Annotated in this window: 51 protein-coding genes and 2 riboswitches (2 of these 53 cut by a window edge); of the genes, 24 read left to right on the plus strand and 27 right to left on the minus strand. The window is 67.1% G+C overall.

Annotated elements, in window-relative coordinates; genetic code table 11:
• From QP457_RS19090 to dtd, 3 genes are all read right to left on the minus strand, one after another.
• Positions 1 to 53 carry the 5' portion of a hypothetical protein gene (locus tag QP457_RS19090; protein ID WP_205405550.1) on the minus strand. The gene continues 277 nt to the left of window position 1, outside the view, so only the first 53 of its 330 coding nucleotides appear in the window; the start codon lies at positions 51 to 53; the stop codon falls past the left edge of the window.
• Between the two features lie 610 nt (positions 54 to 663).
• The gene (gene rpoD / locus QP457_RS19095; protein ID WP_180165431.1) at positions 664 to 2,514 is read right to left on the minus strand and encodes an RNA polymerase sigma factor RpoD; all 1,851 of its coding nucleotides are present in this window, start codon (positions 2,512 to 2,514) and stop codon (positions 664 to 666) included.
• A 90-nt stretch (positions 2,515 to 2,604) separates the two neighbouring features.
• Positions 2,605 to 3,045: a D-aminoacyl-tRNA deacylase gene (gene dtd, locus QP457_RS19100; protein WP_180165429.1), complete on the minus strand. Its 441-nt coding sequence runs from the start codon at positions 3,043 to 3,045 to the stop codon at positions 2,605 to 2,607.
• Between the two features lie 61 nt (positions 3,046 to 3,106).
• Between dtd and QP457_RS19105 the strand changes: the two genes are divergently transcribed.
• The 4 genes from QP457_RS19105 (at position 3,107) to QP457_RS19120 (ending at position 7,363) form a co-directional block, all read left to right on the plus strand.
• Positions 3,107 to 4,027, plus strand: coding sequence for a lauroyl acyltransferase (locus tag QP457_RS19105; RefSeq protein WP_205405551.1), 921 nt, complete (start codon positions 3,107 to 3,109; stop codon positions 4,025 to 4,027).
• A gap of 75 nt (positions 4,028 to 4,102) precedes the next feature.
• Complete coding sequence (ribA, locus tag QP457_RS19110) at positions 4,103 to 5,236, plus strand: GTP cyclohydrolase II RibA (RefSeq protein ID WP_205405552.1); 1,134 nt, start codon at positions 4,103 to 4,105, stop codon at positions 5,234 to 5,236.
• Between the two features lie 112 nt (positions 5,237 to 5,348).
• Entirely contained in the window at positions 5,349 to 5,825 is a 477-nt protein-coding gene (locus QP457_RS19115; protein WP_100554223.1) for a PH domain-containing protein, read from the plus strand.
• Complete coding sequence (locus QP457_RS19120; RefSeq protein ID WP_205405553.1) at positions 5,822 to 7,363, plus strand: PH domain-containing protein; 1,542 nt, start codon at positions 5,822 to 5,824, stop codon at positions 7,361 to 7,363. Before QP457_RS19115 ends, QP457_RS19120 begins: the two co-directional genes overlap by 4 nt.
• A 137-nt stretch (positions 7,364 to 7,500) precedes the next feature.
• Here QP457_RS19120 and QP457_RS19125 read toward each other — a convergent pair whose 3' ends face one another.
• Entirely contained in the window at positions 7,501 to 8,559 is a 1,059-nt protein-coding gene (locus QP457_RS19125) for a CDP-glycerol glycerophosphotransferase family protein (RefSeq protein WP_205405554.1), read from the minus strand.
• Between QP457_RS19125 and QP457_RS19130 the strand changes: the two genes are divergently transcribed.
• Entirely contained in the window at positions 8,558 to 9,364 is an 807-nt protein-coding gene (locus tag QP457_RS19130; RefSeq protein ID WP_205405555.1) for a glycosyltransferase family 2 protein, read from the plus strand. The genes QP457_RS19125 and QP457_RS19130 overlap by 2 nt on opposite strands.
• 25 nt (positions 9,365 to 9,389) lie before the next feature.
• Here the strand turns inward: QP457_RS19130 and QP457_RS19135 are convergent, their stop codons facing one another.
• From QP457_RS19135 to def, 5 genes are all read right to left on the minus strand, one after another.
• Positions 9,390 to 10,565: an O-antigen ligase gene (locus tag QP457_RS19135; protein ID WP_240196595.1), complete on the minus strand. Its 1,176-nt coding sequence runs from the start codon at positions 10,563 to 10,565 to the stop codon at positions 9,390 to 9,392.
• Positions 10,566 to 10,798: 233 nt separating this feature from the next.
• Complete coding sequence (locus tag QP457_RS19140; RefSeq protein ID WP_205405556.1) at positions 10,799 to 12,511, minus strand: glycosyltransferase family 39 protein; 1,713 nt, start codon at positions 12,509 to 12,511, stop codon at positions 10,799 to 10,801.
• Positions 12,512 to 12,533: 22 nt separating this feature from the next.
• Complete coding sequence (rsmB, locus tag QP457_RS19145; RefSeq protein WP_205405557.1) at positions 12,534 to 13,865, minus strand: 16S rRNA (cytosine(967)-C(5))-methyltransferase RsmB; 1,332 nt, start codon at positions 13,863 to 13,865, stop codon at positions 12,534 to 12,536.
• Positions 13,866 to 13,868: 3 nt separating this feature from the next.
• Positions 13,869 to 14,792, minus strand: a complete 924-nt coding sequence (gene fmt, locus QP457_RS19150; RefSeq protein ID WP_205405558.1) for a methionyl-tRNA formyltransferase — start codon at positions 14,790 to 14,792, stop codon at positions 13,869 to 13,871.
• Positions 14,793 to 14,914: 122 nt separating this feature from the next.
• Positions 14,915 to 15,427: a peptide deformylase gene (gene def, locus QP457_RS19155; RefSeq protein WP_025879059.1), complete on the minus strand. Its 513-nt coding sequence runs from the start codon at positions 15,425 to 15,427 to the stop codon at positions 14,915 to 14,917.
• Between the two features lie 128 nt (positions 15,428 to 15,555).
• Here def and QP457_RS19160 point away from each other — a divergent pair, with 128 nt between their 5' ends.
• The 9 genes from QP457_RS19160 (at position 15,556) to QP457_RS19200 (ending at position 25,369) form a co-directional block, all read left to right on the plus strand.
• Positions 15,556 to 16,683 carry a LysM peptidoglycan-binding domain-containing protein gene (locus QP457_RS19160; protein ID WP_205405559.1) on the plus strand — a complete coding sequence of 376 codons (1,128 nt, stop codon included), beginning with the start codon at positions 15,556 to 15,558 and terminating at the stop codon, positions 16,681 to 16,683.
• Between the two features lie 132 nt (positions 16,684 to 16,815).
• Positions 16,816 to 17,943: a DNA-processing protein DprA gene (dprA, locus tag QP457_RS19165; RefSeq protein ID WP_205405581.1), complete on the plus strand. Its 1,128-nt coding sequence runs from the start codon at positions 16,816 to 16,818 to the stop codon at positions 17,941 to 17,943.
• Between the two features lie 43 nt (positions 17,944 to 17,986).
• The gene (locus QP457_RS19170; RefSeq protein WP_025879062.1) at positions 17,987 to 18,460 is read left to right on the plus strand and encodes a DUF494 family protein; all 474 of its coding nucleotides are present in this window, start codon (positions 17,987 to 17,989) and stop codon (positions 18,458 to 18,460) included.
• Positions 18,461 to 18,500: 40 nt separating this feature from the next.
• Positions 18,501 to 19,235, plus strand: a complete 735-nt coding sequence (locus tag QP457_RS19175; protein ID WP_180165403.1) for a GYF domain-containing protein — start codon at positions 18,501 to 18,503, stop codon at positions 19,233 to 19,235.
• 48 nt (positions 19,236 to 19,283) lie between these two features.
• Positions 19,284 to 20,213, plus strand: a complete 930-nt coding sequence (locus tag QP457_RS19180) for an RDD family protein (RefSeq protein WP_100553741.1) — start codon at positions 19,284 to 19,286, stop codon at positions 20,211 to 20,213.
• 222 nt (positions 20,214 to 20,435) lie between these two features.
• Positions 20,436 to 22,913, plus strand: coding sequence for a DNA topoisomerase I (locus tag QP457_RS19185; RefSeq protein ID WP_180165393.1), 2,478 nt, complete (start codon positions 20,436 to 20,438; stop codon positions 22,911 to 22,913).
• A gap of 121 nt (positions 22,914 to 23,034) precedes the next feature.
• Positions 23,035 to 23,595, plus strand: coding sequence for a Sua5/YciO/YrdC/YwlC family protein (locus tag QP457_RS19190; RefSeq protein WP_205405560.1), 561 nt, complete (start codon positions 23,035 to 23,037; stop codon positions 23,593 to 23,595).
• Between the two features lie 43 nt (positions 23,596 to 23,638).
• Positions 23,639 to 24,346 (plus strand): DUF4124 domain-containing protein, encoded by a 708-nt coding sequence (locus QP457_RS19195; protein WP_205405561.1) that lies wholly within the window; start codon positions 23,639 to 23,641, stop codon positions 24,344 to 24,346.
• Between the two features lie 285 nt (positions 24,347 to 24,631).
• Entirely contained in the window at positions 24,632 to 25,369 is a 738-nt protein-coding gene (locus QP457_RS19200; protein ID WP_180165380.1) for a hypothetical protein, read from the plus strand.
• 10 nt (positions 25,370 to 25,379) lie between these two features.
• On the opposite strand, the gene QP457_RS19205 is transcribed toward QP457_RS19200, so the two are convergent.
• A complete protein-coding gene (locus QP457_RS19205) occupies positions 25,380 to 26,156 on the minus strand; it encodes an SDR family oxidoreductase (protein WP_025879399.1) in 777 nt (258 codons plus the stop codon).
• A gap of 111 nt (positions 26,157 to 26,267) precedes the next feature.
• Between QP457_RS19205 and QP457_RS19210 the strand changes: the two genes are divergently transcribed.
• Entirely contained in the window at positions 26,268 to 26,471 is a 204-nt protein-coding gene (locus QP457_RS19210; protein WP_180165378.1) for a hypothetical protein, read from the plus strand.
• A gap of 86 nt (positions 26,472 to 26,557) precedes the next feature.
• On the opposite strand, the gene sppA is transcribed toward QP457_RS19210, so the two are convergent.
• The 4 genes from sppA to QP457_RS19230 all read right to left on the minus strand — a co-directional run bounded on the left by sppA (position 26,558) and on the right by QP457_RS19230 (position 31,700).
• Positions 26,558 to 28,480 (minus strand): signal peptide peptidase SppA, encoded by a 1,923-nt coding sequence (gene sppA / locus QP457_RS19215; protein WP_205405562.1) that lies wholly within the window; start codon positions 28,478 to 28,480, stop codon positions 26,558 to 26,560.
• 114 nt (positions 28,481 to 28,594) lie between these two features.
• Positions 28,595 to 29,959: an MATE family efflux transporter gene (locus tag QP457_RS19220; RefSeq protein ID WP_032976478.1), complete on the minus strand. Its 1,365-nt coding sequence runs from the start codon at positions 29,957 to 29,959 to the stop codon at positions 28,595 to 28,597.
• A gap of 180 nt (positions 29,960 to 30,139) precedes the next feature.
• Positions 30,140 to 30,706, minus strand: coding sequence for a DUF3106 domain-containing protein (locus QP457_RS19225; protein WP_180165374.1), 567 nt, complete (start codon positions 30,704 to 30,706; stop codon positions 30,140 to 30,142).
• A complete protein-coding gene (locus QP457_RS19230) occupies positions 30,699 to 31,700 on the minus strand; it encodes a hypothetical protein (protein WP_205405563.1) in 1,002 nt (333 codons plus the stop codon). Before QP457_RS19230 ends, QP457_RS19225 begins: the two co-directional genes overlap by 8 nt.
• Before the next feature lie 413 nt (positions 31,701 to 32,113).
• Between QP457_RS19230 and QP457_RS19235 the strand changes: the two genes are divergently transcribed.
• Positions 32,114 to 34,303: a primosomal protein N' gene (locus QP457_RS19235; RefSeq protein WP_205405564.1), complete on the plus strand. Its 2,190-nt coding sequence runs from the start codon at positions 32,114 to 32,116 to the stop codon at positions 34,301 to 34,303.
• Between the two features lie 57 nt (positions 34,304 to 34,360).
• On the opposite strand, the gene QP457_RS19240 is transcribed toward QP457_RS19235, so the two are convergent.
• Positions 34,361 to 34,981: a glutathione S-transferase gene (locus QP457_RS19240; RefSeq protein ID WP_205405565.1), complete on the minus strand. Its 621-nt coding sequence runs from the start codon at positions 34,979 to 34,981 to the stop codon at positions 34,361 to 34,363.
• A gap of 78 nt (positions 34,982 to 35,059) precedes the next feature.
• Between QP457_RS19240 and QP457_RS19245 the strand changes: the two genes are divergently transcribed.
• Positions 35,060 to 35,251 (plus strand): hypothetical protein, encoded by a 192-nt coding sequence (locus tag QP457_RS19245; RefSeq protein ID WP_100553749.1) that lies wholly within the window; start codon positions 35,060 to 35,062, stop codon positions 35,249 to 35,251.
• A 59-nt stretch (positions 35,252 to 35,310) separates the two neighbouring features.
• On the opposite strand, the gene QP457_RS19250 is transcribed toward QP457_RS19245, so the two are convergent.
• Positions 35,311 to 36,105 (minus strand): NYN domain-containing protein, encoded by a 795-nt coding sequence (locus QP457_RS19250; protein WP_100553750.1) that lies wholly within the window; start codon positions 36,103 to 36,105, stop codon positions 35,311 to 35,313.
• A 120-nt stretch (positions 36,106 to 36,225) separates the two neighbouring features.
• Between QP457_RS19250 and QP457_RS19255 the strand changes: the two genes are divergently transcribed.
• The gene (locus tag QP457_RS19255) at positions 36,226 to 37,506 is read left to right on the plus strand and encodes an NAD(P)/FAD-dependent oxidoreductase (protein WP_180165365.1); all 1,281 of its coding nucleotides are present in this window, start codon (positions 36,226 to 36,228) and stop codon (positions 37,504 to 37,506) included.
• Positions 37,507 to 37,607: 101 nt separating this feature from the next.
• On the opposite strand, the gene QP457_RS19260 is transcribed toward QP457_RS19255, so the two are convergent.
• Positions 37,608 to 38,033: a nuclear transport factor 2 family protein gene (locus QP457_RS19260; RefSeq protein WP_205405566.1), complete on the minus strand. Its 426-nt coding sequence runs from the start codon at positions 38,031 to 38,033 to the stop codon at positions 37,608 to 37,610.
• 72 nt (positions 38,034 to 38,105) lie between these two features.
• Entirely contained in the window at positions 38,106 to 38,363 is a 258-nt protein-coding gene (locus QP457_RS19265; RefSeq protein WP_205405567.1) for a GIY-YIG nuclease family protein, read from the minus strand.
• 40 nt (positions 38,364 to 38,403) lie between these two features.
• A riboswitch (glycine riboswitch) is annotated at positions 38,404 to 38,493 on the plus strand.
• 13 nt (positions 38,494 to 38,506) lie between these two features.
• Positions 38,507 to 38,610, plus strand: a riboswitch (glycine riboswitch).
• A gap of 83 nt (positions 38,611 to 38,693) precedes the next feature.
• Here QP457_RS19265 and QP457_RS19270 point away from each other — a divergent pair.
• The 4 genes from QP457_RS19270 to QP457_RS19285 all read left to right on the plus strand — a co-directional run bounded on the left by QP457_RS19270 (position 38,694) and on the right by QP457_RS19285 (position 46,849).
• A complete protein-coding gene (locus tag QP457_RS19270; RefSeq protein ID WP_032952083.1) occupies positions 38,694 to 39,311 on the plus strand; it encodes a trimeric intracellular cation channel family protein in 618 nt (205 codons plus the stop codon).
• 238 nt (positions 39,312 to 39,549) lie between these two features.
• A complete protein-coding gene (locus QP457_RS19275) occupies positions 39,550 to 40,719 on the plus strand; it encodes an MdtA/MuxA family multidrug efflux RND transporter periplasmic adaptor subunit (protein ID WP_205405568.1) in 1,170 nt (389 codons plus the stop codon).
• A complete protein-coding gene (locus QP457_RS19280; protein ID WP_205405569.1) occupies positions 40,716 to 43,793 on the plus strand; it encodes a multidrug efflux RND transporter permease subunit in 3,078 nt (1,025 codons plus the stop codon). The genes QP457_RS19275 and QP457_RS19280 overlap by 4 nt, the downstream gene beginning before the upstream one ends.
• A complete protein-coding gene (locus tag QP457_RS19285) occupies positions 43,790 to 46,849 on the plus strand; it encodes an efflux RND transporter permease subunit (protein WP_205405570.1) in 3,060 nt (1,019 codons plus the stop codon). The genes QP457_RS19280 and QP457_RS19285 overlap by 4 nt, the downstream gene beginning before the upstream one ends.
• A gap of 73 nt (positions 46,850 to 46,922) precedes the next feature.
• On the opposite strand, the gene QP457_RS19290 is transcribed toward QP457_RS19285, so the two are convergent.
• The 7 genes from QP457_RS19290 to QP457_RS19320 form a co-directional block, all read right to left on the minus strand.
• Entirely contained in the window at positions 46,923 to 47,132 is a 210-nt protein-coding gene (locus tag QP457_RS19290) for a DUF5076 domain-containing protein (protein ID WP_286041635.1), read from the minus strand.
• A gap of 331 nt (positions 47,133 to 47,463) precedes the next feature.
• Complete coding sequence (locus QP457_RS19295; RefSeq protein ID WP_049467209.1) at positions 47,464 to 48,537, minus strand: 3-deoxy-7-phosphoheptulonate synthase; 1,074 nt, start codon at positions 48,535 to 48,537, stop codon at positions 47,464 to 47,466.
• 253 nt (positions 48,538 to 48,790) lie between these two features.
• Complete coding sequence (locus tag QP457_RS19300) at positions 48,791 to 49,051, minus strand: hypothetical protein (RefSeq protein ID WP_025878654.1); 261 nt, start codon at positions 49,049 to 49,051, stop codon at positions 48,791 to 48,793.
• 186 nt (positions 49,052 to 49,237) lie between these two features.
• Entirely contained in the window at positions 49,238 to 49,975 is a 738-nt protein-coding gene (locus QP457_RS19305) for a DNA alkylation repair protein (protein WP_205405571.1), read from the minus strand.
• Positions 49,972 to 50,472: a MarR family transcriptional regulator gene (locus QP457_RS19310; protein WP_205405572.1), complete on the minus strand. Its 501-nt coding sequence runs from the start codon at positions 50,470 to 50,472 to the stop codon at positions 49,972 to 49,974. The genes QP457_RS19305 and QP457_RS19310 overlap by 4 nt, the downstream gene beginning before the upstream one ends.
• 71 nt (positions 50,473 to 50,543) lie before the next feature.
• Positions 50,544 to 51,839, minus strand: coding sequence for an ATP-binding protein (locus QP457_RS19315; RefSeq protein WP_205405582.1), 1,296 nt, complete (start codon positions 51,837 to 51,839; stop codon positions 50,544 to 50,546).
• A 32-nt stretch (positions 51,840 to 51,871) separates the two neighbouring features.
• Complete coding sequence (locus tag QP457_RS19320; RefSeq protein WP_099820499.1) at positions 51,872 to 52,582, minus strand: response regulator transcription factor; 711 nt, start codon at positions 52,580 to 52,582, stop codon at positions 51,872 to 51,874.
• Positions 52,583 to 52,693: 111 nt separating this feature from the next.
• Between QP457_RS19320 and QP457_RS19325 the strand changes: the two genes are divergently transcribed.
• Positions 52,694 to 53,662: a pepsin/retropepsin-like aspartic protease family protein gene (locus QP457_RS19325; RefSeq protein ID WP_205405573.1), complete on the plus strand. Its 969-nt coding sequence runs from the start codon at positions 52,694 to 52,696 to the stop codon at positions 53,660 to 53,662.
• Between the two features lie 114 nt (positions 53,663 to 53,776).
• Here QP457_RS19325 and groL read toward each other — a convergent pair whose 3' ends face one another.
• Both groL and QP457_RS19335 read right to left on the minus strand, forming a co-directional pair.
• The gene (groL, locus tag QP457_RS19330; protein WP_025878650.1) at positions 53,777 to 55,426 is read right to left on the minus strand and encodes a chaperonin GroEL; all 1,650 of its coding nucleotides are present in this window, start codon (positions 55,424 to 55,426) and stop codon (positions 53,777 to 53,779) included.
• Positions 55,427 to 55,509: 83 nt separating this feature from the next.
• Positions 55,510 to 55,797 (minus strand): co-chaperone GroES, encoded by a 288-nt coding sequence (locus QP457_RS19335; protein WP_089237231.1) that lies wholly within the window; start codon positions 55,795 to 55,797, stop codon positions 55,510 to 55,512.
• Between the two features lie 353 nt (positions 55,798 to 56,150).
• On the opposite strand from QP457_RS19335, the gene QP457_RS19340 reads away from it, so the two are divergent.
• Positions 56,151 to 56,659: the 5' portion of an endonuclease gene (locus tag QP457_RS19340; RefSeq protein WP_205405574.1), read on the plus strand. The gene runs 1,282 nt beyond the window's last position; 509 of the gene's 1,791 nt are visible here — the first part of the coding sequence; the start codon lies at positions 56,151 to 56,153; its stop codon lies beyond the right edge, outside the window.

Here is a 56,659-nt window from a genome sequence, read left to right on the forward strand (position 1 = left end):
TCTGCACAACCCCGCTCGCCAGCACTCTTGCCGGCTATCGTCTTCAGTCTCATCTTGGATCTCCTACGATTCGTCGAACCTCCTACGCCTCCTGTTGAGAGAGGCGGCCGGGTGCTTCAACACGGTCGTAGGGCCGCCCGCAGCTTTTCCCCTTGCGGGGTCTTGTATGACTGCGCGCCACCCGGCCAGAAACCTTTCGGCTCGCTTGGGTGGCGAGTGATGCGGCTTGACCCTCGATTGCCTGCTGTTAGGCAGACAGCCCTCCTACGACGGTGTGTTGAGCACCTGCGGGGACTGTGTGGAAGAGAAGGTAGTGGCTTCAATTGTTGATTGCGACAGGGCTTGCGGGAGCCATGGCTGCTCAAACAGCTCGACGTACTGGGGCACTTGGGGATCGACCTGGCCAACTCCTGCCCGTCGCTCGGAGTCGCGCGTTATTGCTCAACAATGCTCAAGCCGGTTGCGTCAAAAGGCGCGAATCTTGGCGATTGGAGACGACGAAGAATTGGCCAAAACGTCATCGTGGGAGAGCAGCCGAGCATGGGCTCGGCTCTACAGAAGGCACCCTCGCCATCCGGCGCCCAGCCCAAAGAAAAACCCCGCCGAAGCGGGGTTTCTCTCGACAGAAGCAGTTGCCGAGCATGGCTCGGCACTACCTGGAGATCAATCGATATCCAGGAAGCTGCGCAGCTGCTCCGAACGGCTCGGGTGACGCAGCTTGCGCAGGGCCTTCGCTTCGATCTGGCGGATGCGCTCGCGGGTCACGTCGAACTGCTTGCCGACTTCCTCGAGGGTGTGGTCGGTGTTCATGTCGATGCCGAAGCGCATGCGCAGCACCTTGGCTTCCCTCGGGGTGAGGCCGGCCAGCACGTCGCGCACGGTTTCAGACAGATTGATGTTGGTGGTGTTCTCGATCGGGGACTCCACGTTGGTGTCCTCGATGAAGTCGCCCAGATGGGAATCCTCGTCGTCGCCGATCGGGGTTTCCATCGAGATCGGCTCCTTGGCGATCTTCATCACCTTGCGGATCTTGTCTTCCGGCATGTCCATTTCCTTGGCCAGCTCCTCCGGCGTAGCCTCGCGGCCGTACTGCTGGAGCATCTGGCGGGAAATGCGGTTCAACTTGTTGATCGTTTCGATCATGTGCACCGGAATACGGATGGTGCGCGCCTGGTCGGCGATCGAACGGGTGATGGCCTGGCGGATCCACCAGGTCGCATACGTGGAGAACTTGTAGCCGCGGCGGTACTCGAACTTGTCCACGGCCTTCATCAGGCCGATGTTGCCTTCCTGGATCAGGTCGAGGAACTGCAGGCCGCGGTTGGTGTACTTCTTGGCGATGGAGATCACCAGGCGCAGGTTGGCCTCGACCATTTCCTTCTTGGCCTTGCGCGCCTTGGCTTCGCCGTAGGCCATGGCACGGCTGAGTTCCTTCAGCTCGTCCAGGTCCAGCAGGGTGACCTTCTCGATATCGATGGTGGCCTGCTGCTCGGACACGATCTGGTCCTTCACTTCACGCAGCGCCGAAGACCACTTCTGCTTGCGCTTCAGTGCGTCTTCCACCCATTCCAGGTTGGTCTGGTTGCCTTCCCAGGAACGGATGAAGTCCTTGCGCGGCATGCGGGCAGTGACGGTGGCCAGGTTCAGCACGCGGCGCTCGTGGGCCTTGACGCTGCCCATGGTGTCGCGCAGCTGCTTGGTCAGCACGTCGGTCAGCGGCAGCGGCAGCTTCAGGGTGACGAACACCGCCGACATCTCCTCGCGGAGCTTCAGCAGGTTCTTCTTGTCGCCCTTGGCAGCCGCCTTCTTGAAGGCGTTGAGGGCATCAGCCAGCGCCTGCATGCGCGCGGCGACTTCCTCCGGATCCGGACCGGTCGGTGCTGCTTCTTCATCGCCGCCGTCGACGTCGTCTTCTTCCTCGTCGGCGTCCGCGTCGGCATCGTCCGCGTCATCGGCCACGGCAGCGGCGGGAGCCGGCACGTCGTCGGTCAGGTCGTTGAAGCCGACGATCACTTCGGCAAGGCGCTTGCGGCCTTCCTTGTGCGCTTCGTAATCGGTCAGCAGCGATTCGACCGACACCGGGAACTGGCCGAGTGCGGCCTGGACCTGGGACAGGCCTTCTTCGATGCGCTTTGCAATGGCGATTTCGCCTTCGCGGGTCAGCAGCTCGACGGTACCCATTTCGCGCATGTACATGCGCACCGGGTCGGTGGTACGGCCACCTTCGGTGTCGAGCGCGCTCAGCGCGGCGGCCGCTTCTTCGGCTGCGGTGTCGTCGACCTCACGGTTGCCCGTGTTGCCGTCGTTGAGAAGCAGGGTTTCCACATCCGGAGCAACTTCATGGACATCAATGCCCATGCCGTTGATCATGCCGATGATGTCTTCGATCTGTTCCGGGTCGACCATGTCGTCCGGCAGATGGTCATTGACTTCGGCATAGGTCAGGTAGCCCTGTTCCAGGCCCTTGCTGATCAGTTGCTTGATTTCGGATTGGGCAGGACGTTCGTTGGCCATGTAGTGCTCGCGCCACCGGCTAGGGGGAAATAGGGAACGTAGCATTATACCAGCCCGGGGCCCGGCCTGCCGGGCGGTGGTCCCGGTGGCCTAGGGCCTGAGGAGGAAGGTCACGGGACCGTCATTGACCAGGCTGACGACCATATGGGCACCAAAGCGGCCCGTTTCCACCCCTGGCGCGTGATTTTCACGACAGATCCCGACAAATCGATTGAACCCGCGTTCAGCCTCCTCCGGCGGTGCCGCGCTGGTGAAGCTGGGCCGCATGCCGGAACGGGTGTCCGCGGCCAGGGTGAACTGGCTGACCAGCAGCAGGCCGCCGCCGGTATCACGCAGCGAGCGGTTCATTTTGCCGGCCTCATCTGCAAACACACGGTAGCCAAGCAGGCGTTCGGCCATCCGCTGCAGCTGGGCCTCGGTATCGCCCGGCTCCATGCCGACCAGGGCCAGCAGGCCGGGGCCGATCTGCCCTACCGCCTCACCTTCCACATGCACGGCGGCCTGGCTGACACGTTGAATCAGGACGAGCATCGGCGGGCTTCCAGGCAAGGGGCCGGCCACGATAGCAGCGCCCTTGGCTAAACTGGGGGAGATGAATCCACACCGCAAAGCCCGGCTGGTCTACCGCGCCACCACCCTGTTCGCCCGCCTGCCCTGGCCGCTGCTGCGCGGATTCGCGCGTGCCCTGGCCTGGATGTGGGTGCGCCTCGATGCCCGCGAAAGCCGCGTCACCCGCCGCAACCTGGAGCTGGCCTACCCCGAGCTGGACGCGCCGGCACGTGACCGCCTGCAGCGCGACCTGCTGCGCTCCACCGCCCTGCAGGCCATCGAGACCCTGCGCCTGTGGAGCCGGAAGCCCGAAGACAACCTGCGCCTGTACCTGAAGGAGCGCCACGGCCAGGCGCTGTACGACGCGGCGCTGGCCAGCGGCAAGGGCGTGATCGTGGCGGCCCCGCACTACGGCAACTGGGAGCTGCTGAACCAGTGGCTGGCCTCGCGCGGGCAGATCGCCATCGTCTACAAGCCACCGGAGGACGAGGCCAGCGATGCCTTCCTGCAGATCGTGCGCGGCGGCCACAACGTGCAGCAGGTGCGCGCCGAGGGCCCGGCCGTGCGCCAGCTGTTCAAGGTACTCAAGGACGGCGGTGCCACCGGCATCCTGCCCGACCAGCAGCCCAAGGCCGGCGACGGGGTGTTCGTGCCGTTCTTCGGCGTGCAGGCACTGACCATGACCCTGGTCAACCGCCTGGCCGAGCGCACCGGCGCGACGGTGCTGTATGGCTGGTGCGAGCGCATCGGCCCGGACATGGAATTCGCCCTGCACATCGAGCCGACCGACCCGGCCGTGGCCGACCCGGACCCGCAGGTCGCCGCCACCGCGCTCAACGCGGGTATCGAACGCATCGCCCGCCGCGACCCGGCGCAGTACCAGTGGACCTACAAGCGCTATACGCTGCGGCCACCGGGCAGCGGCGAGGAAGACCCGTACGCGACCGACGAGCATCCGCACTGAAAGCCGCTGCACCCGGCCTGCGACACACCGCCGCAGCACGTTGAATACGACGCTGGCGCCCCCATAGAGACACCGATGTCCGCCTCCCCCGGTCCTGCCATGTCTGCTTCCTCCCTGTTCGGTGATCCGGCGGCGATCCGCTGCGAGCGCGCGGTCGCCGAACTGCGCGCCGGTCGTCCGGTCCTGCTTCACGATGGCCAGGGCCAGCGCCTGGCGGTGATCGCGCTGGACAGCGCTACTGCCAGCAGCTTTGCCGCCTTCGCCAGCGCCGCGCGCGAGCGCCATTACCTGTACCTGACCGCCACCCGCGCCCGCGTGCTCGGCGTGGAGGCATCCGAGGGCGCGCGCCTGCCACTGGCCGGCGTCGCCTTCGATGCCCTGCCCTCGCTGGGTTACCTGCGCGAACCAGGGCCGATGCCCGCGGCCTGGAGCGCAGGCGATGCGTTCGATGCCGGCGCGGTGGAACTGGCCCGGTTGGGCCTGCTGCTGCCGGCGATGGTGGCCGTGCGCCTTGAGGCGGCCGACAACACCTTCGATGGCGCCGCCGAGGTCGGCCTGTGCGATCTGGCCGAAGGCGCTGCGCATGCCGCACATGATTACGAACTGGTGGCGCGTTCTCCGGTGCCGCTGCGTGATGTCGGCATGACCACGTTCGCAGTGTTCCGCGGCGGCGTCGCCCAGCGCGACCAGGTGGCGATCATCGTCGGCGAACCGGACCTGTCCGCCGTGGTGCCGGTACGCGTGCATTCGTCGTGCCTCACCGGCGACCTGTTCGGTTCGCTCAAGTGCGACTGCGGCGACCAGCTGCGTCGCGGCCTGCGCAAGCTGAAGGAACTGGGCGGTGGCGTGCTGCTGTACCTGGACCAGGAAGGCCGCGGTACCGGCATCGCCGCGAAGATGCGCGCCTACGGCTACCAGCATGACGGGCTGGATACCATCGACGCCGATGCGCAGCTGGGCTTCGGCGCCGACGAACGCCGCTATGGCAGCGCGGTGGCGATGCTGCGCGGGCTGGGTGTGTCCCGCGTTGCCCTGCTCAGCAACAACCCGACCAAGGCGCAACGCCTGCGCAACGCCGGCATCGAAGTGCTGGACTGCATTCCGGTGACCGGCGAGATCACCGCCGAGAACGAGCACTACCTGCGCACCAAGGCCGACCGCGCCGGCCACCTGCTGGATGTCGACGCGCTGATCCAGGCCGCCCAGTAACGCGGGCGACCTGCTAACGTCTGCGCGGTGCGGCCATCACCGCGCCTGCCCGCCCTGCTGCCCGACGGACGCCCGCGTGACCGAACTTCCTTTGCCTGTTGCTGCCGCCGAAATGCCCCTCGACCACTGGCAACCCCTGCCGCGACGCGCTGCCCGGTTGGCGGCGCTGGAGGGCGCCTTCGGCGGACTCTTCATCCCCGGCGCACCGCTGGCGGCCGTCTGGTGGTTCTTCGATCTTCCCGGTGGCCTGTGGGCTGCCTCGCTGGGCCTGCTGGTCGGCCTCGCCTTCGGTGGCTGGATCGGCCATCGCCGCCTGACCCGCACCCGCTGGCGCCTGGATGCACAGGGCCTGGGCCTGCGCCGCGACCTGATGTGGCAGCTGGAGACCCGCATTCCCATTTCGCGCGTGCAGCACCTGGACCTGCGTCGGGGACCGCTGGAGCGGCGTGCTGGCCTGGCCACGCTGATCGTGCACACCGCCGGCACCCGCCTGAGTGCGGTCACCGTCAACGGCCTGGACGAAGCCGATGCCGAGCGCCTGCGTGACACCCTGGCCCATCAGCTCGACCAGGACGCCGACGCCCTGTGAGCCTGCCACCGCCCCTGCCGCCGTCGCTGCCCAACGGTGGCGAAGAGCATCGCCTGCACCCGTGGTCGTGGCTGTTCGTGCTGCTGATGCAGTTGCGCCACTATCTCCTGCCGCTGGTCGCGTTGCTGGTGTTCGGCCAACGCAGCGACCGCGATCCGATGTGGGCACAGTTGATCCCGCTCACCGCCATCGCCGCGCTGGTGCTGGTCTCGGTACTGCAGTACCTCAGTTACCGCTACCGCATCGGCAACGATGCGATCACCGTGCGCAGCGGCCTGCTGGCGCGCAACCGGCGCGAGATTCCCTTCGCCCGCATCCACAACGTGGAAGTGCGGCAGAACCCGTTGCATCGGTTGTTCGGGGTTGCCGAACTGCGCCTGGAATCGGCCGGTGGCGTGCGCCCGGAAGCGGAGATGCGGGTGCTGCGGCTGGATCAGGCGTTGGCCCTGGAACAGCTGGTGCGCCAGCGTGGACAGGCGCCCGAACCAACGCCGGGCGGCGCGCCGGCTGCCAGTGTCGTGCCGTCCGACGACGAGCAGGTCCTGCTGCGCCTGTCGAGCTGGGATGTGCTGCGCATGGGCCTGCTGTCCAACCGTGGCTGGGCACTGGCGATCGCCGCCTTCGGTGTTCTGTTCCAGACCGTACCGCGCCCGGTGATGGACGATGCCATCCAGCGCGGCGGGCGCGAGGCCTTCGGCTACGCCAGCCATCTGCACACCGGGGTAACCGGTGGGCTGGTGCTGCTGGCCGCGGTATTGCTGCTGGGCTGGCTGCTGCTGCGAGTGTTGTCGGTGGTGCTGACGCTGCTGCGTTACCACGGCTTCACCCTCAGCGAGCGCGAACGGCGCCTGACCGTCTCCACCGGCCTGCTCAGCCGCACCCGCAGCAGCGTCGCGCGCCGCCGCATCCAGGCATGGACGCTGGGCGAGAGCACCCTGCAGCGCTGGTTTGGATTGCGCCAGCTGCGCATCGACAGCGCCGCCGGTGGCCCCTCGCGCGACGACGACCGCGCGCTGCGCGAGCTGGCTCCGCTGGCTGGCGCCAGCGCCTGCGACGGGCTGGTGCGCCACCTGCTGCCGCAGCTGCAATGGCCGCCACAGCAGTGGCAGCCGATACCGCAACGCGGTTGGTGGCGATTGTCGCTGTCCACGTTGCTGACGGTGCCGTTGCTGACCGCCGCTCTTTACTGGCGCTGGGGCCTGCCGGCGCTGGCACTGCTGGCCTGGCTGCCAGTCAGCCTGTTGATCGCGCACCGGCAGATGGCACGGATGGGCTGGCACCTGGACGGCCAGTTTGTGGCGGTGCGCGGCGGCTGGTGGAAGCGCTGGTGGCGCTGGGCCGAGCTGGACAAGGTGCAGGGCCTGCGCCTGCAGCGCTCACCGCTGGACAAGCTGCTGGGTACGGCCAGCCTGCAGCTGGACACCGCCGGTGCGCATGGCGATGTGGCGTTGGCGCTGCGCTACCTGCCGCAGGCGCGTGCGCATGCGTTGATGGAAGAACTGGCGACGGCGCTGGCGCGGCGCAAGCTGCGCTGGTAAGCGGCCGAGCGTTGAATTGACCATCCACGCATGGCGTGGATCTACTGGTGCACGCGAGGCTCTACGGTAGTGCCGGCCGCTGGCCGGCAATCGCAGGCATCCCCGTGGGTGCCGGCCAGCGGCCGGCACTACCCATATCACCGTTGCGACGGCCCCCAGTAACCCAGGTCCTTGCGGATCTGCAGGTCACGCACCCAGCTGCCGAACGGCTTGCGACGCAGCGCACCCATCTCGCCGGACAGGAAATCCTCGGTGGCGGCGATCACCCGCTCGCTGGACAGGCCATCGCGGTAGGGGTGGATGGCATCGGCGTAACGCACGATCTCCGCCTGCAACGCCGCATCCGGATGCAGCGCGCGCGCCAGCATGGCCGGCAGCTGCTGCGGATCGTCGAAATCGATCATGTGCGGCTTCGGCACGCGGTTGCGGAAGGTCACCACCGGCTTGTGCTGGACGATGAACTCGGAAACGATCGATGAGGTGTCCGATACCAGCACGTCGGCGGCGCGCTGGGCAGCCATCACCTGTTCCGGTTCGATGAAGCGCGCATTGGCGCCGGCCAGCGCGCGGTAGCGTTCGAACAGGTCCGGCGGGCACTTCGGGTGCAGGGTCAGCAGCCAGTAGTGCTGCCCGGCGGCGATGTCGGCCGCGATCTGCGCATGCAGGTGCGGGGCGGCACTCAAGCGTTCGGTGAAGGTTGAACCGAACAGGATCACTGGGCGGCCACCGGCCGCACTACGCAGCGCGGCACTGTCGCCGCCGTCATCGCGGAACAGCGGGTCCAGTTTCGGCCAGCCGGTTTCCGCCACGGCAAAATGACCCTGCAATGCCGCGATCTCGCGGAACGGCGCGGTGGTGGCAGGGCCCTGCGTGCAGTAAAGGTCGAACATGCCGCGCACCCGGAAGTGGCCACGCGCACTGTCGCGCTTTTCCACGTTGAAGCCGTGGAACAGCTGCACCTTGGCCCCCGACAGGAAAGTCGGCACCCAGTTGGCCGCGCTGAACACCGCCCGCGGACGCATCGCCAGGGCCTGCTTCAGGCCGATGTTGGGCACGCCGGGCAGCTGACTGCCAGCCGCACCATCTTCGAACCAGGCCGCCACTTCCTGGCCGGAAGCGTGCAAGGCCTGCACCAACGGGGCGAGAATAGGCAGCGCATAGCGCTCCGTCGCAAACAACAGGTACCCGGCCATCATGTCCTCCACGACCGCTCCCATCGAACGGCCTCGCATCTCGGCCTGCATTATCGCGTTCAACGAGGCCGGGCGCATCGGCGACTGCCTGGCCTCGCTGGCCTTCTGCGACGAGATCGTGGTGGTGGACTCCCTGTCCACCGATGCCACGGTAGCCATCGCCGAGGCTGCCGGCGCCCGCGTGCTGCAGCGCCCGTTCGATGGCTTCCGCAGCCAGAAGGCGTTCTGCGTCGAGCAGGCCCGCCACGACTGGGTACTGTGTCTGGACGCCGACGAGCGCGTCAGCCCGGAACTGCGCACGGCCATCGAGCAAGCCCGCGACGGCGGTTTTGCAGGTCATGCGGGTTACCGCTTCGCCCGCCTGTCGGAGTACTTCGGCAGATTCCTGCGCCACGGCAATGCCTATCCGGACCGGGTGCTGCGCCTGTTCGACCGCCGCCACGGCGGCTGGCGCGGCAAGCGCGAGATCCACGAAGCGGCCAGCGTCGATGGCGCCGTCGGCACCCTGCGTGGGGACCTCATCCACTTCCCTTACCGCTCGCTGCAGCAGCAGCTGGCCAAGACCGAGAAGTACGCGCGGATGATGGCCGAGCACGAGTTCGCGCGCGGCAAGCGGGCCACCCTCGGCAAGCTGGTGCTGGCCCCTGCCTGGCGGTTCTGGCGCGGCTTCCTGTTCCGTGGCGGCTTCCGCGACGGCTGGCATGGCCTGGTGTATGCCTATGTGCGCGCCAACTACGTGCGGCAGAAGACCATCATGCTGTGGATGCTGGGCAACGGCCAGGCCGTGTCCGACCCACCCAACCGCTGAACGGGGAATCGGCCTGGGCTGGACGCTATCGGGCGTTCCTTGCCCGGTGTCGCGCACCTTCCACGATCGACAGGCCGGTCAGCAGGCCGACGATGGTGACGTAGAAGCTGGCGGTCATCTGGTGCGCGAACATCGACTGGGTCAGTCCGCACAGGATGTAGGACACCACCACCATCACGCCGGCGGCAGCCGGGCCACGGAAGGTGGTGTGCCCGCTGCGCCGGTGCAGGCGCACGAACACCCACAGGGGAACGCCATACACGGCCAGCAGCAGCAGCAGGCCCGGGACGCCCTGGGTTGCCGCCCACTCGGCGACATCGTTGTGGGCATGGCCCAGATGACAGCGCTGTTCCTGCGGATCCTCGCGACAGATCGGAACCCGCTGCATGGCGTTGTCGAAGTGGCCCACGCCCACCCCGATCAGTGGGTGATCGAGGAAGGTATCCCATGCCACCTGCAGGCGCTCGACCCGGGCACCTGCAGATGAGTCGCTGTCGCCCTGCTCCATGCGCTGCACATCGCTGTGCAGTTCGGTCAGGCGCACCTGGTGGCGAAGTTCGGGCACCGACAGCAGCAGGGTCGCAGCAATGGCCAGCATGCCGGCAAGCACCGACAGGCGCGCCACGCCGGTACGCCAGCGCAGGCTGAGGGCCAGCACCACCAGCAACGCCAGCAGCGCTGCGAACACGCCACGGCTGCCGGTGAGGATGATGGTTCCACACCCGGCGGCCATGCCGACGATCACCAGCGACCAGCGTCGCGAGGGCCGGCAGAACACCAGCAGCACCATCAGCATCACCACGATGTCGGCGAGCACGATCGCGTTGGTGGACAGTTCCGCGCGCGGCGCGCCTCCCAGGACCTGCAACAACGCAAGCGCGAAGGTACCCAGCAGGCCGGCGAACGCACCACGCCACAACCAGCGCATGTCCGGCCGCAACGCGCAGACCCACACCGCGATCCACGGGATCACCAGGAATCGCGAGCGGTTGTCGACGTTGCGCAGGCCATGCTCGAACACGACCATCGAGAGCACGCCCAGGGCCAGCACCGCCAGCGTCAGCCAGGTCAACACCCTGATCGGTTGGATATCCATGTGCCGCGCACGCCACAGCAGTTCCGGCGCCATCAGCGTCGTGACCAGCAACACCAGGCCATACGGCAGCAGGTTGATGGGAATGGTCAGCACCAGCGCCGGCATGCAGAACAGGCCTATCTGCGCCAACCAGTGCGCAGCGCGCGGGCGCCCCCCAACGGGTACACCCAGCGGATCGCCGGCCGTGGATTCCAGGTTGTGCTGTGAAACTGCCACGTCGAAAATTTTCGCTGCGATCCTGCGGAATGAACGGGATCGCCGGCACGGCCGATCCCACGTTGACGTTTTACTGCCTTTGTCGCTGCTTGGGCAGTCTGGACAAGCACAGGCCAGAGTGGTTACTCCTCGCGCTGCAGTCGCCGCTCGCGTTCGCGCTCTTCGGCGCTGGCCACGCACCGGCCCTGCACCGCAGCGCCCGGCACCAGCCACCAGCGGCGGCGATTGGCGATTCCCGCCAGTTCGGCACGGCTGCGGTCGATGCACGGCAGCAGCGCGTCTTCGTGGACCAGCAACCAGCGCCGCTGCGGCGCCAACTGCTGCCATTCCACGGCCGCGGCCAACTGTGCATCCCAAGGCTCGTTGAAGCCGAAGGTTGCCGCCGGGCGGTCGGCCATCAGCAGATTCTGCTCTTTCCAGGCCACCAGTCCCAGCTCCGCATCGGCGCCGATGCGCTGGCCGGTGTGCCGCATCAGGCCGCGGGCGGAACTTGAATCATTCAGCAGCGGATAGCCGATCAGGCTGTACAGCACCCAGACGACGGTGAGGGTCGAGACCAGCGCCAGCTGGCGGCGGCCGCGCCCGAACAACAGCAGGCTGGCCACACCCCAGCCGCCCATCGCCATCGCCGCCCAGGCCAGGGCGTTCATCTCGCCATTGCCGATGCCCCGCGTCTGCATCAGCCGCGTTTCGAAGCCGGGCTTGCCCAGCAGGGCCGCCAGCCCGGCGGCCAACGTGCCCAGCGACAGCAGCAGCGTGAACGCGCCCAGCAGCCATTGCACATCCCGCCGGCGCAGCAGCCCCGGCAGCAGCGGCGCCAACGCCAGGCAGAACATCGGCAGTGCCGGCAGGATGTAGACGTCGCGCTTGCCATTGGGGATCGAGAAGAACAGCACGATCAGCGCCCACCAGCCCAGCAACAACAGGTAGCGCGCGTCCCGACGCTGCAGCCGGCGCCGCCAGGCAGGGATCGCCCACGGCACTGCCAGGAAGGCGGGAATCCACATCGACGGCATGGTGCCCAGGAAGTACCACCAGGGCTGGTGGTGGTCCCACGATTGCGCATAGCGCTTGGCGGTCTGCCGGAACAGGATGTCGTCCATGTAGGCCAGGTACTCGCCGGAGCGGGTCGCCAGTGCGGTCATCACCATCGGCACCAGCCACAACGCGATGGCCAGCACGAACGCCAGCGGCGCCAGCCAGAAGCGCAGGTCGCGCGCATGCAGCCGTACGCGCGGCCAGTGCAGCGCCGAACCGATCACCGCTGGCACGATCATCAGCAGCGCGATCACGCCCACGCCCTTGGTGATCACGCCGATGCCGGCAAAGAACCAGCCCAGCCACCACCAGCGCCACGCGGGCCCCAGCAATAGGTGGCGCAGCAGACCGTAGTTGGCCAGGGTGATGAACAACACCACCAGCGGATCGATCTGCGCCTTCTTCGCCTGGAAGGTGAACTGCAGGGCGAACAGCAGCGCCCAACCGGCATACAGGCCAACCTGGCGTGTCCACAGGCGCCGGCCCAGGTCGACCACGCACCACAGCGTGCCGAGGGCGGCGATCAGCGAGGGCAGCAGGAACGCCACACGCCAGTTGCCGACCACGCTGTACAGCGTGGCCTGCCACCACATCAGCATCGGCGGCTTGTCCGAGTACAGCTCCAGCCCACGATGCGGGAACAGCCAGTCGCCGCTGTCCACCATCTGCTTGGCGACCAGGGCGAAGCGCGGTTCGTCCGAGGGCCAGGGATCACGTAGTCCCAAGCCGGCGCCCAACACCAGCAGGGCCATCACAACAAACAGCCACGTCTGGCGTGACGCACGGGTTTTCAGCATGGGGGCTCGGACAGCGGTTGGGTCAGGCCTTTTTTAGCAGACGCGCGTAGAAAAATCCGTCAGCATCGTTTTCACCGGGCAGGCGCTGGCGAGCGATACCGTCACAGTCCAGACCAAATGCGTCACCCAGCGCGACCGCTTCCGCATCCGCGTGCCACTTCAGGAAGCCCTTCACCTGATCGACGTTTTCCGCACGCAGGATCGAGCAGGTGGCATACAGCAGCACACCGCCGGGGCGCAGCATCGACCAGCAGGCCTCCAGCAACCGGGCCTGGATGCCGACCAGCGCATCGATATCCTCCGCACGGCGATGGAACATCACGTCCGGCTGCCGGCGGATGACGCCGGTGGCCGAGCACGGTGCATCCAGCAGGATCGCATCGAACGGCACGCCGTCCCACCATGCCCCCGGATCGCTGGCGTCGGCCACCAGGACCTCGGCGCCTTCGCCCACCCCGGTACGGGCGAACGTATCCTTGGCGCGCGCCAGGCGACGGGCGTCGATATCCAGCGCCAGCAATCGCAGGCTGGGGTCGCGCTCAAGCAGGTGCGCAGCCTTGCCACCCGGCGCGGCACACGCATCGAGCACACGGCTGCCGGTCGGCGGTGCCAGCGCGTCGGCGGCGCATTGCGCCGACAGATCCTGCACCGACAGCAGGCCTTCGCCGAAGCCGGGCAACTGGTTCACCGGAACCGGCGCGGCCAGTCGCAACGCATCGGCGCTCAGCGGGCTGGCTTCGGCGGCAATGCCCGCCTCGGCCAGAGCCGCCATCATCTTGTCGCGCCCGCCCTGCTGGCGGTTGGCACGCAGCCACAACGGCGCCGGCTGGAGGCTGGCAGCGAAGATCGCCTCGGCCTGTGCCGGCCAGTCGCGTTCGACGGCCTCGGCCAGCCAGAGCGGAAATGCGTCGCGTGCCGGTTGTTCGGGGAAGCCCTCGCGCTGGGCACGGCGCAGGATCGCGTTGACCAGGCCCGCCTGGCGTTCACGGCCAAGTGCGCGTGCAGCATCGACCGTGGCCGACAGCGCCGCATGGGCCGGCAGCTCCAACACATCCAACTGGGCGAAGCCCACCATCAGCAGCGTGCGCAGGTCGGCATCGCGCGCGGACAGCGGCTTCTGCATCCATCCCTGCAGGGCGGCGTCATAGGTGCTGCGACGGCGCAGCACCGCAAAGCACAACGCTTCAAGCAGCGCACGGTCGCGGGTGTCGGCCAGTTTCGGCAGCGCCCAGGCCAGCTCCGCCTTGAGCGAACGGCCGCGGGTGAACACCTGCGCCAGCACGCGCGCCGCCAGCATGCGGGTGGCTGCGCCCGGCGCCGCTTTGGCGATGGAAAAATCGTTTGCCTTGCTCACCCGTCAAACCCCCACGCGCAGGTCACGGCGGGCATTGAGGTAGTCGGCGGCGGTGATGGCCTTGCCGCCTTCCCGCTGCAGCACGCGCAGGCGCAGTGCGCCCTGCCCGCAAGCGATGTCGATGCCCTCGCGGCCAGCGGCCAGCACCGTGCCCGGTGCCTGGCCATGCGCAACATCCAGCGCCACCGCGCCGTGGATGCGCACGCGCTCACCGGCCAACAGTGCCTCGGCAATCGGCCACGGATTGAACGCACGCACCGTGCGGGCCAGCGCTTCTGCGTCCTGCGCCCAGTCCAGTTTTGCCTCGGCCTTGTCCAGCTTGTGCGCGTAGGTCACGCCCTGCTCCGGCTGCGGCCGTGCGATCGGCTTGATGCCGGCACGCAGCAGGCCCAGCCCATCGGACAGCACCTGCGCGCCGAGCTCGGCCAGCTTGTCGTGCAGCTGGCCACCGGTATCGGTGGCGGCGATCGGCAGCTCCTGGTGCAGCAGCACCGGGCCCGTATCCAGGCCTGCTTCCATCTGCATCAGGCAGATGCCGGTCTTCTCGTCACCGGCCTGGATGGCACGCTGGATCGGTGCGGCGCCGCGCCAGCGCGGCAGCAGCGAACCATGCACGTTCCAGCAACCGTGGGTCGGGATGGTCAGCACCGCCTTGGGCAGGATCAGGCCATAGGCCACCACCACCATCAGGTCCGGCTGCAGGTCACGCAGCTGCTGCTGGGCCGCCTCGTCCTTCAGCGTTTCCGGCTGGTACACGGGGATGCCGCGGGCGACCGCTTCCAGCTTGACCGGCGAAGGCGCCAGCCCACGGCCGCGACCGGCCGGGCGATCAGGCTGCGTATAGACAGCCACCACCTCGTGATGACGCGCGGCCGCGCGCAGCGACGGCACCGCGAATTCCGGCGTACCGGCAAAGACAATCCTCATGGCAACCCCACTTGCAGGATGAAATCGTGCAGGAAAAAAAACGGCGCCGTCGACCGGCGCCAGGCAGCCCGCGCGTCACGCACAGGCGCGAGCCACCCCGAAAGGGCGGCCCGCAACAACCATCACGCCACGTGCTTGCGCTGTTTGGCCAGCTTCTTGCGGACCATCTCGCGCTTCAGCGGCGACAGGTAATCGATGAACAGCTTGCCGTCCAGATGGTCCATCTCGTGCTGCACGCAGACCGCCAGCAGGCCATCGGTGGTCAGTTCCTGCGGCTGCCCCTGGCGGTCCAGGAACTTGACGGTGATGGTGTCGGCACGGGTCACGTCGGCGAAGATGCCCGGCACCGACAGGCAGCCTTCCTGGTACACCTGGCCCCCGTCCTTGGCGACGATTTCCGGGTTGATGAACACGCGCGGCTCGTTCTTTTCTTCGCTCACGTCGATGACCATGAAGCGCTGGTGCACGTCCACCTGGCTGGCAGCCAGGCCAATGCCGGGGGCGTCGTACATGGTCTCGAACATGTTGTCGAGCAGCTCCTGGAACGCCGGCGTGGTCACTTCGGCGGCATCGATCAACGCAGCCTTGGTACGCAGGCGCGGATCGGGGAACTCAAGGATGGGGAGTAAAGCCATGGCAGTTTCCGGGGTTGGGGCCGGGTTACGCCGGCATACGTCGCAGATTCTAGCTCCAACGCTTGCCTTGCGCCCCGGTTTCTGGACTATAGTGCGCGGACCTGTTGGGGAATCAGGGCTTCACACCTATGTTGCTTCGTTTTCGTACGGTCGTCGCCGCGGCGATGCTGACCGTGGCTGCCTATGCTACCGCCGTGGAAGTGAATGGCGGGCACCCGGACACCTATGTGGTCCGCAAAGGGGACACCCTGTGGGACATCGCAGGACGTTTCCTGCAGAAACCCTGGCTGTGGCCGGAGATCTGGCAGGCCAATCCGCAGGTCGCCAATCCACACCTGATCTATCCCGGTGACGTCCTCAGCCTGGCCTACCTGGACCGTGTGACGGCCCAGCCCGGCCCGCGCCAGGAAGCCCCGGTGACCGGCGTACCGCTGGCCCAGGTCGAGCCGTTCCTGAAGCAGCTCAGCGTGGTCGACAGCATCGAACAGCTGCCGTACGTGGCCGGCCTGGAAGACAACCGCCTGCGCGCCACCGGTGGGCAGACCGCCTATGTGCGCCTGGCCGACGCCCAGGTCGGGCAACGCTGGGCCGTGGTCCGTCCGACCGTGCGCTACGCCCAGCCCAAGCCAACCGAGGACCTGACCGCCAACGGTGATGTCACCCCGGGCAGCGGCAACCTCTGGAAGGCCTTCAGCGCTCCCAACCACCGCCGTGGCGTACTGGGTTACGAGCTGGCACAGGTCGGCACCGGCACCATCACCAAGGTGGCCGGCGGCAAGTCCGAAGCGTCGACCCTGGTACTGGACAACGCCAGCGGCGGCCGTGAAGTGCGTGCCGGCGACCGCCTGGTACCGGTCGAGGCCACGCCGTACGACCTGCAGTTCTTCCCGCATGTACCCGCAGCGGGTGTGGAAGGCGTCGACGTGCGCGTACTGGCGGTCACCGACATGTTCAACGCCGGCGGCCCGCGCGATGTGATCGCGATTTCCGCTGGCCGCGCCCAGGGCGTGGACAACGGCACCGTATTCTCGCTGTGGCGCCAGGGCAGCCACGTGGCGCACCGGATGAAGTTCCCGGGGTCCTCGCGCATGGACGACTCGACCAGCACGGGCGCCGGCCGGGTCAGCCTGCCGGATGAGTACGCCGCGCATGCCATGGTCTTCCGCACCTTCGACAACGTCAGCTATGCGTTGGTGATGCAGGGCGTGAAGCCGGTGCGTGTGGGCTACAGCGCGCTGCATCCGGACGCGAAATGATCCGGCGCCGGGCCCCGCCCGGCCTCGGCAGATGGCGCCGGCCGCATCGGCCGGCAACCTCCGGGATACCCTGACAGCAATACGCGAAGGCGCCCTAGGGCGCCTTTGTTGTGTGGGGCCGATAGTCGGGGGATGACTGAGCATGGACATGAGGCGCTGCTGCGCCTGTTGATCGCCGGTGGTTCCCTGGCACCCAGGCGCGCGCTGTTGCAGACCACCGGCAATGCGGATGCAGCGTTGGCACTGGGCGTTGCAGGCTGGCGGGCCCACGGCTGCACGCCGGAACAATGCGCTGCGCTGGAGCGTCCCGACACCCGCGCCCTCGCGCTTGCGCAGCGCTGGCTGCAGCAGCCGGATCATCATCTGCTGGCCTGCAACGATCCGGCCTTCCCGCCCCTCCTGCTCGATGCACCCAATCCGCCCCTGGCGCTGTTCGTTGCCGGGGATCCGGCCATCGCCTGGCGTCCCGCGGTAGCCCTGGTCGGCAGCCGTTCACCCACTCCCGCCGGGCGTGCCCTCGCCGCCCGGTTTGCCACCTGCTTCGTCGAGGCCGGGTTGGCCGTGACCAGTGGATTGGCGGCAGGTATCGATGCCGCCGCCCACCAGGCGGCGTTGGACGCAGGCGGCTGCACCCTTGCGGTGATCGGCACCGGCCCCGACCGCGCCTATCCCACCAGCCACACCCGTCTGCAGGCAAGAATCGCCGCGGAAGGTGTGGTGCTCAGCGAATATCTGCCAGGCACCGCCGCACGGCCGGGCCACTTCCCCGCGCGCAACCGGCTGGTGGCCGGGCTGGCCCTGGCCACGGTGGTGGTCGAGGCCGCACAACGCTCGGGCGCCCTGATCACCGCCCGGCTGGCGGCTGAAGCGGGCCGTGAGGTCTGTGCGATACCCGGCTCGGTGCTCAATCCGCGCGCAGCCGGCTGCCACCGGCTCATCCGTGAAGGGGTCGCCCTGGTCGAACGCCCCGAGGAAGTGCTGGAACTGCTGGCCCCGGCATTGCGCCTCCAGCTTCCGGGCTTGCAAACCCGGCTTGCCACCCCCACTGAACAGGCAGCGCCGGCGGACCTGCCGGCATGCTGGGCGAACGACGCTGACTACCAGAGCTTGTGGCGGGCACTGGAGTACGACCCCATCAGTATGGATTCACTGATCACGCAGTGTGGATTGACGGCGTCGGAGGTGTCCTCCATGCTGCTGGCCATGGAACTTGCGGGGATCGTGGTGTGCGTACACGGCCGCTACTGTCGACGTCCCTAGTTTCTTCACCTCCACAGCGTCGCGCGACGCAGGCCGAGGGGCAATGAAAGAGAGCATCCTGGATGTACTGTTGTACCTGTTTGAACACTATTTCAGCGAAGATGCGGACCTGATCCGTGACCGCGACTCACTGCAGAATGGCCTGATCCAGGCCGGTTTCAGCCCCACTGAGATCAACAAGGCATTCGAATGGCTCGATGCCCTGGCAGCGCAGCGCCCAAGCGCGGCCCAGGCCCGGGTCGATGGCCCGGTGCGCATCTATCACGGCCCGGAGCTGGACAAGCTTGATGTGGAATGCCGTGGTTTCCTGCTGTACCTGGAACAGCACGGCATCCTGGATGCCGGCCAGCGCGAGCTGGTGCTGGACCGGGCCATGGCCCTGGACCAGGACGAACTGGACCTGGACGACCTGAAATGGGTGGTGCTGATGGTGCTGTTCAACCAGCCCGGCGCCGAGGCGGCCTACGCCTGGATGGAAACGCAGATGTTCGTGGACGAGCCAGAACCCCTGCACTGACCGTACACTTGGGGGCCGTGCGCATTCAGGAGCGTCCCCCGTGAGTGAGTGGTTCCATGCCGAAGGCAACCGCCAGCAAGGCCCGTTGCCCTCGGAACAGTTGATCGAGCTGTTCCGTAGCAACCAGATCACCCTGGACACCCTGGTATGGCGCGACGGCTTGCCGCAATGGCAGCCGTTGCGCAATGTGGTCGACGAACTGGGCCTGATCGTGCCCGCCGTTGATGCACCCGTCACTGCGGCACCGCCGCCGCCTGCCGCTCCTCTGCCGCCGACCCTGCCGCCTGCCTCTCCGTACGCGACCACGCCGATGGACGCTGCACCGGCCACGAAGAAGGGCCTGTCCGGCTGCGCGTTGACCGCCATCATCGGCGGCGTTGCCCTGCTGGTGGTGGTGCCGATCCTGGCCATCCTGGCGGCCATCGCGCTGCCGGCCTACAACGATTACACGATCAAGGCCAAGGTCGCCGGCGCGATCACCGCGCTGCAGCCGCTGAAGGACAAGGTGCAGCATTTCGCCGATGACCAGGGCCGTTGCCCGGGCGCCAACGACGCCGGTTTCCCGGCCGTGGACGAATTCGCGGGCCAAGGCCTGTCGGCCGTGCATATCGGCCGCTTCAACAATGGCCACTGCGGTATCGAAGCGACGCTGGCGTTTCCGGGCAAGAGCCAGGATGGCGATCTGCTGTGGCTCGAGTACGACCGCGACAGCGGACGCTGGGAATGCAGCGGCGAAAGCGACGACAAGTATCTGCCCACGCAATGCCGCGGCTGAGCCGCGCATCGGGCAACCCACCAAGGACGACCCAACAGGGGACATGCAATGACTGAGTGGTACTACGCCGAAGGACAGCAACGCCAGGGACCGCTGGAGGTCACCGAGATCCGCCAGCGTTTCCAGCGCGGCCAGTTGACCCTGGACACGCTGGTCTGGCGCGAAGGCATGGGACAGTGGGCACCGCTGCGGCAGATGGTGGACGAACTGGGCCTGCAGACCCTGGCCGATGCCAGCACCTCCACCGCGACCGGTGGCTTCGACCTGCGCAACGACTACGCCGCGATCGACAACGGCACCGCGCCACTGCCGGGCACCGGCGCCCTCAGCAGCTCGCCGTACACTGCGCCCGGTGCAGGCGGCGGTGACTATTCGCAGCCGGTGCAGGGCGGCGAAGTGGTCTATGCGGGCTTCTGGAAGCGCTTTGCCGCCTACCTGATCGACTATTTCGTCCTGCTGATTCCCAGCGGCGTGGTCGGTGGCGTGCTGGGCTTCGTGCTCGGCGCCGGCATGGGGGCGACCGGCAGCGGCGAAACAGCAGTGGAAGTGGTTACCCAGCTGATCAGTGGCCTGGCTGGCCTGTTCATCGCCGCCGCCTACTACGGCTGGTTCCATGCCTCCCGTGGCGGCGCCACCCTCGGCAAGATGGCCATCGGCATCAAGGTCGTGCGCGGCAACGGTGATCGCCTGACCCTGGGCCGCAGCATCGGCCGCTATTTCGCCACCATCCTCAGTGGCCTGACCCTGTGCATCGGCTACCTGATGGCCGCCTTCACCGAGCGCAAGCAGGGCCTGCATGACCTCATCTGCGACACCGTGGTGGTCGACCGCTGGGCCTACACCGACCAGCCGCAGCTGCAGCGTCGCGAACTGGGCACGGTGACCATCGTGATCCTGGTGCTGGGCGGCCTGCTGATGCTGGCCGGTTTCGCCGCGATCATCATCGCTGTCGGCGTCATCGCCAACATGGCGTCCTGATCGGGGATCGAGGGCCAATGCGCCGTCGCGGACGGCCATCCTCACACCCCCCTGCTTGACAATGGCAGGCCGGGCGTGATTCCTCTAATAAGGTGAAACCTGAACGCCCGGCACAGTCCCGGGCGTTCAGTTTATTGATTTGCCCGTGGCCGCTTCACTAATGCGGCCGTTTGCTCCACCCTAGCGGCCCTTCCCCGCGGCTTACCCACAGACCCTGCTGCCATGCCCAAGCACCTGCTCATCGTTGAATCGCCGGCCAAAGCCAAGACGATCAACAAATACCTCGGCAAGGACTACACGGTCCTGGCCTCGTATGGGCACGTGCGTGACCTGATCCCGAAGGAAGGCGCGGTTGACCCGGACAACGGGTTCGCCATGCATTACGACGTGATCGAGAAGAACGAAAAGCATGTCGATGCGATCGCCAAGGCCGCAAAGGGCGCCGACGACATCCTGCTGGCAACCGATCCGGATCGCGAGGGTGAAGCGATCAGCTGGCATATCGCCGAGATCCTGAAGGAGCGCGGACTGGTCGGGGACAAGCCGATGCAGCGCGTGGTCTTCACCGAGATCACGCCGCGCGCGATCAAGGAAGCCATCAGCCAGCCGCGCGAGATCGCCAGCGACCTGGTCGATGCCCAGCAGGCGCGCCGCGCGCTGGACTACCTGGTCGGCTTCAACCTGTCGCCGGTGCTGTGGCGCAAGGTCCAGCGCGGCCTGTCCGCAGGCCGCGTGCAGAGCCCGGCGCTGCGCATGATCGTCGAGCGCGAGGAAGAGATCGAAGCCTTCATCGCCCGCGAGTACTGGTCGATCGCCGCCGAGTGCGCGCACCCCTCGCAGCACTTCAACGCCAAGCTGATCAAGCTGGACGGGCAGAAATTCGAGCAGTTCACCGTCACTGACGGCGACACCGCCGAGGCCGCCCGCCTGCGCATCCAGCAGGCGGCACAGGGCGCCCTGCACGTCACCGACGTGGCCAGCAAGGAGCGCAAGCGTCGTCCCGCGCCGCCGTTCACCACCTCCACGCTGCAGCAGGAAGCCTCGCGCAAGCTGGGTTTCACCACCCGCAAGACCATGCAGGTCGCGCAGAAGCTGTACGAAGGCGTGGATATCGGCGGCGACGAAGGCACGGTAGGCCTGATCTCGTACATGCGTACCGACTCGGTGAACCTGTCGCAGGACGCGCTGGCCGAAATCCGCGACGTGATCGCCCGTGACTACGGCATCGCCTCGCTGCCCGACCAGCCCAACACCTACCAGACCAAGTCCAAGAACGCCCAGGAAGCACACGAAGCGGTGCGTCCGACCTCGGCACTGCGTACCCCGGCCCAGGTCGCGCGGTTCCTGACCGACGACGAGCGCAAGCTGTACGAGCTGATCTGGAAGCGTGCAGTGGCCTGCCAGATGATTCCGGCCACGCTCAACACCGTCAGCGTGGATCTGTCGGCCGGCAGCGAACACGTGTTCCGCGCCAGCGGCACCACCGTGGTCGTGCCCGGCTTCCTGGCCGTGTACGAGGAAGGCAAGGACAGCAAGAGCGCCGAGGATGACGACGAAGGCCGCAAGCTGCCGGCGATGAAGCCGGGCGACCGCGTGCCGCTGGAACGCATCGTGGCCGACCAGCATTTCACCCAGCCGCCGCCGCGCTTCACCGAAGCGGCGCTGGTGAAGGCGTTGGAAGAATATGGCATCGGCCGTCCTTCGACCTACGCCTCGATCATCCAGACCCTGCTGTTCCGCAAGTACGTGGAAATGGAAGGCCGCAGCTTCCGCCCGTCCGATGTCGGCCGTGCGGTGTCCAAGTTCCTGTCCAGCCACTTCACCCAGTACGTCGACTACGACTTCACCGCCAAGCTGGAAGACGAGCTCGATGCCGTCTCGCGTGGCGAGGAAGAGTGGATTCCGCTGATGTCGCGTTTCTGGGGACCGTTCAAGGAACTGGTCGAAGACAAGAAGGAATCGGTCGACCGTGCCGAGGCCAGTGGCGCGCGCGAGCTCGGCACCGACCCCAAGACCGGCAAGCCGGTCAGCGTGCGCCTGGGCCGGTTCGGGCCTTACGCAGCCATCGGCAGCACGGCCGAGGATGCCGAGGACAAGCCCAAGTTCGCTTCGCTGCGGCCGGGCCAGTCGATGCACACCATTTCCCTGGAAGACGCGCTGGAGCTGTTCCTGATGCCGCGCGCGCTGGGTGAGGACAAGGGCGAGGACGTCAGCGTCGGCATCGGCCGCTTCGGCCCGTTCGCCAAGCGCGGCAGCACCTACGCCTCGCTGAAGAAGGAAGACGACCCGTACACCATCGACCTGGCCCGCGCCGTGTTCCTGATCGAAGAGAAGGAAGAAATCGCGCGCAACCGGATCATCAAGGAATTCGAGGGCAGCGACATCCAGGTGCTGAACGGTCGTTTCGGCCCGTACATCAGCGACGGCAAGATGAACGGCAAGATTCCCAAGGATCGTGAGCCGGCATCGCTGACCCTGGCCGAAGTGCAGCAGTTGATGGAAGAGACCGGCAAGCCGGTGCGCAAGGGCTTCGGTGCCAAGAAGGCCGCCGCGAAGAAGGCCCCGGCAAAGAAAGCGGCAGTGAAGAAGGAAGCCGCGCCGAAGAAGGCGGCTGCCAAGAAGGCGCCGGCAAAGAAGGCGGCGAAGAAGGCCACCAAGAAAGCGGTGAAGAAGGCCCCGGCCAAGAAAGCCGCCAAGTAGATCCACGCCATGCGTGGATGATCTGCCAAGGTGTGCGGACCAATGGTCCGCACCCACTGCTCCACCCGTTGTGCACGCAGCGGGGGGATAATGAAGGCCCACGCCGGGCCCGGTCGCCGCCATGAAAGAACTCACACTGGACACCGCAGTCGCCACGCTTCGCAGTGGCGGGGTGATCGCCTACCCGACCGAAGCAGTCTGGGGCCTGGGGTGCGACCCTTCGCATGAGGCAGCGGTGCACCTGCTGCTGCGGCTGAAGCAGCGCCCGATCGAGAAAGGCATGATCCTGGTGGCCGCGGAACTGTCGCAGCTGCAGGGCTGGGTGCGCCTGCAGGCGCTGCCCGATGCAAGCCAGCGCGCGGTGCTTGCCAGCTGGCCCGGCGCCAACACCTGGATCCTGCCCGCCGGTGCACGCGCCCCCGACTGGATCACCGGCGAACACAGCGGCATCGCGGTACGGATCAGCGCCCACCCCTTGGTCGCGGCACTGTGCCAGGCCTGGGGTGGCCCTCTGGTCTCTACCAGCGCCAACCTTGCCGGCGAGCCACCCGCGCGCAGCCGCGAAGAGCTGGACCCACGCCTGCTGCGCCTGCTCGACGGCATCCTCGATGGGCAGACCGGCGGCCTGGCCCAACCCACGCCGATCCGCGACGCGCTCAGTGGCAACGTACTGCGCTCCTGACAGGCTGATTGCGTCGGCGTTGCCGATCGCGCACGCTGCGCCCATGACCCTGCTGCGCCCTGTCCTGTGCCTGGCCCTGCTGCTGCCGTTGCCGGCACTTGCCGCTGACGACGTGCGGGTCTACCGCTGCGTCGGCAGCAATGGTGCCGTCGCCCTGCAGGACAAGCCCTGCACTGTCGGCCGCCAGGAAGTGCGCGACCTGCAGCGTCCACGCGATCCGCCGCCGCGAGTGGTCAGCACCGATGCCGCAGTGCCCGCACCGGCGCAGACATCGCCGATGCGCGAGCGCGAGGTGCGCCATGTCTACATCCAGCCGCCACAGCCGATGTACGAATGCGTGAGTGAAGACGGCGACCGCTACACCAGCGACAACAACGAAGGGAATCCGCGCTGGGTACCGCTGTGGACGACGGTCTGGTATCCGCATGGCCATCCTGGCGGCGGGCGACCCGGACCGCATCCAGGGCCGCGCCCGGCCGGTAGCGGCAGCACCATCGGTACCCCCATCGGCGGCGGGCCGCCGGTGTATCGCCCGCCGTCAGTGGGCGTCGGCGTCAACGTGCCTGCCGGCAACATCCTGGTTCGCGATACCTGCCACGCCCTGCCCCCGCAGGAAGTGTGCGCACGCCTGCGTGACCGTCGCTGGGAACTGGACCGGCGCTACAACAGCGCACTGCAGAGCGAGCGCACCGCGATCAGCAACGAGCAGCGCGGCATCGATGCACGGCTGGCGCAGGATTGCGGCGGCTGAGCCCTGCGCTGAGGGCTGTGCCGCGCGCTTTGGTAGAGGCCCACCTTGGTGGGCGCTGGCAGACCGCAGTGCCAACCAAAGTTGGCAGCTACCAGGGCGTGTGAGCCCTGCGCTGAGGGCTGTGCCGCGCTTTGGTAGAGGCCCACCTTGGTGGGCGCTGGCAGACAGCTGTGCCAACCAAGGTTGGCAACTACCAGGGCATGTGAGCCCTGCGCCGTGGCAGACAGCGGTGCCAACCAGGGTTGGCAGCTACCAGGGCATGGGCCACGGCTGTAGGCTGCTCGCATGAGAAGACTGATCTGGCTGGCCATCGGCCTGTTGCCCGGCCACGCGTTGGCCGATGACATGGTGATCTACCGCTGCACGTCGGCCAGCGACGTGCAGACCATCCAGCGCATGCCTTGTCCCGAGGGCAGCACGCAGCGCGTGCAGCGGGTGGCCGATCCGGCACGGACAGCGCCTGCCGCTGCCACACCGGACGCTCCTCCACCGAGCGCCAGGGCCTTGCCCACTTCGCCCCCCACCTCAACGCCCAGCGTGCCCACTGCCGCGTCGGCCAGCCCGCGCGCCGGCGAGGAACGTCCGATCATGGAAGCCCGCATGGTCGACAGCGCAGAGGGAGACACCATCCTCGACAGCGCGACGCTGCACCAACGCGGTGAGGGCGCTGCAACGGACAAGGACGCGCCAGCAAAGCCTCCGTTACCGGCGATCTTCCAGTGCGTTGACACGCAGGGCGGCTCCTACCTGCATGAGTACGAGGCTGCGCCAGGTCGCTGCGAACTGTTGAACATACAGGGCCTGGGTGGGGCAACACCGGTCAACGCCGCCAGTTGCGAGGTGGTCAGCGACCGCTGCACGGAAGTGACCGAAGCACAGCGCTGCGGCAGCTGGCAACAGCGCTTCCGCGATGCACGCGGTCGCGAGCGGTTCGTCGCACCGGAGAATCAGCAGGCGGCGCGCGGCGAACGCGAGCGCCTGCAGGCCGTGCTGGAAGCCAGCAATTGCCCGGTGCCGCAGTGAGCAGCCGCGATCAGAACCCGTAACGCAGGAAGCCGCCATCCACCGCGATGCATTCGCCGGTGACATAGCTCGACGCCGGCAGGCACAGGAAGCCCACCGCCGAGGCCACTTCTTCCGGCTCACCGATGCGCCGCATCGGCGTGCGTCCGATCACTTCTTCGTAGTAGTCGGTATCGGACAGCGGGCCGGAGGTACGACGGGTGCGGATGTACCACGGCGCCACGGCATTGACCCGGATGCCGTCCTCGGCCCATTCCACCGCTAGGTTGCGGGTCATCTGGTGCATCGCCGCCTTGGTCATGCCATAGACCACGCCACTGCGCACATGGGTCAGGCCGGACACGCTGCCGACGTTGACGATGGCCGATGACGCGTGGCGCGCGAGCAACGGATGCGCATAGCGCGACAGTTCGAACGCCGAGAACAGATTGGTTTCGAAAATGCCACGCCACTCGTCTTCGGAGTACTCCGTGGCGGGCTTGGTGATGTTGCCACCGGCATTGTTGACCAGGATGTGCAGGCCATCGGCGTGGTCCTCGACCCAGTCCAGGATCTGCCGGCGGTCTTCGTCGTCGGATACATCGGCGGCCAATGCGTGAACCTGGTGCTGCGGATACACATCCAGCAGCTCATCGCGGGCGCTCTCCAGCATGTCGAGGTCGCGGCCGACGATCATCAGATCGGCGCCGAGACCGGCCAGTTCATGCGCGATCGCCAGGCCGATTCCGGCGCTGGCACCGGTGATCAGGGCCGTCTGCCCGTCCAGGCGCCACCGTTGCTGGGTCATATGTCCTCCGGGGCCGCGCCCACTGTGTTTCGATGCGGCAAGGATACGCGCTCACGACCGTCCCCCGTCCGTGATGCGACACTGGCCCCACATCCCTCGTGGAGAGCTGCCATGCGCGTCCTGATTCCCGCCCTGCTGTCGGCCGCCGTGCTGGCCGGGTGCCAGCGCCCTGCACCGCCGAATCCGGAACGACCACCGGAACCGCAGGCATTGGCGAAGGCAGTCAAGCAACCACTGGACCGCGCCAAGGGCGTGCAGAAGACCATGGACGAGGCGGCCGAACGCGAGCGCAAGGCAGAGGCCGACGCGCAGTAGATCCCCGCATGCAACAACGCCCGGCCAAGGCCGGGCGTTGTGCGTTCAGTAGATCCACGCCATGCGTGGACATCCTGGATCGGGTATCAGAACCCGCAGAAGCAATACGCCAGCGACTTCACCGGTGCACCGTTGCCCTTCTCGCGGGCCGCGTTCTCAACGAAGCGCAGCTGCGTATCGATTTCCGGCATCGTGCGCGCCAGCATCATCCGGCCCACGCCGGAATCGGCCAGCATCCAGGCGCCGGCGTGGCTGCCAGCGAAGCCGCTGACGAACTGCGCGAACGGCGTCGCCGCCTTCTCGATGTAACGCACACGGTACTTGTCGGTCGCACCCAGCTTGGCCCGACCGGCAGCGTCAGCCACGGCGTCCTTCAGGCCACCGAACGCATCGACCAGACCGCGTTCCTTGGCCTGCGCACCGCTCCAGACACGCCCGCGGGCTACTTCGTCGATCGCCTCGACCGGCTTCTTGCGGGCCTCGGCGACACGGCCGGTGAAATCGGCATAGCCCTTGTTGATCACCGACTGGATGACCTGTCCCACCGCCGGATCCATCGGCCGGGTGACATCGAAGGCACCGGCGAAACGGGTGGTGCCGACGCCATCGGTGTGCACGCCGAACTTGTCCAGCGCACGGCTGAAGTTCGGGATCATGCCGAAGATGCCGATCGAACCGGTGATGGTCGAGGGATCGGCATAGATGCGATCGGCGTTCATGCTGATCCAGTAACCACCGGACGCAGCGAGGTCGCCCATCGACACCACCACCGGCTTGCCCGCAGCCTGCAGGGCCACCACTTCGCGACGGATCTGCTCGGAGGCGTAGACTTCGCCACCGGGCGAATCCACACGCAGCACTACGGCCTTGACGTCGTCATCGTCGCGCGCCGCGCGCAGCAGCGCCGAGGTCGATTCACCACCGATGCGGCCGGCCGGCAGATCGCCGCCGCTGATTTCACCGGAGGCCACCACCACCGCGACCTGCGGACGCGAATCAACCGGGTTGCGGCGCGCATCGAGCTGGGCCATGTAGGTGCCGAAATCGATGTTGCGGAAACCACCGTCGGCGTCTTCATCAGCCACGCCGCGCTCGATCATCAGATCCTCGAATTCCTCGCGGGTCTTCAGCGCGGTCACCAGCTTCTGCTGCAGGGCGAACTTGGCCAGGTCGCCGCCAGCGGCAGCCACACCTTCAGGCAGGGTATCGATGCCGGCCGCCAGCTGCGCCGGATCCAGGCGGCGGGCCTTGGCGATGTCGCCGAGGTAGCGCTGCCACACATCGTTCATCCAGAACAGATCGGCTTCCTTGGAGGCCGGCGACGCCGCGTCGAGCACGTACGGCTCGGCGGCCGACTTGTACTCGCCCACCTTGAACAGATGCACGTCCACGCCCAGCTTGTCCTGCAGGCCGGTGCGGAAGTACTGGCGGTAGCGACCCAGGCCTTCCAGCACCACCGACCCCATCGGGTCCAGGTAGACCTCGTCGGCCTGTGCGGCCAGCAGGTACTGCGACTGCCCCATGCTCTCGCTGAAGGCGACCAGCTGCTTGCCCGAAACGCGCAGGTCCTGCAGCGCAGCGGACACTTCACGCAGCGAGGCGAAACCGGACGGCTGCAGCTTGTCCAGTTCCAGCACCACGCGCTCGATCTTCTTGTCGTCGCGCGCGCTCTCGATCACCCGGATCAGATCGCGCAGCTGCACTTCCTCGGCACCGTTGTCACCAACGGCCTTGGCCAGCGCGCGGCTGACCGGATCGGCGCTGTACTGCTCGACCAGGCGGCCTTCCGGCGCGATCACCAGGGTGGTGCGGTCCTGCAGCGCCTTGCTGGCGCCAGCGCCCATGCCCGCAGCGACGATGAACATCACCAGCACCAGCAGCAACAGGCCGAAGAACACCAGGTTGAGGATCAACCGGCGGGTGAAATTCATCACGTCCCACAGCCCGATGAAGAAGCTGGCGACTGGATTGCGGTTCGCCGGGGGCAGCGGCGGCACGGGTTGGTTCATGGAGCACTCCGGATGGCTTCTTGCCGTGGTGACAGCATAGCCGGTGCCGCGTGAGGCAGCATCGGACACAAGTCAGGGGATCGCCGGTCACGGTTGCCCTGGACCGGCGTGATGTCAGGCCAGCGTGGACTGGCCGATGCGCTTGCTGCTGCGGCTCAGGCGCCAGCCCATCAGGATTGCCGCCGCGGTCAGGCCGACGATCAGGCCGATCCACATGCCCTGCGGGCCCATGCCCAGGCCGAGGCCGAGCCCGGCGCCCAGCGGCATGCCCAGGCCCCAATAGGCGAACATGGCGATGAACATCGGCACGCGGGTGTCCTTCAGTCCGCGCAGCGCGCCGGCCGACAGCACCTGGATGCCATCGGGGAACTGGAAGGTGGCCGCGTACAGCAGCAGGGTCGAGGCCAGACCGGCCACGGCCAGGTCGTTGGTGTAGACGCCGACGATGGCGTCGTGGCCGAACAGCAGCGCCGCCGCCGACAGCGTCTGCGTACCCATGATGATCGCGTAGCCGGCCCACGCCGCACGGCGCACGCCGAAGCCATCGCCACGGCCGACCGCATGGCCGACCCGCACGGTGGTCGCCTCGGCCACGCCCATCGGGATCATGAAGCACAGCTGCGCCACGTTGATCGCGATCTGGTGCGCAGCCGCTTCATTGGCGCCCAGGCGACCGATCAACAAGGCGGTGACGATGAACAGACCACCTTCCATCAGCACGGTGATGCCGATCGGCAGGCCGGTGCGCAGCAGGTCCCAGATCGCTGACCAGCGCGGTCCCTCGAAATGCGAGAACAGCTGCAGGTGGGCAAAGCGCTTGGTGAACCACAGGTAGGTACCGAAGGCGATCGCCTGCAGCCACATCATCACCGCCGAGGCGATGCCCAGGCCTTCGGCGCCCATTTCCGGGAAGCCCAGCTTGCCGTTGGCCAGCACGTAGCCCATCGGCGCCAGTACCAGCAGGCCACCAAAACCGAGCAGCATGGTCGGCAGCGTCCAATGCATGCCTTCACTGAGATAGCGCATGCAGAAGTACAGGGTCAGCGCCGGGCCACCCCAGCGCACCGCATGCAGGAACGCCGTTGCGCCCGGCACGATGTCCGGCGCGATGCCGAAGGCCGGCAGCAGCGGCGGCACCACGGTGAGGAAGGTGAACATGATCAGGCCCAGGCCCAGCGCCAGCCACAGCGCCTGCCGGAACAACGGGCCGATCTCGCGCTCACGGCCGGCGCCATGCAGCTGCGATACCGAGGCGGTGAGTGAGATCAGCGTGCCGATCGGGATCAACATCGGCAGCCACAGCAGCGCGGTGCCGATGGTCACCGCGGCCAGGGTGGATGTCGCATGGTGGCCGGCAATCACGTTGTCGACGAAGGAGATCAGACCGGTGGAGACGTGCCCGAGCACAAGCGGCAGGGCAAGCAGACCGGTGGCGCCGACTTCCTTGCTGAAGCGCGGCGTGGAGGTTGCAGTAGACATAAGGTGCTTGACGCGAACTACGGTTGCGCGCGAAGGGCACAGGCACCGGGTTGCGGCCGGCCATCTTACGCGCGCTGGGCGGCCATTCCCATGACTGCCCCATAAAGGGGACGGAGGGAATCAAGTCGTATCCGGCACAGTCGGGCCAGAAATGACCTAGTTCCCTCCCTCCCCTTTTTCTTACTGCCCGGCCTGGCGCTTGAGCCAGGTGTCGCGTTCGGCGGCGGGGACGGTAAGGAATGCGCTGCGTACGCTGTCGCGTTCCTGCGGCGGTGTGCGCTGCGCGACCAGGGCCAGCTGCGCCAACTGCGCCGGGCTCAGCTGGCGCAGCACGGCAAGGACCGCGTCGCGCTGTTGCGGCGGCACGAAGCCGAACAGGCCGTGCAGCTTGGGGAACTCGGCGCCCAGTTGCGGGCCCAGACGCCAGCCTTCGCGGAAGGCCTGGTCCTGTGCCAGGAACTGCGTGCGCAGGCGCTGCTGCTGATCGGCCGGCAAGGCGGCGAAACGGCTGGCGGCCTGACGGATGCGTTCGCGCTCACCCTCTGGCAGGGCCCGCCACGCGGCGTAGTCGCTGCGACGCTGACGTTGCTGGGCGGGATCGAGTTGCGCGAATGCCGCCGCTGCGGTGGGCGCGGCCGCCGACGGTGTTGCCGAGGGTGCGGGCAGCGGCACGTTCAACGATTGCGGCGCAGCGGCCAGCGACAGCGGCAAGGCCAGCAGCAGGCCGGCGAAGAGGAGCTTATTCATCGGCAGCAGAGGTTTCCAGCGCTGCGCCGACCGGTTCCGGGCGGGTCGGCTTGGGTTGTGACTCGTCCACCGGCAACGGGCCACCGGCAGCACTCCAGGCATGCATGTCGGCCTCGGCCAGCAGCGGGTAATCGCGGTCGGCCAGCATGGCGGCATCTTCGCTGGCCTGCGCATCGCCGCCTGCAGCGGGGCGGACATCGCTGGCGGGCAGTGCCTCGACGGTGACCGGCCCGGCCTCACCCACCACGCCCTCGGGCAACGGGCCATCGGCCGTCAACGCGCGGCCCTGCCAATGGCGCCAGCCCAACGCAGCCAGCAGCAGCACCGCCACGGTGATCAACAGGATCACCGGGCCACGCCAGCGCGGCTTGGTATTGGGGCGACGACGCTTGCCGCTGGCAGGCGCGCGTTCGTCGCGCGGCGGCGCACGCCAGCTGGGAGCAGGCGCCTGGTTGTTGGCCGCTGGCGCGGACGGTTGCGCCAGCTGCTGCAGACGCTTGGCCGGCAGGTCGCGGATACGCAGCTGCACCTGTTCGGCCAGCGTCCGCCATGCGGCGGCATCGGGCTGGCCATTGGCATCGCGTGGGCAGGCCGTGGCCAACAGGCGTTGATAACCCTCCTCGTCGACATCCAGAACGCGGGTGGCGATGCCCTCGTCCAGGCTGCCGCCCACCCGCAGCAACAGAGCCAGCCGCGGCAGGGGGGCCATGTCGCCCAGCGCGGCCAGCGGCGGCGGCCACTGACCGGTGGTCGGCTCGCGCAGCGCCTGGCGCTGGCCCAGCAGGGTCCAGAAGCGGCCGGGCCACTGCGCCATCGGCAGGTCGCTGGCGACGGCGGCGAAGGCGCGCATCACCGCCACCAGCGTTTGTTCGGCACGGGCGGGGTCGCCGCACTGCAGTTCGGCCACGACCAGGGCACGGCGTTCGACGCCACGCAGAAAAGCCGACAGCGCGCCGGCCGCGGTCGAGGAAACAGGGGCGGGCACAGCCGTCATCGGTCACTCCAAAGGTCTGCCGGCATGATAGCGGCAGCCCATCGCTGCCCGGCAGGCTTGCGATTCCAGACACTTCATGCTGCAGGTTGTGCACAGCATCACGCGGGAATCGGGCGATTCCTTGATGAATGGCTGAATTCACCCTGTTTCAGCAATGTTTCACACTTAAGTTATTGATTTTAATGAACTTTAAAGTGTGGCTATTTTTTGACCAACCCAAGCGTGAGGCCGTCGCCATCGGCCTCATGCGGCGCCACGAGCCGCTAACGCACAGACTTATCCACAGAAGATGTGGATAAGACTGAATCTCTAATAGACACCGATATTTAGGTGACATTTATGATTCGCCGAAGGGCATGCCAGTCGCATTTACCTCTGCCATGCGCCCTCGCAGGGGCCGTTACACTGACCCGATGCTCGCCCCCGATTCCGGCCCCGTCCCGACCCTGCAGGTCGCCCTGCCCGTCCCCCTGCCGCGCCTGTTCGATTACCTGCCGCCACAGGGCGAGGGCCCGACGATGGCGGTCGGCTGCCGGCTGAAGGTGCCGTTCGGCAACCGCGAACTGATCGGCGTGGTGGCCGGCCACGGGCAGGCCGAGGACAGCCAGGGGCTGCGCCAGGCACTGGCCTGGTGTGACTCCGCGCCGCTGCTGCAGGGCGAGCTGTGGCAGAGCCTGCAGTGGCTGGCCCGCTATACCCACGCCCCCTTGGGCGAGGTGCTGAGCACCGCCCTGCCCGGCCCGCTGCGGCACGGCGAACCGCTGCCCGATACCCATCACTGGGGCTGGCAGCTGACACCGGAGGGCCACGCCCAGCGCGAAAAGCTGCGCGCCGGCAGCCGACCACGGCAACTGGCCGAGCTGCTGGCCGACGCGGTGGTGGACGAGGATGTCCTGTCCGCGCGCATGCAGGACTGGCGGGTGGCCGCACGCAGCCTGGGCAAGCGCGACCTGGCCGAGCGCATCGCCCTGAGCGTGGCGCCCCAGCACGCCCAGCCCCTGCCCGGTCCCACCCTCAATGCGGAGCAGGCCGAGGCCGTGGCCGCGATCACCGCCGCCGAAAGCTTCCAGGCCTTCCTGCTGGACGGGGTCACCGGCAGCGGCAAGACCGAGGTCTACCTGCAGGCAATCATCCATTGCCTGGCGCAGGGCAGGCAGGCGCTGGTGCTGGTGCCCGAGATCGGCCTGACCCCGCAGACCCTGGCGCGCTTCCGCGGCCGTCTCGGCATTGCCGTGCACGCGTTGCACTCGGGGCTGACCGACAACGAACGCGCGCGGGTCTGGGCCGCGGCCTCACGCGGCGAAGCGCGGGTGATCGTCGGTACGCGGTCAGCGGTGTTCATCCCGCTGCCGCAGCCCGGCCTGTTGATCGTCGACGAAGAGCATGACGGCAGCTACAAGCAGCAGGACGGCATCCGCTACCACGCGCGCGATTTCGCCCTGGTGCGGGCCAAGGCGCAGGGCGTTCCGGTACTGCTGGGCAGCGCCACGCCCTCATTGGAAACCCTGCACAACGCCTACGCCGGCCGCTATGCGCACCTACGCCTGAAGCAGCGCGCCGGTGATGCCCGACCGCCGCGCGTGCGCATCCTCGATGTGCGCAAGCGTCCGCTGCGCGATGGCCTTTCCGCCGACGTGCTGGCCGGCATCGGCGAACACCTGCAGCGTGGCCAGCAGGTGCTGGTGTTCAAGAACCGGCGCGGCTATGCGCCGGTGCTGCTGTGCCACGACTGCGGCTGGACCGCACCCTGCAACCGCTGCGATGCACCGATGACCGTGCATGGCGGTGGCCGTCGCCTGCAATGCCATCACTGTGGTGCGCGGCAGCCGGCACCGTTGGCCTGCCCTGCCTGTGGCAGCCTGGCGCTGCAGCCACAGGGCATCGGCACCGAGCGGCTGGAAGAACACCTGGTCAGTGCCTTCGCCGATTTCCCGGTGGTGCGCATCGACCGCGGCACCACCGCACGGCGCGATGCGCTGGAGCAGCAGCTGGCCAAGCTGGGCAACGAACCCGGCATCCTGGTCGGCACGCAGATCCTGGCCAAGGGCCACGACCTGCCCAAGCTGACGCTGGTGGTGGTGGTGGGTATCGACGAAGGGCTGTTCTCGGCCGATTTCCGCGCCAGCGAAAAACTGGCGCAGCAGCTGATCCAGGTGGCCGGCCGCGCCGGTCGCGCGCGCGATCCGGGCGAAGTGTGGCTGCAGACCCATCACCCGGGTCATCCGCTGCTGGAGACGCTGGTGAACGGTGGCTACCACCCGTTCGCGCAGGCCGAATTGAACCAGCGCGAGGCGGCGGGTTTTCCACCGTTCGCGCACCTGGCGCTGATGCGCGCCGAAGCGCAGCAGCTGGAGCATGCCAATGCATTCCTGCTGGCCGCGCGCGCACTGCTGGGCGAACAGAACGTGGTGGAGGCCTATGGGCCGATGCCCGCACCGATGCCGAGGCGTGCCGGCTACCAGCGCACGCAGTTGTTGTTGTCGGCAGCGCAGCGGCCACCGCTGCACGGGGTGCTGGCACAGCTGGTGCCGCAGCTGTACGCGCTGCCGGAGGCACGCAAGGTGCGCTGGTCGCTGGATGTGGATCCCACCGACCTGTATTGATCGGCAGAGCGCTGCCGAGCATGGCTCGGCACTACAGGTGCCACCTTGGATCCACCGTTACGTCATCGGTGACATCACGCCGCGCTGGTACGCCGGGCGCTCGCGCAGGCGTGCATACCAGTCGGCCAGGTGCGGCAGGTCCGGGCGCTGGATCGGCAGCTCGAACCAGGCGTAGATCAACGAGCCCAGGGCGATGTCACCCATGGCGAATTTCTCGCCCGACAGCCACGGCTGCGTGGCCAGGGTCGCGTTGGGCAGCGCCAGGAAATCACCGGCGCGCACGATCGCCGCATTGATGCGCGCCTCATCGCGGTCGGCCGGCGCGGTGCGCATGATCCCCCAGATCAGTTCGGAGTACAGCGGCGCCATCCGCGAGGTGCTCCAGTCCATCCACTTCTCGGCCTGCGCACGCTCCATCGCGTCTTCCGCGTACAGCGTGCCCAGCGAATAGCGCGCACTGAGGTAGCGCACGATGGTGTTCGACTCCCACAGCGGCAGGCCCTGGTCTTCGATCACCGGCACCAGCCCGTTCGGGTTCATCGCCACGTACTCCGGCGACTGCGTTCCACCGTGGCTGCCACCCACTTCGATGGACTCGTACGGCAGGCCGATTTCCTCGGCACACCACAGCACCTTGCGGACGTTGCTGGAATTGCGGCGACCCCAGATCTTCAACATGCGGATTTCCTTGCGTGCAGCGCTGCGCCAAGAGGGCGCGGAGCCGTTACGATACGCCGATCCACAAGGAGAAACGGCATGACCGCATGGGATGCAGTGAATTACGTTCTGCTGGCAGCAGGGCTGGTGGCGCTGGTGCTGGGGTACCGCCGATCCAACCGCAACATGCTGCTGTGTGCCGGGCTGTTGCTGCTGGCATTCAACGGAGTTGAGGATTTCGCCGATGGCTTTGCTGCGGGCTACGCGGGGTCCGATGCACACGCTCTATAACGCGCCCGAACAGCAGCCGAGCGTGGCTCGGCTCTGCTTTGCACCGGCGTTTTCCGGCGTTACCGGTTCTTCTTCGGCAGCGCGCGCACGTAGGAGGATTTACCGTCCTTCTTCAGTTCGAACAGACCGATCGCGGCCAGCAGATCGCTGAGCTTCCCGTAACCGTAGTTGCGCGGATCGAACGAGGCCTGGTTGCCGATCTGGCTGCCGACCGGGCCCAGGTGCGACCAGCCATCCTCGCCTTCTGCCGAGGACACCGCGCGGCGCAGCATCTTCACCAGGCGCGTGTCGCTGCGCATTTCCGCGCCGCTCTTGCGCGGGCGCGCATCGTCGCTGCTCGCCTGTTCGCTGGGCGCCTGTTCGTTCGATGATGGTTCGTTCGATGCCTGCTCGACATCCTGCACGCTGGCGTGGGTCTGGCCCAACGCTTCGAGATAGGTGAACTTCGAGCACGCGTTGACGAAGGGTTCCGGGGTCTTCTTTTCGCCGAAGCCATAGACCTTCACGCCGTCGGTCAGCAGGCGCATCACCATCGGGGTGAAGTCGGCATCGCTGGACACGATCGCGAAGCCATCGAGGTTGCGCGCGTACAGCAGATCCATCGCGTCGATCACCATCGCCATGTCCGACGCGTTCTTGCCCTTGCTGTAGGCGAACTGCTGGATCGGCCGGATCGCGTATTCGTGCAGCACCGCCTCCCACCCTTTCAGCCGCGGGCTCTTCCAGTTGCCATAGGCACGGCGCACGTTGGCCACACCATAGCGAGCGACCTCGGCCAGGACTTCGTCGATCTTCGAGGCCGGTGCATTGTCGGCGTCGATCAACAGGGCGATGCGCTTTTCCGGTTCGCTCATGGATTCCTCACGGGCAGTTGCCTGAACCCGAGTATCGCCGATCCGGATGCACGCTGACGTGACAAGGACCGGCCGTGCGAAGATGCCAGGCACTTCCCCCATGCCCCCTGGAGTGAGTCGATGAGTCGTGATCGCGTCCCCCACCTGGTCGTTGTCGGCGGCGGTTTCGCCGGCCTGTGGGCCACCCGTGCGCTGGCCCGCGAACGCATACGCATCACCCTGGTCGACCGTCGCAACCATCACCTGTTCCAGCCGCTGCTGTACCAGGTGGCCACCGCAGGACTATCGGCTCCGGATATCGCCGCACCGCTGCGCCACATCCTCGGCCACCAGCGCAACGTGGAGGTGCGGCTGGGCGAAGTGGTGGCCATCGACAAGGAAGCCCGCCAAGTGCGCATGGCCGATGGCAGCACGCTGGACTACGACAGCCTGCTGCTGGCCACCGGCGCCACCCACGCCTATTTCGGCCATGACGAATGGGCCGACGATGCGCCGGGCCTGAAGACGCTGGACGATGCCATCGCCCTGCGCCGCAAACTGCTGCTGGCGTTCGAGCGCGCCGAGGCCGAGCCGGACCCGGCAAAGAAGGCCGCATGGCTGAGCTTTGCCGTGGTGGGTGGTGGACCGACCGGCGTCGAGCTGGCCGGCACCCTGGCTGAAATCGCCCGGCATACGCTGCGCAATGAGTTCCGCCACATCGATCCAGCCAGCGCCAAGGTGCGGCTGGTCGAGGCCGGTCCGCGCGTGTTGTCGACCTTCCCTGAAGTGCTTTCGCTGAAGGCACGCCGGCAACTGGAAAAGCTGGGCGTGGAAGTGATGACCGGCACGCCGGTCAGCCACATCGATGGACAGGGCTTCAAACTGGGCGACCAGTTCGTGCCCGCGCGCACCGTGGTCTGGGCCGCCGGCGTCGCGGCCTCGCCACTGGCGCGCACGCTGGACGTGCCGCTGGACCGCGCCGGACGCGTGCCGGTGCAGCCGGACCTGACCCTGCCCGGCCATCCCGAACTGTTCGTGGCCGGCGACCTGGCCGCACTGAGCCAGGCCAACGGCAAGCCGGTACCGGGCGTGGCTCCGGCCGCCAAGCAGATGGGCAAGTACGTGGCAGAAACGCTTCGCGCACGCCTGCACGACAAGCCCGCGCCGGGGCCGTTCAAGTACGCCGACTTCGGCAATCTGGCCACCATCGGCCGCATGGCTGCGATCGTGCACCTGGGCAAGCTGCAGCTGTCCGGTGTGCTGGCCTGGTGGTTCTGGCTGGCCGCGCACGTGTTCTTCCTGATCGGTTTCCGCAACCGCGTCGTGGTGCTGTTGAACTGGGCGGTGGCGTACTGGAGCTACCAGCGTAGTGCGCGGATCATTTTTGGCGATGACCGCGAAGACCGGCGGCCGAAGCGGTAGGTAGCGCGGGAGAGCGCCCTCGACCGTCACAGTAGATCCACGCCATGCGTGGATGAGTTTCTGTGCAGGTTGCATGTAGCGCAGCCACGCATGGGGGGGCTCTACTTCGGCTTCGGGTACCACAACGCGTTGACGATGACCCAGCGCTGGTCGAAGCGGCCCATGTGGAAGTAGTCGACGAACCACGGCGTTTCCAGCCGCACCGAGGCCGCGTTGCCGGTCACGTCCAGCACCGTGCAGCGGCGATCCCATTGATCCTTCGGGGTCTTCAGCGCGCCTTGTTTCGTCAACGCGACCAGCTCTTCCTTCGACATCCGGCGCAGGCCGAGGCGTTCGTCGGGCGTATCACCGAGCACCGCGCGCTTGGCCAGGTCCGGATGCAGGGAACGGGCGACTCGCTGCGGGTCGGCTTCAAGCTGTCCGTCGACGTAGTCGTGGCAGGTCGCTTCGATGGCGGCGATCGTGGCGGCGTCGGCAGCGGGGCTTGCTGCTGCGGAAAGCGCGAACAACAGGGCAATGGTGGACATCCGGGTCTCCAGCGCTGAGGGCTGGGCGATCATGGCATGGTCGGGAGCGCCCCATCCACGCATGGCGTGGATCTACTGCAACAGCCAGGCCAGCTTGCGCTCGCGCGGCTGCTGCTTGAGCTCCCATTCGGCGCGTGAGGCCGTTGCCCTGTCCGGGTATTCGCGTACCGCCAGCACCCGCAGCGGCGGACGCGACCGGGTATAGCGCGCCCCCTTGCCGGCCTGGTGGGCGGCGAAACGGGCCTGCACGTCGGTGCTGATGCCGGCGTAATAGCTGCCGTCGCGGCATTCGAGCAGGTACAGGAACCACGGGCGGGAAGGCGAAACCATGGTCGGATTATGCCGTGCTGCACTGCAGCGGATATACTGGCGCCCGAATGCAGGAGAGAGGCGCCGCGCTGGCGCCCGCCGAAGGCGCAGGCTCCCATGATCGCTCAGGCCGGTGGGCTGGAATCCCACCAACCATGCATTCGACTCGCCGAGCTGGAGAGAGGTCACCGGGCATGCCCGGGACGATCCGCCGAAGGGGCACGCGGCTCACGCCGCTGAACTCTCAGGCAAAAGGACAGCGGGAGCGGCACCGGTCATCGTCATCCCGTCGTTGCGCAGGCAACGGCGGTGGTCGCGCATGGCCGGCCCCACCGCGTCCGGAGCTTGTCCATGCTGCTGTCCATCATCTACCTGATCGCCATTTCCGCCGAAGCCATGACCGGTGCCCTGTCTGCAGGCCGCCGCCGCATGGACCTGTTCGGCGTGGTCATGATCGCCTGCGTCACCGCCCTCGGTGGCGGCTCGCTGCGCGACATCCTGCTCGGCCACTATCCACTGGGCTGGGTGAAACACCCCGAATACCTGGGTTTCACCGTGTGCGCGGCGCTGATCGCCACCTGGGTGGCGCGCTGGATGCATCACTTCCGCCGCACCTTCCTGGTGCTGGACGGGCTGGGCCTGATCGCCTTCACCCTGATCGGCTGCTCGATCGCGCGCGAGGCGGGCCATGCGCTGCCAATCGTGCTGATCGCCGGCATGCTCACCGGCGCCTTCGGCGGCGTGCTGCGCGACATCCTCTGCAACGAGGTACCGCTGATTTTCCAGAAAGAGCTGTACGCGATCATCTCGCTGCTGACCGGTGCGGTGTATCTGCTGTTGCTGCACTGGGGCGTGGCCGATGCCACGGCGATCCTGTGCTGCCTGGGCGGAGGGTTCGCCGTGCGCCTGCTGGCGATCCACTACCGCTGGGAAATGCCGAAGTTCGTGTACCACGACGAAGTGCATTGATCGTTTGACGGTGATGCCGGCCGTCAGTCGGCATTTCCGGCTGCGTTGCATGACCAAGGTCACGCGGCGACGGCCCGCGTAAACCGCTACCATTGGCGCCCCGTCGCACGCGCGACGGCATCCAGCCACGCCGCGTCCGCGGCCCCGCCAGACAATCCCCCTCCCCCGCTGCCCGTGGCCCTTCGTGGTGCCGACGGGCCCGCATGACCCTGCGTGCGCGCAGGGCGCAGGATGCCCCATGTCTGTCGCCGAAAACTCCCGCTTCCGCCGTGCCCGTCCGCTGCTGGTCGTTGCCGGTCTTGCCCTTGTCGCTGGCCTGGCGTGGTGGCTGTGGCCGCATGCCGAGGCGGACGGTGGCAAAGAAGCCGGTGGCGGCAAGGCAGTGCCGGTACGCATCGCCCGCGCCAGTGCCGAACCACTGGTGCTGCGGATGAAGGCGGTTGGTACGGTCACCCCGCTGCACAGCGTGGTGGTGCGCAGCCGCGTGGATGGCGAGCTGATGCGCCTGCATTTCCAGGAGGGTCAGCAGGTCAAGGCCGGTGACCTGCTGGCGCAGATCGATCCGCGCCCCTACCAGGTGAAGCTTGCGCACGCACAGGGTACGCAGCAGCAGAACCTGGCCGAGCTGGAGAATGCCGAGCGCCAGCTGCAGCGTTACCGCGAACTGCAGCGCCAGAACTACGTGTCCGCGCAGGAACTGAGCGACCAGCAGAGCAAGGTACGGCAGCTGCAGGGGCGTCGCCTCAGCGACCAGGCATCGGTGGATGAAGCACGACTGCAACTGCAGTACACGCGCATCGTCGCCCCTGTCAGCGGGCGTGTCGGCCTGCGGCGTTTGGACGTAGGCAACCTGGTGCATGCCAGCGATGCCGAAGGCCTGGTCACGCTGGCGCAGACCGCGCCGATCAGTGTGTTGTTCACCGTGCCCGAGCCGGAGCTTCCCGCGCTGCTCGATGCCGTACAGGCGCAGCCGGCGCTGGCGGTGGAAAGCTGGGACCGCGAAGAACGCCGGCAGCTTGCCAGCGGCACCCTGTCCAGCGTCGACAACCGCATCGATACCGCCACCGGCACACTGAAGCTGCGTGCGCAGTTCGACAATGCCGATCAGGCGCTGTTCCCCAACCAGTTCGTCAATGTGCGCCTGCAGCTGGGTGAGCATCCCGCGCTGCTGGTTCCCGATGCCGCCGTGCAGTTCGGCAGCCAGGGCAACTACGTGCACATCATCGACAAGGACAACAAGGCACAACGACGCGCGGTGGTGCTCGGCCCGGCCGATGACGGTCGCGTTGCGGTGCGGTCCGGTCTGGTGGCCGGTGACAAGGTGGTGATCGAAGGCATCGACGGGCTGGAAGACGGCACCGCGGTGGAGATCATCACCGAGGAGGCATCGACCAAGGCCGGCGCATGAACCTCTCGCGCGCCTTCATCCTGCGCCCGGTCGCCACCACGTTGCTGATGGTGGCGCTGCTGCTGTCCGGGGTACTGGCCTATCGCCTGCTGCCGGTGGCGGCGCTGCCGCAGGTCGACTACCCGATCATCCAGATCACCACGCTGTACCCCGGCGCCAGCCCGGAGTTGACCACGCGCACCATCACTGCGCCGCTGGAGCGCCAGCTCGGGCAGATTCCCGGCCTGAAACAGCTGTCGTCCACCAGTTCCGGTGGCGCCTCGGTGATCACCCTGCAGTTCGGCCTGGAGGTGTCGCTGGGTGTGGCCGAACAGGACGTGCAGGCGGCGATCAACGCGGCCGGCAGCTTCCTGCCCGGTGATCTGCCGGTGCCACCGGTGTACCGCAAGGTCAATCCGGCCGATACACCGATCCTGACCCTGGCGGTGACCTCGCAGGGCCTGTCGCTGCCGCAGGTGCATGACCTGGTCGACACCCGCATCGCGCAGCGGCTGGCGCAGCTGCCGGGTGTGGGCCTGGTCAGCCTGGCCGGTGGCCAGCGCCCGGCCGTGCGCATCCAGGTCAATCCGGGCGCACTGGCCGCCAACAACCTTGGCATGGACCACATCCGTACCGCGATCGCCGCGGCCAACGTCAACCTGCCCAAGGGCAGCTTCGATGGTCCGATCCGCGCGGTGATGCTCGATGCCAACGACCAGATGCGCAGCGTGGCCGAGTACCGCGCACTGGTGCTGGCCTGGCGCGAGGGCGCACCGCTGCGTCTGGGCGATGTGGCGACCATCACCGACGGCGCCGAGAACCGCCAGCTGGCGGCATGGAGCGGCACCACCCCGGCGGTGCTGGTGAACATCCAGCGCCAACCCGGCGCCAACGTCATCGCCGTGGTCGAACAGGTGCGTGCGTTGCTGCCGCAGCTGCAGGCCACGCTGCCGGCCGGCGTGCAGATGAGCGTGCTCAGCGACCGCACCGAATCGATCCGTGCGTCCGTGCGCGGCGTACAGAAGGAACTGGTGCTGGCCATCGCGCTGGTGGTGCTGGTGACCTGGGTGTTCCTGCGCAACCTGCCGGCCACGCTGATTCCCAGCGTGGCGGTGCCGCTGTCGCTGATCGGTACGTTCGCGGTGATGCTGCTGGCCGGCTATTCGCTCAACAACCTCACGCTGATGGCGCTGACCATTGCCACCGGTTTCGTGGTGGACGATGCGATCGTGATGCTGGAAAACATCGCCCGCCACCTGGAAGACGGCGAAAGCCCGCGCGAGGCGGCACTGAAGGGAGCCAGCGAGATTGGCTTCACCCTGGTGTCGCTGACGGTCTCGTTGATCGCCGTGCTGATCCCGTTGCTGTTCATGGCCGACCTGGTGGGTGCGCTGTTCCATGAGTTCGCGGTGACGCTGGCGGTGGCCATCGGCATTTCGCTGCTGGTGTCGCTGACCTTGACGCCGATGTTGTGCGCGCGGTTCCTGAAGCCGCACGCCAAGCAGGCGGCTGTGCCCGATGTCTTCGATCGCATCATCGCCCTCTACGACCGCCAGCTGCGCTGGGTACTGCAGCGCCAGCCACTGATGCTGCTGGCGACGGTGGCCACGCTTGCGCTGACGGTAGCGCTGTATTTCGCCGTGCCCAAGGGCTTCTTCCCGGTGCAGGATGCCGGCCTGGTCCAGGGCATCAGCGAAGCCCCGCAGGCGATCTCGTTCCAGGCCATGCGCGAGCGCCAGCTTGCACTGGCCACGGCCATCGAACAGGACCCGGCCGTGGCCAGCCTGTCCTCCTACATCGGCGTGGACGGCAACAATGCCGCCCTCAACACCGGCCGCCTGCTGATCGAACTGAAGCCGCATGGAGAGCGCGAGAGCGCCGACGTGGTGATGGCGCGGCTGCAACAGCGCGTGGCCAGGATTCCCGGCATCACCCTGTACCTGCAACCGGTACAGGAGCTGGGCATCGAAGACCGCATCAGCCGCAACCAGTACCAGTTCACCCTGACCACACCGGATCTGCAGACGCTGGAAACCTGGACACCGAAGCTGCTGCACGCGCTGCGCCAGTCGCCCGCGCTGCGCGATGTGGCCAGCGACCTGCAGATGCAGGGCCGACAGGCCAAGGTGAGCATCGACCGCGATGCCGCCGCACGCCTGGGCGTGAGTGTGGAAGCGGTGGCCGACGCACTGTACGACGCCTACGGGCAACGGCAGATCTCGACCATCTTCACCCAGGCCAGCCAGTACCGGGTGGTGCTGGAGGCCGATCCGGCGCGGCAGCCGGGGCCCGAGGCGATCACCGGCCTGCGCGTGCGCAACAGCAACAGCCAGACCGTGCCGCTGGGGGCGGTGGCGCGCGTCGAGCAGGGGCCGACGGCGCTGCTGCGCAACCATGTCGGCCAGTTCCCGGCGGCCACGCTGTCGTTCAACCTGGCACCCGGCGCATCGCTGGGCGAAGCAGTGGATGCGGTGCATGCCGCGCAGGCGCAGGTGGCATTGCCGCAGAGCATCGAGCTGCGCCTGCAGGGTGCGGCGGCGGCCTTCAGCAGCTCGCTGTCGAGCACGCTGTGGCTGATCCTTGCCGCCGTGGTGGTGATGTACATCGTGCTGGGCGTGCTCTACGAGAGCTTCATCCATCCCATCACCATCCTCTCCACATTGCCCTCGGCAACCGTGGGCGCCTTGGCCGCGTTGTGGGTGAGCGGACGCAGCCTGGACCTGATCGCAGTGATCGGCATCGTGCTGCTGATAGGGCTGGTGAAGAAGAACGCGATCATGATGATCGACTTCGCGCTGGACGCGCAGCGCACACGCGGCATGAGTCCGCGTGAAGCGATCCACCAGGCGGCGCTGCTGCGCTTCCGGCCGATCCTGATGACCACCCTGGCGGCGTTGTTCGGTGCGGTACCGCTGATGCTGGCCACTGGCTCGGGCGCCGAGCTGCGGCAACCGCTGGGCTGGGTGATGGTGGGTGGCCTGATGGTCAGCCAGGTGTTGACCCTGTTCACCACGCCGGTGATCTATCTGGCCTTCGACCGTCTGCAGCGTCGCCGCGCGGCGGCACCGGCAACAGCAGACGAGGCCCGGGCATGACCCCTGTGGCACGCCTGGCACAGGCCTGCGTGCAGCGTCCGGTGGCGACCCTCCTGTTGGCGGTGGCGCTGGTACTGGCCGGCCTGCTGGCGCTGCGCCTGCTGCCGGTGGCACCGCTGCCCCAGGTCGACTATCCCGCCATTGAAGTCAGCGCCAGCCTGCCCGGCGCCTCGCCCGAATCGATGGCGGCGACCGTGGCCACGCCGCTGGAGCGTGCGCTGGGCAGCCTGCCCGGCATCTCGCGCATCGATTCAGCCAGCACCCAAGGGCAGACCGAGATCGAATTGAAGTTCGTGCTCGGCCGCGATATCGACGAGGCCGCGCGCGAAGTGCAGGCTGCGATCAACCTCGCTCGCGGCCAGCTGCCCAGCGGCATGCCCGGCATGCCGCAGTACCGCAAGGTCAATCCCTCGCAGGCGCCGATCCTGGCGCTGGCGCTGACTTCGGATACGCTCTCGCCGGGCCAACTGTACGACCTGGGTTCGACCGTGCTGGCACAGAAGCTGTCGCAGGTGCCGGGCGTTGGCGAAGTGCAGGTGGGCGGCAGCGCGCTGCCCGCGGTACGCGTGTCGCTGGACCCGAATGCCCTCAATCACGCGGGCCTGGCGCTGGAGGATGTGGCGCAGGCGATCAGCCGCGCCAACGCGGTGCGCCCACTGGGTGCGGTCGCAGGCGCGCAGCAGCACTGGCAACTGGAAGCACCGCTGCAGCTGCGTCAGGCCGCGCAGTACCGGGAACTGGCGTTGAAGGCCAGCGATGATCGCCTGCTGCGGCTGGGCGATGTCGCCGCCGTCGCCGATGGCGTGGAGGACCGCTATGCCAGTGGCTTCCACAACGAACGCCCCGCCGTGCTGCTGATCGTCAGCCGCCAGCCCGGCGCCAACATCATCGCCACCGTAGATGCGATCCAGGCACAGCTGCCGCAGCTGCACGCCCTGCTGCCGAGCACGGTGGACATGCGGCTGGTGATGGACCGCTCGCCGGTGATCCGCGCCACCCTGCACGAAGCAGAAGTGACCCTGCTGCTGGCGATCGCGCTGGTGGTGCTGGTGGTGCTCGGCTTCCTCGGCCACTGGCGTGCGGCACTGGTACCCAGTGTGGCGATTCCGGTGGTGCTGTTCGGCACGCTGGCGTTGATCGCGCTGATGGGCTTCTCGCTCAATACGCTCTCGCTGATGGCCCTGATCGTGGCGGCGGTACTGGTGGTGGACGACGCCATCGTGGTGCTGGAGAACATCGCGCGCCATCGCGAGCTGGGCGCAGACCGTTGGCAAGCGGCAGTACGCGGCGCCTCGGAAGTGGGTGCCACCCTGCTGTCGATGAACCTGGCGCTGGCGGTGGTGTTTGTTTCGATCCTGTTCCTGGACGATTTCGTCGAGCGCCTGTTCCGCGAATTCTCGCTGACGCTGGTGTCGGCGATGACGGTGTCGGTGCTGGTGGCACTCAGCCTGGTGCCGATGCTGTGTGCGCGCCTGTTCGTCGATGACGCACAACAGCCCTCGCGCTGGCAGCGCGGCAGCAATGCGCTGTTCGAGCGCGTGCGTGGCGCCTATCTGCGCACCCTGCAGGCCAGCCTGCGGCAACTGCGCTGGCCATTGCTGGCCTTCGTGGCGGTGATCGCACTCAATGCGTGGCTGTTCCAGCAGGTACCCAAGGGCATCGTTCCGCAGCAGGACACCGCACAGCTGCGCGGCTTCGCGCGTGGCGATGACGGCCTGTCCTTCCAGGCGATGCAACCGAAGATCGATGCCTACCGCAAACTGCTGCTGTCCGACCCGGCCATCGAAGACATCATCGGCTATATCGGTGGCAGCAACGGGGTCAACAACGCCTTCATCATGATCAAGATGAAGCCGTTGGCCGAACGCGGCATCTCCAGCCAGCAGGTGATCGACCGCCTGCGCGCGCGCCTGCCCAAGTTGCCTGGGGGCAACCTCTATCTGTGGGTGGACCAGGACATCCGCCTGGAAGGCGCCGGCAGCAGCGGCAAGTACGAGTTCCAGTTGCTGTCGGCCGATACCGCGCCATTGCGCCAATGGGCACCGAAGGTCGCTGCTGCGCTGCGTGGCCTGCCGGAACTGGTGGACGTGGAAGCACAGGGCGAGGCCGGCATGCGCCAGGTGATGCTGGACATCGACCGCGAGGCCGCTGCGCGCCACGGCGTGGACCTGCGTACCGTGGCCAACATGCTCAACAACGCCTTCAGCCAGCGCCAGGTCGCCACGTTGTATGACAGCCTCAACCAGTACCGGGTGGTGATGGAGCTGGACCCGAAGCACACCCAGGACCCGGGCACGCTGGCACGGTTGCAGGTGATCGATGGCGGCGGCCAGCGCATTCCGCTGTCGAGCATCGCCAGCTGGCGCTACGGCATGGCGCCGGACCGCGTATACCACAGCGAGCAGTTCGCCTCGATCTGGATCGAGTTCGCGCTGGCGCCGGGCGTGGGCCTGGAACAGGCCACGCAGGCCATTGATGCGGCGATGGCCACACTGATGCTGCCGCGCTCGGTGCAGGCCAAGCTGTCCGGCGAGGCCGGCGGCCTGGAGCAGCTGCGCTCGCGCCAGTTGTGGCTGGTGCTGGGTGCCACCCTGGCGGTGTACCTGGTGCTGGGCATCCTCTACGAGAGCTTCCTGCAGCCCTTGGTGATCCTGTCCACGCTGCCGTCGGCCGGTATCGGCGCGCTGCTTGCGCTGTGGCTGTTCGGCAACGAACTGAACCTGATCGCGTTGCTCGGTCTGTTCCTGCTGGTGGGCGTGGTGATGAAGAACACCATCCTGCTGGTCGACTTCGCATTGGCCGGCGAACGCCGCGGGCTGAGTGCGCGCGATGCGGTGATGGACGCTGCACGATTGCGCCTGCGGCCGATCCTGATGACCTCGCTGGCGGCACTGCTGGGCACGTTGCCGCTGATGCTGGCCAACGGCGAAGGCTGGGAGCTGCGGCAGCCGCTGGGCATCGCCATTGTCGGCGGGTTGCTGGTCAGCCAGTGGCTGACGTTGTACACGACACCGGCGATGTATATGGCGCTGGCACGGCTGCGGGCGAGAGGGTGAGCGCGGCCGTGCGCCATCCACCTATGGCGTGGACCTACTGCAGAGCCGAGCCATGCTCGGCTGGGATCGGTTGTCAGTGGCGCACGACGAACCCGCCGGACCGACCGCTGGATGGCGCCCGCAACTCCTCATTGAACGCCGCTTTGATGGCCTCGATCGCCACGTGCGGGTCCATGCCCTGGCTGGCCGCCAGCGCGTCGGCCACGTGCTGGGCAACATCAGCAAGGATGCGCCCCCAGGCACGCTCTTCGCGGATGTCTGCACAGTCCTCGTAGAGCCCCACCTTCAACGATGTATGCAGCCCTCGCTCGGCGATCTACACGCGGATCATTTCGATCGATGATTCGTCGCGTTGAGCAGCGTCAGGGATGATCAGTTCGTTCATGGCGGTAGCGGCAAGGAGGGTTGCCGCATTGTGCCCATATCCACGCATGGCGTGGATCTACCGTTCACTCCACCCCGGCGATGTACCTGGCGCTGTCGTACATACGCAGCGCCAGGCGCATCGCCGGTGCAGACGGGCCGGTCTCCAACTCCGACCGGCCCTGATCGCGGCCGCACCCCCGCAGGCGCTGGCCGCCATCCACACACGTGCCGCCGTCAGGCGGCGTCAATCACGCAGCTTCCGACACCTTCACTTCGCGGCGGGCGCGCACGGCCGCAGCCAGCCGCTCCAGCACCGTCACGGTGGTATCCCAGTCGATACAGCCATCGGTGATGCTCTGGCCGTAGACCAGCGGCTGGCCTTCGACCAGCTCCTGACGGCCACCGACCAGATGGCTTTCAACCATCACACCGACGATGCGCTGCTCGCCGTCTTCCAGCTGGGTGGCGATGTCTTCAATCACCTTCGGCTGGTTCTCATGGTTCTTCAGGCTGTTGGCGTGGCTGGCGTCGATCATCAGGCGCGTCGGCAGCTTGGCCTTGGCCAGTGCCTGGCAGGCATCGGCCACGCTGGCCGCATCGTAGTTCGGCTGCTTGCCACCACGCAGGATCACATGGCAATCCGGGTTACCGGTGGTGGAGACGATGGCCGTGCCGCCCTGCTTGGTGACCGACAGGAAGTGATGCGGATTCGAGGCCGCGCCCACGGCATCGGCGGCGATCTTGACGTTGCCGTCCGTACCGTTCTTGAAGCCGACCGGGCACGACAACCCCGACGCAAGCTCGCGATGCACCTGGCTTTCGGTGGTGCGTGCACCGATCGCGCCCCATGCCACCAGGTCGGCGATGTACTGCGGCGAGATCACGTCGAGAAACTCGACACCGGCAGGCAGGCCCAGCTTGTTGATGTCGCGCAGCAGGCCGCGGGCGATGCGCAGGCCCTTGTCGATCTTGAAGCTGCCATCCAGGTCCGGATCGTTGATCAGGCCCTTCCAGCCCACCGTGGTACGCGGCTTTTCGAAGTACACGCGCATGACGATTTCCAGTTCACCGGCCAGTGCATCGCGCAGCGGCTTCAGGCGCTGGGCGTACTCGATGGCGGCTTTCGGGTCGTGGATCGAGCATGGCCCGACCACCACGGCCAGGCGGTCGTCGCGGCCGTGCAGGATCTGGTGCAGGGCCGCGCGCGAGGCGCTGACGGTGTCGGAGGCTTCGTCATCACAGGGCAGCATCGCCAGCAGCTGGGCAGGCGGTGTCAGCGGTTCGATGGTGCGGATACGCAGGTCGTCGGTGTGCGGGGGCATGGTGGGGGGTCTCTACGGAACGTTGGGGGTCCGCAGCGTGGCGACATGAAAAAAGCCGCCAGGTTCGCTGGCGGCTTTCGGGAATGCGTCTGAAGCTTTCTTCAGGGTGAGCGCAATCCTTCCTCCGCCGGGGGCTTCGGAAAGTAATACCAATAAAAGCTGGCGTGGGTTGCGTTCATGGGATCTATTGATAACACAGGGTTTTGGCAGGTGCCAACTGTTTCATCCGCAACTGCGGGCGCGGTTCAGCGGACTATCGGCCGCCATGCACTTCCACGTCCAGCAACAGCGTCTCGTGGATGTCGACCCAGCGCTCCACCACGCGGTCCAGTTCCTGCCTGGCCTCATCCAGCTGTTCGGGGTTGAGCATGGATCGGGCCGTATACAGATCGGACACCAGCTGCCGCAGGGTGGCTTCCTGGATGGCCACCACCGGCCCTTCCAGGCCGGGTACCTGCAGCGCAGGACTGCTGCCCAGCGCTCCGTACAACGTCACCTGGATCTTGCTCTGCATGCTCGACTTCCCTGCGGATGGATACGGCCGAGCGCCATCTTTACCCGGAATGGATGACACGCGCATGTGCCATGGCCGTGTCGGAGTGCAGTCCGTTGAGAGGATGGGACGAGGGGGATTCGTTGAAGATCATGAGGTTGCCGGCCAGCGGCCGGCATCAGCGGGAAACGGGTGAACGGTGCTGCGTTACAGCGAGCGCAGCGCACGCTTGCGGATGTAGGCGTTGGCGATGCTGTCGCGGGTTGACTGCCACCGTGTGCATACATCGCGCACCCAATCGGGTTGGCTCTTGCCAGCGTCGTTCAACCAGTTGCCCACCGAGTCCTGCACGTAGCGCTCGGGATCATCGGCCAGTGTTTCCAGCAAGGGCAGCGCGTGCTCGGGCTGCTGCTTGAACAAGGCAATATGCGTGGCCCAGACGCCGCGGGGGCGCAGCGCTTCACAGGCGAAGCGGCGCAGATGCAGCGACGGCTGCTGCGCCCAGGGTTGCAGCAGGGCGAGCGCATCCAGTGGCCCGGCGACGATATCGCTGCGCAGCGCTAGCCACGCCCATTCGCGCACACCGAAGTGCGGATCGTCTGCCAGTGGATGCATCGCCTGCAGCTTGTCGGCCAATGTCGCCTGCGCGTCAGCGCCGATCAGATAGCACGCCCATCCCCGCACGGTGTCGGAGGGATGCGCCTGCCAGTGCTGCACGTCGCCCTGCCCTGCCTCGCGCAGCAGCGCTGCGGCCAGGGCCATGCGCTGGGTGATTCCCTTGCCCGCGGCGGCGCGCATGCGCTGTATCGCGGCCGGTGGCAAGGTCGGTGCCACTGCCTGCAGCAACGCACCAAAGTCCACCGCCAGGCACTCGGCCAAATGCGTGCTGGCGGCGCTTCCCGCATTGAGTGCCCGCAGGCGTGCGGAGGCGATGGCAGTGCTCATGTGCCTGTTTCCTGGCCTGCGTCGGTGTGTCGCCAGACCTTTTCCAACAGCAGCGACAACTGCGCCTGTTCGCTGAAATCAAGACCGTTGAACAGTCCGCCGATCCATTGCGTGTGCTGGTCGAACAACTCATCTGCCAGGCGTTTGCCGCGTGCCGTCAGCACGATCTGCAGACGTCGACCATCTTCGGCGTCGCTGCGCCGCTGCAGCAGGCCGTCACGCTGCAGGCCATCGAGCAATCCGCTGATGGTGGCGCGGGTGACGCCGGCACGTTCGGCCAGCTCGTGCGGCGGCAACATGCCGCCGGCGCCGTGCAGCAGGAACAGCACGACGAAGCGGCCTTCGCTGAGGCCGTGCGGTGCCAGCCGTGCAGCGCAGTCACGGTCGATCGCGCCGGACAAGGCGAGCAGCTGGAAGCACAGGCGCAGCTGGTCCAGGTTTGCGTCGCCACGACGCTCTGCTTCGTTGATGAGGGCAAGGTGTTTGAATTCCAGCACGCGCATCATCCATTATAATTAGCCACCTAATCATATTATGAAAATAGGTGTACCGCATATCTAAGGCGCCTTTACGGCGCCACGATCAGCCTCGCCACAAGGCCGCCGTCTTCACGGTCCAGCAACTGCAGTTCACCGCCGTGACGGTGCGCCGCATTGGCGGCGACTGCCAGGCCCAGCCCGGCGCCTCCCGTGTCGCGACTGCGCGAGGTTTCGCTGCGCTGAAATGGCTGCAGCAGGCGCTGCCGGTCTGCCGCTGCGATGCCGGGACCGCGATCCAGTACCTCCAGATGGAGCCTCTGTCCCACCCGTGCAACACGCAGCTCCACTGCACCGGCGTAGCGCGATGCGTTGTCGATCAGATTGTCCAGCGCCCGCCTCAGCAGCAGCGCATCCGCGTGCCACGACAGCTCGGCAGGCAATGTGGCAATGATGACCACGCCACGCCCACGCGCCGACTGCACGCAATCGTCCAGCAACGCCACGATATCCAGCGGCTGCAGCACAGGAGGTTCGAGTTCCCCACGCGCGTAGTCCAGAACCTGCTCGATCATGGCGTTCATGCGTTCGATGTCAGCCACCATGCGCGCTGCCTGCGCTGGCGGCGCGCTGTCGGCACGCAGGCGCAGGCCGGTCAACGGCGTGCGCAGGTCGTGGGCTACGGCGGCCAGCATCCGGGTCACATCGTGGGCCTGACCGCGCAAGCGTTCGCGCGCCGCGTTCATTGCCGCGGCCAGCACCTGCACCTCGTGCGGCCCTTCCATCGGCAGGGGGGCGCTGGCCTGCAGCGACAGATCCGCACTTGCATCGGCCAGCCGCCGCAGCGGACGCGTCAGGCGCAGCGCCAGCCAGGCGGCTGGCGGCGCCAGCAGCACGGCGCCGGCCAGCAGGGCCAGCAGCACCTGCCGGCGCCACTGCAGCAGTTCGCTGTGGTTGGCGCCCACGACGCTCCACCGCCCATCGGGCTGCTGCACTGCCAGTTCAAAGGCGGGCCAGCGCAGGCCCGGCAGCAGCAGCGCCTGTTCCACCGTGGCGCGCTGCTCGGGCCCGGTTTGCAGCAGCTGCCCCTGCTTGATCACCTGCACCTGTACAACGGCCGGGTCGGGCGTGCGCCGCCAGACCGTGCGCACCCGTGCACGCGGCACCTGCAGCTGCGCGGCTGCCACGGCACTCATCCAGTCGTTGTCCACGCCGGCCGGCGCGTTGGCCTGGCTCCAGCGACGCAGGCCCAACGGAGCGGCTGCACGACCGCCCATGACCTGCACGGCGTCAAGCAGACTCATCTGTGGTGCAGCCGGGCTGGGCACCGCCCAGACCACGGCAAAGCTGACCAACTGCGCCACCAGCAGGGTGGCCAGGATCAGCAGTGCCACCCAGGTCGCGGTCCGCCAGGGACGCTTCATCGGCGGCTGACCGAGGCGGAGAACCGGTAACCTTGGCCGCGCAGCGTCTGCACCAGTGCTTCGCCGCCAGGCGCGACCTGTGCAAGCTTGCGCCGCAGGCGGCTGATACCCAGATCGACGGCGCGGTCGAACGACTCGCTGGCATCGCCCCGGGTAAACAGCAGCAACTGCTCGCGGCTGAGCACGCGACCGGCGCGCTCGGCCAGCGCGCACAACAGTGCGAACTCGCCGCTGGTGAGGGTGACGTCGGCCCCGGCGGGCGTCAGCAGGCGATGGTGTTCCAGCTGCAGCTGCCAGCCATCGAAGTGCAGCACCGCGGCCTGCGCGCTGTCGGCCTGCTTCTGCACCCGCCGCAGCAGTGCGCGTACCCGTGCCAGCAGTTCGCGCGGGTCAAAGGGCTTGGCCAGGTAGTCATCGGCACCCACTTCCAGGCCGATCACGCGGTCGGGCGTGCTTGCCATCGCACTGAGCATCAGGATGGGGGTGCCACTCGATTGCAGGCGACGGCATACCGACAGTCCATCTTCGCCTGGCATCATCCAGTCCAGCACGATCAGGTCGGTACCCCGCTGGGCAAGCAGTTCGTCCAGTGCGGCCGCGTGGGCCGCCACCCGTACGTGGTAGCCATGCGCGCGCAGGCAATCGGCAATCGCTTCGCGGATGCTGAGGTCATCGTCGACCACCACGATGTCGGTTGCTGCAGTCATGCGGCGATTATGGCGCGCGTTTGTATCAGGACTGTATCTGCCGAAGCCGGAGCGGACATCTGCCGGATACGCGGGTGGGCTGCAATGGCCTCCCCAATGGAGACCTGTACGATGCGAATCCGTACCCTGCTGGCGCTTGCCTGCATGACCACGCCACCGCTGATGGCCGCCCCAGCTGCCCCGCAAACCCATGTACTGCCGATGTGGATGCAGGGCGGGCACCCCGCCGTGGCGATGCAGTTGGGCGACAGCGTCGAGCCGCTACACTTCGTCATCGACAGCGCCGCTGGCGCCACCATAGTGGATGAGGCGACAGCCCGCCGCCGTGGGCTGGAAGATGCGGCCAGTGTCGAGACACGCGTGGAAGGCGCTACCGACCGCAGCACGGTACTGCGGCGCACCCGTAACGCGAGCTGGCACCTGGGCACCTTCGCCTTTGACGCTGCGATGCTGCAGACCGATCTGAGCAGGCTTGCCGGCAGGACTGGCCGCCGCATCGACGGCATTCTCGGCAACGATGTCACCAGCCGCTTCGACACCACCTATGACATCGCCGCGCAGCAGGTGCTGCTGCAGCCGGCCGGATCGCTGGTGCACGATGACGCATGCCTGCGCAATGCCCTGCCCGTGCGCGATGCCAGCATGCAGCGCTTCGGCTTCGTGCAGATGCAGGTGCCCGGTACCGACGTCGAGGTCATTGCGGTTGTCGACACCGGCGCGGCACAGACGGTGCTCAATGCAGCCGCCGCTGCAGCACTCGGTTTTCGCACCGACGGCAGCGACGCACGAGTGACGGTCCGCGCCAAAGGTACGCAGGGCCTCGGCGAACGGGTGGTGGAAACCTGGCTGGCGCCCTTGCCGGGACTGCGCATGGGCAGCTGGGAACACCCGACGCAGGAAGTGCGCATCAGTGAACTGCCGGTGTTTGCCTCGCTGGGACTGAAAGAACGCCCCGCGTTGATTCTGGGCGCTGATGCCATGACAGATACCCGCGTGCAGATCGGCAGCGGCGCCGAGTGGATCTGCCTGCGTCGCAGTGAAAAGCCGCAGCTGCAGGACACTCCGGCAGCTGCCCGGTAGTTGCGCAGCAAACACCGATCATCGCCCACAAAAAAACCCCGCCTTGCGGCGGGGTTTTTTATTGCAGCAGGGAAGCGTGCCGACCTGGGTCGGCCGCTACCGGTGCAGCGGGACTTAGAAGTCCATGCCGCCCATGCCACCCATGCCGCCCATGCCACCAGCGCCACCCATGGCCGGCTCGTCCTTCTTCGGAGCGTCGGCAACCATGGCTTCGGTGGTGATCATCAGGCCAGCGATCGAGGCTGCGTTCTGCAGCGCCGAACGGGTCACCTTGGTCGGGTCCAGGATGCCGAACTGCAGCATGTCACCGAACTCGCCGGTGGCGGCGTTGTAGCCGAAGCTGCCGGTGCCTTCCTTGACCTTGTTGACGATGACCGACGGCTCTTCGCCGGCGTTGGCGACGATTTCGCGCAGCGGGGCTTCCATCGCGCGCAGGGCGATCTGGATGCCGTGGTTCTGGTCTTCGTTGGCACCCTTCAGGCCAGCCAGCGCGGAGACCGCACGGACCAGGGCAACGCCGCCGCCCGGAACCACGCCTTCTTCAACGGCCGCACGGGTCGCGTGCAGGGCGTCGTCGACGCGATCCTTCTTTTCCTTCATTTCGATTTCGGTCGAAGCGCCGACCTTGATCACTGCAACGCCACCGGCCAGCTTGGCCACGCGCTCCTGCAGCTTCTCGCGGTCGTAGTCCGAGGAGGTGTCTTCGATCTGGGTCTTGATCTGCGCAACGCGCGAATCGACCGCAGCCTTGTCACCCACGCCATCGATGATGGTGGTGTTTTCCTTGGAAACCTGCACCTTCTTGGCGCGGCCCAGGTCCTTGATGGTGGCCTTTTCCAGCGACAGGCCGACTTCCTCGGAGATCACGGTGCCGCCGGTCAGCACGGCCATGTCTTCCAGCATCGCCTTGCGACGGTCGCCGAAGCCCGGCGCCTTGACGGCCACGACCTTGACGATGCCGCGGATGGTGTTGACCACCAGGGTCGCCAGCGCTTCGCCTTCGACTTCCTCGGCGACGATCAGCAGCGGCTTGCCGGCCTTGGCGACGCCTTCCAGCACCGGCAGCAGGTCACGGACGTTGGAGATCTTCTTGTCGTGCAGCAGGATGTACGGGTCATCCAGGTCAGCGGTCTGCGACTGCTGGTTGTTGATGAAGTACGGGGACAGGTAGCCGCGGTCGAACTGCATGCCCTTGACCACGTCCAGCTCGTTGTCCAGGCCCGAGCCTTCTTCAACGGTGATCACGCCTTCCTTGCCGACTTCCTTCATCGCGTTGGCGATGATCTGGCCGATCGACTCGTCCGAGTTGGCCGAGATCGTGCCGACCTGGGCGATGGCCTTGTCGTCAGCGGTCGGCTTGGAGATGTTCTTCAGCTCGGCGACGGCAGCCACGACGGCCTTGTCGATACCGCGCTTGAGGTCCATCGGGTTCATGCCGGCAGCAACGGCCTTGGCGCCTTCGCGGATCAGGGCCTGGGCCAGCACGGTGGCGGTGGTGGTGCCGTCGCCGGCGTCGTCGTTGGTACGCGACGCGACTTCCTTCACCATCTGCGCGCCCATGTTCTCGAACTTGTCAGCCAGTTCGATTTCCTTGGCGACGGACACGCCGTCCTTGGTGATGGTCGGGGCGCCGAAGCTCTTCTCCAGCACGACGTTGCGGCCCTTCGGGCCCAGGGTAGCCTTGACGGCATTGGCGAGAACGTTGACGCCGCGCACCATGCGCGAACGGGCGTCTTCACCGAAACGAATATCCTTGGCAGCCATTGCAGTTACCTCATTGGTAGCGCCGGGCCATGCCCGGCAGCTGGGTGTTTGGAATCAGGGTATGAAGCAGGTCGCGCCGACGCTCAGCCGATGACGGCGAGCACGTCGTCTTCGCGCAGGACCTTGTACTCGACGCCTTCGCTCTTGTACGAGCTGCCGGCGTACTGGCCGTAGATGACCTTGTCACCGACCTTCAGCGACGGCGCGCGCACGGTGCCGTTGTCCAGCGGCTTGCCCGGGCCCACGGCCACGACTTCACCCTTGGTGGACTTTTCCTTGGCGGAGTCCGGGATCAGGATGCCACCGGCGGAAACTTCGTCGGCTTCGATCGGCTTGACCACAACGCGGTCGTGCAGCGGCTTGATGCTCATGTGGGACCTCTTAAGTTATTGATTGGTCTGAAAAAGTCCGGCGATGTTAGCACTCGCACCAGGCGACTGCCAGCAACGCGCGTGAAAAAGCCCGACAGGTCGGGAGCACGACAGAGATGGAGACCTCCGGAGGCCTTTCAAGGCCCGCCGCCGAAATTTTTCTGCGGAGACCCGGCGGCGCTCCATTCCTGCGCGGACGCCTTTATAGGGATGCGACGCGGCAAGCCAAGGGGGAAATCGCGGGCATTTGGTGACCGCCGTCTCACTGTCAGATATCTGGCGTTCATTTACGACAAAGTGTCACCAGATCGGCTTTAGGGTGGCCCGGCATTCCCAATCACAAGGAGTAGTCGATGCGATTGCTGTCCCCGCTCGCCGCCGCCTGCCTGCTGGCACTGGCCGCCGCGCCGGCCCAGGCCGAGGTCTTCATCAACGAACTGCACTACGACGACAGCACCGCTGCCGGTGACGTCGGCGAAGCCATCGAAGTGGTCGCCACCGCCGGCGAGGACCTGTCCGGCTACCGCCTGTACCTCTACAACGGCAGCAATCCGTCGGCCGCCACGGTCTACGCCAACAACGCGGTACCGGCGGGAACCGCCGCCAGCTGCGGCAGCGCCACCCTGGCCGTGGTCACCTACCCCACCAACGGCCTGCAGAACGGCCCCAATGACGGCATCGCCCTGGTCGACGCCAGTGGCAAGGTGGTCCAGTTCCTCAGCTACGAGGGCGCGATCACCGCCTCCGGTGGCCCCGCCGCCGGCATGACCAGCCAGAACATTCCGGTTGCCGAAACCAACAGCACCGCGGCGGGCACCTCGCTGCAGCTGACCGGCAGCGGCAGCCAGTACGCGCACTTCAC

The sequence above is a fragment of the Stenotrophomonas sp. As-7 genome (genome assembly GCF_030291015.1).
GTDB classification, from domain to species: domain Bacteria; phylum Pseudomonadota; class Gammaproteobacteria; order Xanthomonadales; family Xanthomonadaceae; genus Stenotrophomonas; species Stenotrophomonas lactitubi.

Bases quoted from the DNA above. Each gene is read 5' to 3' on its own strand.
- QP457_RS19270 (WP_032952083.1), top strand. From the start codon at position 38,694: ATGCTGCTGTCCATCATCTACCTGATCGCCATTTCCGCCGAAGCCATG.
- QP457_RS19225 (WP_180165374.1), bottom strand. From the start codon at position 30,706: ATGAATAAGCTCCTCTTCGCCGGCCTGCTGCTGGCCTTGCCGCTGTCG.
- QP457_RS19265 (WP_205405567.1), bottom strand. From the start codon at position 38,363: ATGGTTTCGCCTTCCCGCCCGTGGTTCCTGTACCTGCTCGAATGCCGC.
- QP457_RS19240 (WP_205405565.1), bottom strand. From the start codon at position 34,981: ATGTTGAAGATCTGGGGTCGCCGCAATTCCAGCAACGTCCGCAAGGTG.
- QP457_RS19235 (WP_205405564.1), top strand. From the start codon at position 32,114: ATGCTCGCCCCCGATTCCGGCCCCGTCCCGACCCTGCAGGTCGCCCTG.
- def (WP_025879059.1), bottom strand. From the start codon at position 15,427: ATGGCTTTACTCCCCATCCTTGAGTTCCCCGATCCGCGCCTGCGTACC.
- fmt (WP_205405558.1), bottom strand. From the start codon at position 14,792: ATGAGGATTGTCTTTGCCGGTACGCCGGAATTCGCGGTGCCGTCGCTG.
- QP457_RS19130 (WP_205405555.1), top strand. From the start codon at position 8,558: ATGTCCTCCACGACCGCTCCCATCGAACGGCCTCGCATCTCGGCCTGC.
- QP457_RS19255 (WP_180165365.1), top strand. From the start codon at position 36,226: ATGAGTCGTGATCGCGTCCCCCACCTGGTCGTTGTCGGCGGCGGTTTC.
- QP457_RS19295 (WP_049467209.1), bottom strand. From the start codon at position 48,537: ATGCCCCCGCACACCGACGACCTGCGTATCCGCACCATCGAACCGCTG.
- QP457_RS19230 (WP_205405563.1), bottom strand. From the start codon at position 31,700: ATGACGGCTGTGCCCGCCCCTGTTTCCTCGACCGCGGCCGGCGCGCTG.
- QP457_RS19305 (WP_205405571.1), bottom strand. From the start codon at position 49,975: ATGAGCACTGCCATCGCCTCCGCACGCCTGCGGGCACTCAATGCGGGA.
- QP457_RS19325 (WP_205405573.1), top strand. From the start codon at position 52,694: ATGCGAATCCGTACCCTGCTGGCGCTTGCCTGCATGACCACGCCACCG.
- ribA (WP_205405552.1), top strand. From the start codon at position 4,103: ATGTCCGCCTCCCCCGGTCCTGCCATGTCTGCTTCCTCCCTGTTCGGT.
- QP457_RS19180 (WP_100553741.1), top strand. From the start codon at position 19,284: ATGACTGAGTGGTACTACGCCGAAGGACAGCAACGCCAGGGACCGCTG.
- QP457_RS19335 (WP_089237231.1), bottom strand. From the start codon at position 55,797: ATGAGCATCAAGCCGCTGCACGACCGCGTTGTGGTCAAGCCGATCGAA.
- QP457_RS19140 (WP_205405556.1), bottom strand. From the start codon at position 12,511: ATGCTGAAAACCCGTGCGTCACGCCAGACGTGGCTGTTTGTTGTGATG.
- QP457_RS19210 (WP_180165378.1), top strand. From the start codon at position 26,268: ATGCGCGTCCTGATTCCCGCCCTGCTGTCGGCCGCCGTGCTGGCCGGG.
- QP457_RS19320 (WP_099820499.1), bottom strand. From the start codon at position 52,582: ATGACTGCAGCAACCGACATCGTGGTGGTCGACGATGACCTCAGCATC.
- QP457_RS19105 (WP_205405551.1), top strand. From the start codon at position 3,107: ATGAATCCACACCGCAAAGCCCGGCTGGTCTACCGCGCCACCACCCTG.
- rpoD (WP_180165431.1), bottom strand. From the start codon at position 2,514: ATGGCCAACGAACGTCCTGCCCAATCCGAAATCAAGCAACTGATCAGC.
- QP457_RS19205 (WP_025879399.1), bottom strand. From the start codon at position 26,156: ATGACCCAGCAACGGTGGCGCCTGGACGGGCAGACGGCCCTGATCACC.
- QP457_RS19250 (WP_100553750.1), bottom strand. From the start codon at position 36,105: ATGAGCGAACCGGAAAAGCGCATCGCCCTGTTGATCGACGCCGACAAT.
- QP457_RS19285 (WP_205405570.1), top strand. From the start codon at position 43,790: ATGACCCCTGTGGCACGCCTGGCACAGGCCTGCGTGCAGCGTCCGGTG.
- QP457_RS19195 (WP_205405561.1), top strand. From the start codon at position 23,639: ATGACCCTGCTGCGCCCTGTCCTGTGCCTGGCCCTGCTGCTGCCGTTG.
- QP457_RS19220 (WP_032976478.1), bottom strand. From the start codon at position 29,959: ATGTCTACTGCAACCTCCACGCCGCGCTTCAGCAAGGAAGTCGGCGCC.
- QP457_RS19190 (WP_205405560.1), top strand. From the start codon at position 23,035: ATGAAAGAACTCACACTGGACACCGCAGTCGCCACGCTTCGCAGTGGC.
- QP457_RS19280 (WP_205405569.1), top strand. From the start codon at position 40,716: ATGAACCTCTCGCGCGCCTTCATCCTGCGCCCGGTCGCCACCACGTTG.
- QP457_RS19275 (WP_205405568.1), top strand. From the start codon at position 39,550: ATGTCTGTCGCCGAAAACTCCCGCTTCCGCCGTGCCCGTCCGCTGCTG.
- dprA (WP_205405581.1), top strand. From the start codon at position 16,816: ATGACTGAGCATGGACATGAGGCGCTGCTGCGCCTGTTGATCGCCGGT.
- QP457_RS19160 (WP_205405559.1), top strand. From the start codon at position 15,556: ATGTTGCTTCGTTTTCGTACGGTCGTCGCCGCGGCGATGCTGACCGTG.
- dtd (WP_180165429.1), bottom strand. From the start codon at position 3,045: ATGCTCGTCCTGATTCAACGTGTCAGCCAGGCCGCCGTGCATGTGGAA.
- groL (WP_025878650.1), bottom strand. From the start codon at position 55,426: ATGGCTGCCAAGGATATTCGTTTCGGTGAAGACGCCCGTTCGCGCATG.
- QP457_RS19135 (WP_240196595.1), bottom strand. From the start codon at position 10,565: ATGCCGGCGCTGGTGCTGACCATTCCCATCAACCTGCTGCCGTATGGC.
- QP457_RS19300 (WP_025878654.1), bottom strand. From the start codon at position 49,051: ATGCAGAGCAAGATCCAGGTGACGTTGTACGGAGCGCTGGGCAGCAGT.
- QP457_RS19260 (WP_205405566.1), bottom strand. From the start codon at position 38,033: ATGTCCACCATTGCCCTGTTGTTCGCGCTTTCCGCAGCAGCAAGCCCC.
- QP457_RS19115 (WP_100554223.1), top strand. From the start codon at position 5,349: ATGCCCCTCGACCACTGGCAACCCCTGCCGCGACGCGCTGCCCGGTTG.
- QP457_RS19245 (WP_100553749.1), top strand. From the start codon at position 35,060: ATGACCGCATGGGATGCAGTGAATTACGTTCTGCTGGCAGCAGGGCTG.
- QP457_RS19125 (WP_205405554.1), bottom strand. From the start codon at position 8,559: ATGATGGCCGGGTACCTGTTGTTTGCGACGGAGCGCTATGCGCTGCCT.
- QP457_RS19200 (WP_180165380.1), top strand. From the start codon at position 24,632: ATGAGAAGACTGATCTGGCTGGCCATCGGCCTGTTGCCCGGCCACGCG.
- QP457_RS19170 (WP_025879062.1), top strand. From the start codon at position 17,987: ATGAAAGAGAGCATCCTGGATGTACTGTTGTACCTGTTTGAACACTAT.
- sppA (WP_205405562.1), bottom strand. From the start codon at position 28,480: ATGAACCAACCCGTGCCGCCGCTGCCCCCGGCGAACCGCAATCCAGTC.
- QP457_RS19185 (WP_180165393.1), top strand. From the start codon at position 20,436: ATGCCCAAGCACCTGCTCATCGTTGAATCGCCGGCCAAAGCCAAGACG.